General features: G+C 31.3%; 30 protein-coding genes (1 of these 30 running past the window's edge). 6 read left to right on the top strand and 24 right to left on the bottom strand.

The window, feature by feature from the left end; all coding sequences use genetic code 11:
* On the bottom strand, positions 1-6,519 hold a 6,519-nt coding region (locus tag N456_RS19120), incomplete at its 3' end, for a non-ribosomal peptide synthetase (RefSeq protein WP_062060634.1).
* Positions 6,520-6,534: 15 nt separating this feature from the next.
* Positions 6,535-27,036: a non-ribosomal peptide synthetase gene (locus N456_RS19125; protein WP_062060637.1), complete on the bottom strand. Its 20,502-nt coding sequence runs from the start codon at positions 27,034-27,036 to the stop codon at positions 6,535-6,537.
* Positions 27,037-28,161: 1,125 nt separating this feature from the next.
* Here N456_RS19125 and N456_RS19130 point away from each other — a divergent pair.
* The 3 genes from N456_RS19130 (at position 28,162) to N456_RS19140 (ending at position 30,634) form a co-directional block, all read left to right on the top strand.
* Positions 28,162-28,428 carry a hypothetical protein gene (locus N456_RS19130; RefSeq protein ID WP_062060648.1) on the top strand — a complete coding sequence of 89 codons (267 nt, stop codon included), beginning with the start codon at positions 28,162-28,164 and terminating at the stop codon, positions 28,426-28,428.
* 347 nt (positions 28,429-28,775) lie between these two features.
* Positions 28,776-29,519 (top strand): hypothetical protein, encoded by a 744-nt coding sequence (locus tag N456_RS19135; RefSeq protein WP_240315559.1) that lies wholly within the window; start codon positions 28,776-28,778, stop codon positions 29,517-29,519.
* 20 nt (positions 29,520-29,539) lie between these two features.
* Positions 29,540-30,634: a DUF6688 domain-containing protein gene (locus tag N456_RS19140; RefSeq protein WP_062060654.1), complete on the top strand. Its 1,095-nt coding sequence runs from the start codon at positions 29,540-29,542 to the stop codon at positions 30,632-30,634.
* A gap of 53 nt (positions 30,635-30,687) precedes the next feature.
* On the opposite strand, the gene N456_RS19145 is transcribed toward N456_RS19140, so the two are convergent.
* Positions 30,688-31,287, bottom strand: a complete 600-nt coding sequence (locus N456_RS19145) for a response regulator transcription factor (RefSeq protein WP_062060658.1) — start codon at positions 31,285-31,287, stop codon at positions 30,688-30,690.
* The gene (locus N456_RS19150; RefSeq protein ID WP_062060661.1) at positions 31,277-33,208 is read right to left on the bottom strand and encodes a 7TM diverse intracellular signaling domain-containing protein; all 1,932 of its coding nucleotides are present in this window, start codon (positions 33,206-33,208) and stop codon (positions 31,277-31,279) included. The genes N456_RS19145 and N456_RS19150 overlap by 11 nt, the downstream gene beginning before the upstream one ends.
* Before the next feature lie 112 nt (positions 33,209-33,320).
* Between N456_RS19150 and N456_RS19155 the strand changes: the two genes are divergently transcribed.
* Both N456_RS19155 and N456_RS19160 read left to right on the top strand, forming a co-directional pair.
* On the top strand, positions 33,321-34,442 hold the full coding sequence (locus N456_RS19155) for a hypothetical protein (protein ID WP_062060664.1): 1,122 nt from the start codon (positions 33,321-33,323) through the stop codon (positions 34,440-34,442).
* Between the two features lie 117 nt (positions 34,443-34,559).
* On the top strand, positions 34,560-35,945 hold the full coding sequence (locus N456_RS19160; protein WP_062060667.1) for an amidohydrolase family protein: 1,386 nt from the start codon (positions 34,560-34,562) through the stop codon (positions 35,943-35,945).
* A gap of 348 nt (positions 35,946-36,293) precedes the next feature.
* On the opposite strand, the gene N456_RS19165 is transcribed toward N456_RS19160, so the two are convergent.
* The 16 genes from N456_RS19165 to N456_RS19240 all read right to left on the bottom strand — a co-directional run bounded on the left by N456_RS19165 (position 36,294) and on the right by N456_RS19240 (position 51,619).
* A complete protein-coding gene (locus N456_RS19165; RefSeq protein ID WP_240315560.1) occupies positions 36,294-37,394 on the bottom strand; it encodes a DUF418 domain-containing protein in 1,101 nt (366 codons plus the stop codon).
* A 350-nt stretch (positions 37,395-37,744) separates the two neighbouring features.
* Positions 37,745-38,257 carry a GNAT family N-acetyltransferase gene (locus N456_RS19170; protein ID WP_062060673.1) on the bottom strand — a complete coding sequence of 171 codons (513 nt, stop codon included), beginning with the start codon at positions 38,255-38,257 and terminating at the stop codon, positions 37,745-37,747.
* Positions 38,258-38,536: 279 nt separating this feature from the next.
* Complete coding sequence (locus tag N456_RS19175) at positions 38,537-39,472, bottom strand: NHL repeat-containing protein (RefSeq protein ID WP_062060676.1); 936 nt, start codon at positions 39,470-39,472, stop codon at positions 38,537-38,539.
* 173 nt (positions 39,473-39,645) lie between these two features.
* Positions 39,646-40,770 (bottom strand): helix-turn-helix domain-containing protein, encoded by a 1,125-nt coding sequence (locus N456_RS19180; RefSeq protein WP_062060679.1) that lies wholly within the window; start codon positions 40,768-40,770, stop codon positions 39,646-39,648.
* A gap of 157 nt (positions 40,771-40,927) precedes the next feature.
* Positions 40,928-41,449: a lipocalin family protein gene (locus N456_RS19185; RefSeq protein ID WP_082422596.1), complete on the bottom strand. Its 522-nt coding sequence runs from the start codon at positions 41,447-41,449 to the stop codon at positions 40,928-40,930.
* A gap of 120 nt (positions 41,450-41,569) precedes the next feature.
* Positions 41,570-42,415, bottom strand: a complete 846-nt coding sequence (locus tag N456_RS19190; RefSeq protein ID WP_148639383.1) for a leucine-rich repeat domain-containing protein — start codon at positions 42,413-42,415, stop codon at positions 41,570-41,572.
* A gap of 16 nt (positions 42,416-42,431) precedes the next feature.
* Positions 42,432-43,568, bottom strand: a complete 1,137-nt coding sequence (locus N456_RS19195) for a hypothetical protein (RefSeq protein WP_062060687.1) — start codon at positions 43,566-43,568, stop codon at positions 42,432-42,434.
* Positions 43,558-44,271 carry a type VI secretion system tube protein TssD gene (tssD, locus tag N456_RS19200; protein WP_062060690.1) on the bottom strand — a complete coding sequence of 238 codons (714 nt, stop codon included), beginning with the start codon at positions 44,269-44,271 and terminating at the stop codon, positions 43,558-43,560. The genes N456_RS19195 and tssD overlap by 11 nt, the downstream gene beginning before the upstream one ends.
* 129 nt (positions 44,272-44,400) lie before the next feature.
* On the bottom strand, positions 44,401-45,180 hold the full coding sequence (locus N456_RS19205; RefSeq protein ID WP_062060693.1) for a hypothetical protein: 780 nt from the start codon (positions 45,178-45,180) through the stop codon (positions 44,401-44,403).
* Positions 45,181-45,246: 66 nt separating this feature from the next.
* Complete coding sequence (locus N456_RS19210) at positions 45,247-46,092, bottom strand: CPBP family intramembrane glutamic endopeptidase (protein ID WP_082422597.1); 846 nt, start codon at positions 46,090-46,092, stop codon at positions 45,247-45,249.
* Positions 46,093-46,134: 42 nt separating this feature from the next.
* Positions 46,135-46,782 carry a hypothetical protein gene (locus N456_RS19215; protein ID WP_062060699.1) on the bottom strand — a complete coding sequence of 216 codons (648 nt, stop codon included), beginning with the start codon at positions 46,780-46,782 and terminating at the stop codon, positions 46,135-46,137.
* Positions 46,783-46,968: 186 nt separating this feature from the next.
* Complete coding sequence (locus N456_RS19220; protein ID WP_062060703.1) at positions 46,969-47,487, bottom strand: hypothetical protein; 519 nt, start codon at positions 47,485-47,487, stop codon at positions 46,969-46,971.
* 211 nt (positions 47,488-47,698) lie between these two features.
* On the bottom strand, positions 47,699-48,751 hold the full coding sequence (locus tag N456_RS19225; RefSeq protein ID WP_062060705.1) for an alpha/beta fold hydrolase: 1,053 nt from the start codon (positions 48,749-48,751) through the stop codon (positions 47,699-47,701).
* A complete protein-coding gene (locus tag N456_RS19230; RefSeq protein ID WP_148639384.1) occupies positions 48,751-49,362 on the bottom strand; it encodes a hypothetical protein in 612 nt (203 codons plus the stop codon). The genes N456_RS19225 and N456_RS19230 overlap by 1 nt, the downstream gene beginning before the upstream one ends.
* A 773-nt stretch (positions 49,363-50,135) precedes the next feature.
* Complete coding sequence (locus N456_RS19235) at positions 50,136-51,266, bottom strand: helix-turn-helix domain-containing protein (protein ID WP_062060711.1); 1,131 nt, start codon at positions 51,264-51,266, stop codon at positions 50,136-50,138.
* Positions 51,267-51,280: 14 nt separating this feature from the next.
* Positions 51,281-51,619, bottom strand: a complete 339-nt coding sequence (locus tag N456_RS19240) for a hypothetical protein (RefSeq protein ID WP_062060714.1) — start codon at positions 51,617-51,619, stop codon at positions 51,281-51,283.
* Between the two features lie 271 nt (positions 51,620-51,890).
* Here N456_RS19240 and N456_RS24630 point away from each other — a divergent pair, with 271 nt between their 5' ends.
* Entirely contained in the window at positions 51,891-52,040 is a 150-nt protein-coding gene (locus N456_RS24630; RefSeq protein WP_158447936.1) for a hypothetical protein, read from the top strand.
* A 180-nt stretch (positions 52,041-52,220) separates the two neighbouring features.
* On the opposite strand, the gene N456_RS19245 is transcribed toward N456_RS24630, so the two are convergent.
* From N456_RS19245 to N456_RS19260, 4 genes are all read right to left on the bottom strand, one after another.
* Positions 52,221-54,299 carry a PepSY-associated TM helix domain-containing protein gene (locus N456_RS19245; protein WP_062060717.1) on the bottom strand — a complete coding sequence of 693 codons (2,079 nt, stop codon included), beginning with the start codon at positions 54,297-54,299 and terminating at the stop codon, positions 52,221-52,223.
* Positions 54,299-54,601 carry a hypothetical protein gene (locus N456_RS19250; protein ID WP_062060720.1) on the bottom strand — a complete coding sequence of 101 codons (303 nt, stop codon included), beginning with the start codon at positions 54,599-54,601 and terminating at the stop codon, positions 54,299-54,301. Before N456_RS19250 ends, N456_RS19245 begins: the two co-directional genes overlap by 1 nt.
* A gap of 2 nt (positions 54,602-54,603) precedes the next feature.
* Positions 54,604-54,936 carry a hypothetical protein gene (locus N456_RS19255; protein ID WP_062060725.1) on the bottom strand — a complete coding sequence of 111 codons (333 nt, stop codon included), beginning with the start codon at positions 54,934-54,936 and terminating at the stop codon, positions 54,604-54,606.
* Between the two features lie 400 nt (positions 54,937-55,336).
* Positions 55,337-57,671, bottom strand: the 3' portion of a protein-coding gene (locus tag N456_RS19260) for an AAA family ATPase (RefSeq protein WP_062060728.1). It continues 1,325 nt past the right edge of the window; 2,335 of the gene's 3,660 nt are visible here — the last part of the coding sequence; its start codon lies off the right edge, out of view; it ends in the stop codon at positions 55,337-55,339.

Genomic DNA, 57,671 nt, shown 5'->3' on the forward strand with positions numbered 1-57,671 from the left:
ACTTCCTATTTTATCTTCATGTACAACTGATGGAAGAGAAACCTTACCAACTCCACCTTCTATACAAACAACTAAATCTGAAATCATAGGGTTATCAAAGATCTCTCTAATTGATACTTCAACTTCTAATCTCTTACGAATCATAGAAACCAATCGAGTCGCGAGAAGGGAGTGGCCTCCTAACTCAAAAAAGTTATCGTGGATCCCTACTTTAGGGACTCCTAACAATTCTTGCCAGATCTCAGCTAGAGATATTTCCATGGCACTCTGAGGAGCAACATAGACTGAACTCGATACATCTGACATGTCTGGATCTGGTAATGACTTCTTATCAATCTTACCATTACTAGTTAAAGGCATATCCTCTAATGTCACCCAAACACCAGGGATCATATAATCTGGTAAACGAGTTTTTAAATGACTCTGTATCGAACTCTTATCAATAGCATCAGAACTGACGACATACCCTACTAATCGATTACTACCTGATCCATCTGCTCGTGATACAACACAGCAACTCGTAATTGATGGCAATTCTGATAAAACACTCTCGATTTCTCCTAGTTCAATACGATATCCTCTAATCTTTACTTGATCATCTTTACGTCCTAAAAACTCTATATTACCATCACTAAGCCAACGTGCTAGATCTCCCGTCTTATAAAGGCGTAAGCCTGAAGTAAATGGATCTGAGATAAATCGATCTTCTGTTAATGATTCCTTATTTAAATAACCTCTAGAAATTCCTATACCCGAAAAACATAACTCTCCTATAACTCCAATAGGTTGTAATTGCATACTATCTGAAACTATGTAAGCTCGAGTATTGTCGATAGGAGTACCTATATTTATGGTTTCTGATCGCTCTAATTTTTGAGCAGTAACCCATATGGTGGCCTCTGTAGGTCCATATAAATTCCATACAGTACTGCTAATAGTTGTAAGGCTATTTTTTAGGTTTTCTTTTATAGCTTCTCCTCCACATAAGATCGTAACATTTTCTTCATTATTCCAATCACTACTTACGAGCATTTGCCATGTAGAAGGGGTAGCCTGCATAAATTCTGGTTGATATGTAGTAATCAGATCTCTTAATTTATATGCATCTACTGATGATTCTTCATTCGACAAAACTACTTTTGCTCCCTGAATAAGTGGTGTAAATAGTTCTAAATAAAATATATCAAAAGTATACGTCGTAACTGATAAAAAGGTTTTCATTTTTTCTAAACCTAGCTTATTTATCATCGAATAGAGAAAGTTTACTACACTTTTATGTTCTATCATAACTCCTTTAGGATTACCTGTGGAGCCTGATGTATAAATAACATAGGCTAATTGATTTTCATCTATATGTAGAGAAGGTTTGTTTATCGATTCTTTTTGTATTTCATCTCCATCTGTATCTAAGAGAATAGTAGTTGTTTTATACTCATTACCTAGTGCTTTTATGCTTTCTGAGTTACTTATAATTAAGGAAATAAATGCATCTTCGAGAATATATGTAATACGATCTTTAGGATAATTAGGATCTATAGGAACATAAGCTCTTCCTGACTTAAGAACTCCTAAAATTGAAATCACCATTTCTAAAGATCGATTGAGACATATCCCTACTATTTCTTCTTTAATAGTGTCTTCTCTATTCAGGTAATTTGCCAATTGATTAGATCGTTCATCCAGTTCTCTGTATGATAACTGTTCTTCTTCAAAGATTACTGCAATAGCATCAGGGGTTTTGGCTACTTGGTTTTCAAAAAATACAGGTAGTGCATTATCCAATGGATAATCCGCATAGGTATTATTAAATTCATCTAATAATTGGTATTTTTCTTGTCCTGTAAGTAGTGTCATCTTATCTATTGGATACTCCAATTCTACCTCCAAATTCTTCATCAAAATCTCATATTGTGATTTTAAACGTTGGATTGTCTCTTCTTTAAATAATGCGGTTGCATAGGTTAGATTTAGGGATAATCCAGAATTTGTTTCTGTAACGGTTAGTGTAAGATCAAATTGAGAAATCGTAGTCCTAAAAGGTTCTGAAGAAAGTGTTACTTCTGGCAATGTTATTACATCGTCATTTACTGCATTTTGCAATGTAAACATTACCTGAAATAATGGAGATATACTCATATCTCTTTTTTCTATTACTCGATCTACTACTTTCTCAAAAGGAGTATGCTGGTGTTCATAGGCCTCTAATGTTGTTGTCTTTACCTGTCGTAACAATTCTTTAAATACTACACTTTTAGAAATATTATTACGTAGCACTAATGTATTAGCAAAGAATCCTATTATTTTTTCTGTTTCTTCTTGTGTTCTATTCGCTATTGGAGTACCTATACTAATATCACTTTGTCCTGTATTTCTATATAACAGCACCTTAAATGCACTTAATAATAGCATAAATAAGGTTACTCCTTCTTCTTTACAAATCGCTTTTATTTTTTTAGTAGTTTCTAAATCTACTGTAAAAGAAATGTCAGCTCCTTTTGTACTTTGAATAGAAGGTCGTGGATAATCTATTGGTAGATTTAGTGAAGAAACTTTTTTTAATTGGTGCTCCCAATACGATAGTTCTTGTTGTAATATTTCTCCTTCTAAATACTCTCTTTGCCAGAACGCATAGTCACTATATTGAACCGATAGGGGTGGTAATTTATCTTCTCTTTTTTCTACGAATGAACTGTATAGCTCTATAAATTCCTGAATCAAAATACCAATAGACCAGCCATCACTAGCAATGTGATGAAATACTCCTGTTAGTACATAATTATCGGCTCCTTGATCATATATCCCTGCTCTAAACATATAGTCTATAGATAAATTAAAAGGATGAGAAATAAACTTTTCTATCTTATCTTCTAAGTTTTCTTGCTTTCCATCAACAGTAAAGTGTCTAATATTCCAGTCTTTTTCCGAAATCACCTCTTGATATCCTATACCTTCTTCGGACTTAATAATAGTTCTTAACGCCTTATGACGATATAGTATTTGTCGTAATGATGTTTCTAGTATTGTTATATCTAAATTCCCTTTTATCCTTAATACTATTGGAATATGATAATGGATACTACCTCCTAATTGATCAACAAACCACAATCGTTCTTGACTAAAAGACAAAGGAACTTTACCTTCTGTATCTCGTGGTTGTATTGCAGATGTAATTGTTTTTTGCTGACTATTAATGATCTGCTTTTTTAATGTTTTTATCGTGGGGTAATTAAATACGTCTTTTATTTCTATTTCTACTTCTACTTTTTTTCTGATTATAGAAACTAACCTCGTTGCTAATATAGAATGCCCTCCCAAGTCGAAAAAATCATCTTGTATTCCTACTTTATCGATGTTTAATAAGTTTTGCCAGATAGTAACTAATTCTTTTTCTAGCTCATCACGGGGCGCCTCATAAGTAACCGTATTTAAGTTTGATATATTGAGTGTTGATAATACTTTTTTATCTGTTTTACCATTAGAGGTTAATGGCATATCATCTAATTCTACCCATAACTGAGGAATCATATATTCTGGTAGTTTTTGCTGTAGTACCTCTTGCATTTTTACCTTATCAAATACATTTTTACTAACTACATATCCTACTAATTGTTTACTCCCATCAGAACTTTCTTTAGCCAAAACACAACAAGTATTGATATCTGATATCTGTGATAATATACTTTCTATTTCTCCTAACTCTATTCTATATCCTCTAATCTTTACCTGATCATCAGATCTACCTATATATTCTATAGTACCATCGGGTAACCAACGGGCGACATCGCCTGTATCATACATACGCTCTCCATCCATAAATGGATTAGTAATAAATTTTTCTTGTGTTAACTCTTCTCTATTTAGATATCCTCTTGCTACCTGAACTCCCCCTATATAAAGATCTCCTGAAACACCTATAGGTACAGGAATATAGTTTTTATCTAATATATATAACCTTGTATTAGCTATAGGTTTTCCTATCGATACCAACTCCAATGTATTTCCTTCTGGTATACGCCAAGAGGATACATCAATAGCTGCTTCTGTAGGACCATATAAATTATCTAAACGAACTTTAGGGAATTTTTCTTTAAATAGTTGTATCTGATCTAAACGGAGAGCTTCCCCACTACATAAAACTCTCTGTAAGGAAGTACACTCCCCTTTTTCTATATCTAATAAAAATGCCCAAAGCATAGAAGGAACAAAATGTAGCGTGGTAATATTATAATTATCTATTGTTTGTTTTAGATAGGTGGTATCTTTATGTCCTTCTGGTCGTAAGAATACCAAAGGTACTCCTGATATTAATGGCCAAAATAATTCCCAGACAGAAACGTCAAAACAGAATGTTGTTTTTTGCAATATAGCATCTACATTGGGTTGAAGTTGATACTGATTCTGTGTCCAGAGCAATCGATTAACAATTCCTCTATGTTCATTCATTACTCCTTTTGGTTTTCCTGTACTACCTGATGTATAAATTACATACGCTAGATTACTTGGAGTAATTGTTGTAGGTACCTTTGTTATAGGATAATTTTCTAATTCTAATTTTTTATGAGACACATCAATTAACGCTACTTGATCTGTAACTGCTGTTAGTATATCTATAGATCGGCTATCGCATAATATGACTTGTGCGGCTATGTCCTGTATAATATATTGAATCCTTTCTTCTGGATAATCAGGATCGATAGGCACGTATGCTCCTCCGGATTTTAATATGCCCAGAATACTAACCATCATATGTAATGAACGATCTAAACATACTCCTACAAGAGATTCTGTAGTAACTCCTCGACTTCTTAAATGATGAGCTAACTGATTTGATTTTTCTTCTAATTCACTATAAGAAAGCTGTTGTTCTTCAAAACGTACCGCAATAGCATTAGGTGTTTTATTAACCTGATCATTAATTAAATCTAGAAGTGTTTTATCTAATGGGTATGCTACTTCTGTGTTGTTAAAATCATATTGTATTTGATGATTTTCATTTGGTGTTAAGACCTGTAGTGTACTTGTTGTACTGTCTTCTGGTATAGATGTTAGTTGTTCTAATATTGTTTTAATATGTCCCTGTATCGATTGTACATAAAAAGGGCTTAATAGCACATCATTGTATGTAAATTTTATATCTAATGTTTCTCCTAATCCTATAGTTAACGTTAGTAAATAATTTGTTTGTTCTTTTGCTTCTACAGCGCCAAGTTCTAATATTCCTTCTTGTTCTTTAACCGCATCGGATACTGGAAAGTTTTCGAATACAATAATACTATCAAACAGACTTCCTTTAATACCATTTAATTTCTGAATTTCAGATAAATTTATATACTGATACTCTCTACTTGTTGTATGCTGTAATTGAATATCAGATAGCCATTCTGTTATTTTTTGGCTAGCATCTATTGTTGTACAAAGAGGTAGTGTATTAATATATAGTCCTACTCTTTGATCCGCATTTTCTATAGCCTTAGGTCTTCCTGATACTGTTACTCCAAAAACTATAGTATCATTAGCTGTATATGTATGTAATAAGAATGCCCAAACTCCCTGAATGATTGTATTGACAGTTAAACGATTACTTCTTGCATATTTTTTTAACTGATCTGTTAACGAAGCATCTATGAGTAGTGAGGACTCTCTATAGTCCTTATTTTGATCTTGTTGTACTATTTGTTTTTTGGAAAAAGGCAGAAGACAAGGTGATGTTAGCCCTTCCATATACGTTTTCCAAAAAGATGTTTCTTCTTCTGGATCTTTTGATGCAATATACCTGATATAATCTTCGTAATAATCTATTGATTTTGTAGGTAGTTTTTTTCCTTTGTAGAGTGACTGATAGGCTTGTAAAAAGTCTCCCATAAGTATTGATAATGACCATCCATCCATTAAAATATGATGACTAGTAAAAACCATATTGTATGATGTCTCTCCTGTTTTAATAAGAGTAACTCTCATTAATGGTACTTCATTAAATTTAAAACCTCTTTCTCTATCTGATAGTAAGAATGATGCAATTTTATTTTTCTTTTCGGCAGTAGAAAAAGAACTATAATCTAATTCTATAAAAGGCATTGTTACTTGTTCATAAACACGCTGTACTGGTATACTAAAGTCTTCATGAAAAAATGCGGTTCTTAAAATACTATAATGCTGGAGTACATATTCCCAAGATGATTTTATCACGGTAACGTCTACTCCTTTTGTAAATTCTATTGCCAGTTGCAGAATATATGCATTTGAATTTTTATCATATAATCCATGAAATAGCATTCCCTCTTGCAGAGGACTCAATTTATAAATTACATTAGAAGTATTATTTTGTATCTTCTGTTCTTTTAAGAATTCTATTAATGCTATTTTATTTTTGGTAAGAAAATCTTTTATATTTTCTTTATCTTCCTTAAAATCATAAGGATTTGTTACAGAACGATTTTTATGTTTTTTAAGGATTAATTCTCCATTTTTTTCTACTAAAAAGAAATGTAATTGATCTAATTTTTTTATAAAACTTTCCATTATCCAATACTTTTTTTAAATTTTAAAAACTTCTTCTGAGTCTGATTCTTCATTAAAGAATGTCTCTAATTCTTCTATTCCTATTTCTTGTTCCAATCCATAATCAGAAGGTGTAAAATCTCTCTCTTCTTGATTTTTACAATGTTCTATGAGTAGCATTAGATTAGAAATAAAGTTATGAGCAAGTTTTTCTATAGTCTCTCTATTGTATTGTTTTGTAGAGTACCCCCACTCTAATTGTAAAACTCCTGCTGTCACAGAACTATTTATTTCTAACTTATTCGTTAATGGAGTTATATCTGCAATAGGGAATCCTGGAGATTCTGATGCTACTTCAAACCAATCTCCTGAAGTAGTTACGTTATCCAATTGCCCTAAGTAATTAAATAATATATCCCATTTTATTTTTCCTATATCTTCTCTAACCTCATCGGATGAATGATAATTGAGTAATGCTCCATAGCCCAATCCTTTATCAGGAATTTTTCTAAGTTGTTCTTTTATATTTTTTATAAGGTTACTCAGAGAGTTTTCTGATCCTATCGATAATGATACCGGATAAACATTTGTAAACCACCCTACTGTATTACTAATATCAATATCTTTTGATATATCTTCTCGTCCATGACCTTCTAAGCCTACTATGAGCGTATTTTCTTTAGTCCATTCGTTTATAGTTAGCGTAAGACAGCTCATTAATATATCTTCTATCTCTGTACCGTAGCTCTGATGTATATTGGTAAGTAGCTCAGTGGTATACTCTTTATCCAGAACTACTTTATAATACGATAAGTCTGCACGAGTAGATACTGTTCCATGCTTATCTATCGGAAGTTCTTTATAATCTGATCGTATCGATTTCCAGAATGATTGCTGTGATCGTACAGAGTTTTTCTGTGCGTATTTTTGTAATGCAATTCCCCATTCTCTATAAGAGCTTCCTTTTTTACCTAGGTCAATTTGTTTTTCTTCGTGTAATGCTGTTAGCATATGGTTTAGATCATCTAATAAGATTCTCCAAGAAACTCCATCTACAACTAAGTGACTCGCTAATAGGAATAATCGATTCTTATAATCTGATTCTGGGGTTTTAATTAAGATGAGTTTAAATAAATTTCCTTTTTCTATAGAAATCTCTCGATGATAGGCATCACATATATTTGTTATTGTCTCTGAAATAAAATCATTTTCTATATTCTCCAGAGTTACTGTTTCTAATACTCCTTCAGAAACTCCATAAGATTGAATCCATGAATTATCTTCTTTGTTATACATAAAACGTAATGCATCATGATGGGTAGTTAGTTCTTTAGCAACTTGTTGTAGTGTGGTATCTTTAATCTCTTTTGATATCGATATTAAAACAGCTTGATTAAAATGTGCTTCTTCGCTATAGATTTTATCAAAATACCATTGTTGTATTGGTAATAAATCACTTGTACCCGACAATACTCCTTGTTCTCCTTCTATACTACTTCCTCCAAGTGCTATATATACTGCTAAATCGGCAATTATTTGATGCTCGAATAGGTCTCTTGGTTGCATGGCATATCCTAATCGATTCATCTTACTTACTACCTGAATTGTAATGATTGAATCTCCTCCTAATTCAAAAAAGTTATTATAAATTCCGATATGTTCTACCTGAAGTAGTTCTTGCCATATTAATACTAACTGTTTTTCTAATTCGTTTCTAGGAGCTACATAAGATTCTTGTAGTGCATTAGAAAAATCAGGGGTAGGAAGTGCTTTTTTATCAATTTTCCCATTGCTTGTCAGTGGCATTTCCTCCATCAAAATCCATAACTTCGGAATCATATAATCAGGCAAAAATGATTTTAATTCTTCTTTGATTTTTTGTTTATCAAAATCTCCTTGCGATACTACATACCCTACTAATTGCTTCGTATTATTTGTATCTTCTTTAGCTAGTACACTACAATTTATAACATCTTTTATTTTTGATATCGCTTTTTCTATTTCGCCCAGTTCGATACGATATCCTCTAATTTTTACTTGATCGTCTGTTCTGCCTATAAATTCTATACGCCCATCTGATAACCATCTCCCTAAATCTCCTGTACGATACATCTTTGTTTTAGAGATCAATGGATTGCTAACAAATTTTGTTTTGGTTAACTGGTTTTGATTAAGGTATCCTTTAGAAACTCCAGCTCCTGCAATATAAAGTTCTCCTATTACTCCTCTAGGCACCAATTGTTGTTGTGCATCTAATACATATATCTGAGTATTCGGTACAGGACGACCAATTGTGATAGAATCGTCATTGTTTTCTAGTGTTGCTACTGACGCCCAAACAGTACATTCTGTAGGCCCATACTCATTATAAAGCCGTATGTCTGTATAAGTTTCATAATGTCGATCTACTATGTTTTTATGAAGCTGCTCTCCTCCTAATATGACACCTCTTAATGATGTGTTTTCTATAATACTTTCATTAAGCATAAATTCATAATATGAAGGCACACATAGTAATATATCTACATCTTGCGCTATTAATGATTTTATCTTGGTAGCATCTGTAATCTCTTCTTTAGCAGGAACTATTAGTTTCCCTCCTGTTAATAATGTCCCTAGAATAACTGCTACTGATGGATCAAAAACGAAAGAAGGCAATAGTAACATAGCCTGTACTTGTCCATAGTAAGATATTCTAGAAAATGCCAAGTTGGTAACATTATCATGGGAAACCATAACCCCTTTAGGAGTACCTGTAGATCCCGAAGTATAGATTATATACGCAAGATCATTTTGAGATATATCAACAATAAGGTTTTTATCTGATTCTTCTTCTATTGATTCTTGATTTTTATCTAATAGAAGAAGTTCTAGGTTTCTATCTCCTTCCCATGTATCTATAATAGTAGTGGTGGTCAATAAAATTGTTAATCCCGTATCTTCTATCATATATTCTACTCTCTCTTCTGGGAAATCTGGATCTATTGGAACATAAACCCCTCCTGCTTTTAGAACTGATAGTATAGAAACAATCATATCACTGGATCGTTCTGTACAGATTCCTACAAATACATTTTTTTGTACTCCTAGTTTTCTTAATTTTCTGGCAAGCTGATTCGACTTACTATTTAATTCGCTATATGTCAGTTTTTGATCTTTAAAAACAACTGCCATTGCTTCTGGCGTTTGCTGTACTTGTGCATTGAATATGTCTACAACTGTTTTATCTTTAGGGTACGATATATGAGTATCATTAAAATTGTGTACCAACTCGGTTTGTTGCTCCTTTGTTAATATTGGTACATCCGCAATTGTTGTCTCTATATCATCTGCCAAAGCTACTAGTATATGCTCATAATGCAATACTAGCTCTCTTATGGTTTCTTCTCTAAAAAGATCTGTACAATACGTCATATTTAACATGATACCTGACGGATCTTCTACCACTGCCAATGTAAGATCATACTTAGAATTATCAACTTCAGATGGCGTATTAGATATTGTTAACCCTTCTAATTCTATTTTTTCTTCTGGAGTATTTTGTAATACAAACATTACCTGAAATAATGGGCTTAAGCTTCGGTCTCGTACTTTTACAACAGTATCTACTACTTTTTCGAAAGGTGCTTGTTGATGCTCATATGCTCCTAGTACATTTTCTTTTACTTGTTTTAGAAGTTGCTTAAATTTTATATCTTTTGAAACTTCACTTCTTATGACTAATGTATTTACAAAAAATCCTATTAAGTCTTCAGTTTCTTTTTGCGTTCTATTTGCTATTGGAGTTCCTACACTAATATCTTCTTGACCGCTATATTTATATAGAAGGACTTTAAACGCAGAAATGAGTAACATAAACAAGGTAACTTCTTCTTTTCTGGTAATTGATTTTAGAGATGTACTTAGTTTTTGATCTAATGAGAATGTAAAACTTGCTCCATTTGTACTATGAACTGCAGGACGAGTATAATCTGTTGGCAATAATAATGGTGCTCCACCTTGCAACTTATCTTTCCAATATGCTAATTGTTGTTCTAAAATAGTTCCTTGAAAATAATCTCGTTGCCATATCGCATAATCAGAATATTGTATTGCTAATGGTGAGAGTGTAGTATCTTTTCCTTCTATGAGGGATGCATATAATGCTACTAACTCTTTTATCAAAACACTATTAGACCAACCATCTGTAGCAATATGATGAAAAACAACTATTAAAATGTTTTGTTTTTCATCAATTTCATATAGTCGCACTCTAACCATATAATCTTTTGATAAATCAAAAGGTTGGCTTATAAATTCTTCTATATCTTGCTCTCTAGCTTCTAACGAAGGAGATTTTACAGTATCCATACTCCATTCATCTACTGCTATGACGTGTTGGTATCCTTTTCCTTCTTCGGTTTTAAGTACAGTACGTAGTATTTTATGACGATCTATAATTTCTAGTAGTGCTGCTTCTAATGCTATAGGATTCAATATTCCTGTAAGATGTAATCGAACAGGCATATTGTATTCTGATGTCCCTTCTAATTGGTCTATAAACCATAATCGTTCTTGGCTAAAGGATAAAGGAAGATACTCTTCTTGTTTATCATATCGTTTTATAATAGATATCTGATCTGTTACAGACTGTTTATCTATATACTGTCCTAGTTCTGCAATCGTTGTATACAAGAAAATATCTCGTATATTAATTTCTACATTTATTATTTTTCGAATTGCAGATACTAGTCTGGTTGCCAACAACGAATGTCCTCCTAGTGTAAAGAAATTATCATTGATTCCTATTTTCTCTATTTTTAAGAGCTCTGACCATATCATTACTAACTGAGCTTCTGTTGTATTTCTAGGAGCTACATATATTGTAGTAACATGTTCATTATACTTAAATTCTGGTAATGCTTTTTTATCTATTTTTCCATTAGTAGTTATAGGCATTTCATCTAAGTACACCCAAAATTTAGGGATCATATATTCTGGAAATTTTGTTTTTAAACTATCCAGAAACTCTTGTTCATCAAACTCTTTGTTTGTTGCCATATAACCTACCAAAAAGTATTCTTTGTTAGTATTCTTTTTAGCTAACACACAGCAGCTTATAATATCATCTTGTTCTAAGACGACTTGCTCTATTTCTCCCAATTCGATACGATACCCACGTATTTTTACTTGATCATCCTTTCTTCCTATGAATTCTATATCATTGTTTGGCAAAATTCTTACTAAATCTCCTGTTTTGTATATTCGCTCTCCTGATATGAAAGGGTTCTCTACAAATTTTATATTGGTTAATTCTTCTTGGTTTAAATACCCTTTTGCCAAGCCTTTTCCTGCAACGCATAATTCTCCTACAACTCCTTTTGGTTGTAGTTTTAACGTTTCAGACAATACGTATATTTTTGTGTTATGAATTGGTCTTCCAATTGGGACTCCTGAGTTTATTTCTCCTTTAAAAATTGTAGCGCAAATGCTTGTTTCTGTTGGACCATATGCATTGTAATAATTTCCTATTTTAGAAAATTCTTTTACCTGATCTAAAGGAGCTTGTTCTCCTGCTGTTACTAATGTATTTAATCCTTTTAGGTCATCTATAGATATTGTTTTTAAAAATGCTGGCGGTATGGTAGCCCAAGAGATTTCATGCTTTTTTATAAAATCTATGAAGTAATCACTATCTGATTTATGGGGCTCTGGTATAATTACCAATTTTGCTCCTGATAGCAGTGATACAAATATTTCGGATATAGAGGCGTCAAAAGATTGGTTCGAGAATTGTAAACAAGCATCGTTTTCTGTAATCCCAAAACTTACTATCTGCGAGCATATTGTATTGACAATCCCTCTATGCTCAATCATAACCCCTTTAGGTTTTCCGGTTGATCCAGATGTATAAATCACATATGATATGATATCATCCTCTATCTTTATTACTGGATTAGTAATAGTAGTAAAATCTACTTCTTTTTTGAATTTATGTAAAAAAGAAGTATCGATAATTACTTTACATCCACTATCCTGCTCTATATAGTTTATACGTTCTTCTGGATAATTTGGGTCTATCGGCACATAAGTTGCTCCTATTTTTTGTATCGCTAAAAGGGCAACAATAAGCCAATTACTTCTTTCTAATTTTACTGCTACAAAGTCTTCTTTTTCTACGTCATAGCCTGCTAATAAATAATTAGCCATTTGATTAGAATGTGTATTTAGCTCTTCATACGTCCATTTTTGCTCTTCATAAACCAGTGCTATTGCTTCTGGTGTTATCTCTACTTGTTTATTAAATAATGTTGTCAGAGTTTCTTTTGGAAATTCTACAATTGTATCATTATAGAGATTCAATAATTGATTTTGTTCGGATATAGGTAGTATCGGTACTGTTGTTATACCTGCACTTGGATTTTCTGTAATATTAGTTATCAATTCTGTATAATGGTGTGTCATCCGTGCTATAGTCTCTTCATTGAATAACTCTGTACAGTATGTAATCTCTAATGAGATTCCTGACTCTTTTTCTTCTGCTACTAATGTTAGGTCACAGACAGAAGAAGTTATATCTAATGTTCTCATACTGATATCTATTCCTTCTAATGCTACTGCTCCTACATCTGGAGTATTTTGTAGCACAAACATTACCTGAAATAATGGGCTCATACTCATATCTCTGGTTTCAACGACACTTTCTACTACTTTTTCTAAAGGAGCTAATTGATGTTCATATGCTTCTAATGTTGTTGTTTTAACTTGTTGTAAAAAATTCAAAAAAGAAAGATCATTACTGAGATTACTGCGTATCGCTAATGTGTTTACAAAAAAGCCTATTACATCTTCTGTTTCTTTTTGTGTTCTATTTGCTATTGGTGTTCCTACGCATATATCTTCTTGATTACTGTATTGATGTAGCAGTACTTTAAATGTTGCTAACAAGACCATAAACAGCGTTGCCTCTTGTTCTTTGGCAATATGATATAATGATTGGGTCAATTCTTGATCTAATGAAAACGAAAAAGCAGCCCCTTTTTTACTTTGTATTGCCGGACGTGTGTAGTCTAATGGAAGCATCAAAGAGCTAACTCCTTTTAATTTTTCTTTCCAATATTCTAATTCTTTGTCTAATACTGCTCCTGCTACATATTCTCGTTGCCATAATGCATAATCTGCATATTGTATTTGTAGTGCTGGCAAGTCAATCTGTGCTTCTTGCTGTAATGCTCTGTATATCGTTGCTAATTCTCTTATTAATATACTATTAGACCATCCATCACTAGCAATATGATGAAATACTCCTCCCAAAATAAAAGATTCTTTTGCTTGTTCGAATACACAGATCCTGAGCATATAATCACTGTATAAGTCGAAGGGTCTATCTATAAATTTTGTGATTTGACGTTCTAGGTCTTCTGAAGTTTCTATAATTGTCCTCTCCAATGACCAATTCTCTGCATCCATTATTTTTTGATATCCCACTCCTTCTTCTTCATATATCACCGTTCTTAGTACCTCATGTCTTGAGATAATTTCTCTTAATGCGCGCTCTAAAATATCTATGTTTAACGCTCCTTTTAGATCAAGAGATATTGGCATATGATACTCTATACTACCTTCTAATTGATCTATAAACCATAAACGTTCCTGACTAAAAGATAGTGGTACTAAAACATCTTGTTTTCTTTTGGTTATTGCTGGAAGTGTCGATTTTTGACTAGATACTGCTACTTGTTGTTCTTGTTGTGCAATGGTCGGGTTAGCAAAAATCTCTCTAATAGTAAGTTCTACTGTCATTTCTTTGCGTATAGCAGAAACTAATTGAGTAGCTAATAAAGAGTGTCCTCCTAATTCAAAGAAATTATCATGTACTGATATTTTTTCTATGCCTAATACTTGTTTCCATATTCTTGCCAATTGTACTTCTGTTGCATTGCGCGGTGCTTCATAAACTGCTGTTGTTGCTTCGAATATTTCTTTAGCTAATAATATCTTTTTGGCTATTTTACCATTACTCGTTAGTGGCATTTCTTCTAATGATAGCCATAATTGGGGTACCATATATTCTGGTAATACTGCTCTAATTTCTGACTGGATGGCTTGTTTATTAAAATCACCTTCTGTGACTACATAACCTACTAATTGATTATTTCCTTTTATATCTGGTTTTGTTAGAACACAACTATGCCGCACTCCTGCAATTTTAGAGAGTACACTTTCTATTTCTCCTAATTCTATACGATATCCTCTTATCTTTACCTGATCATCCTTACGCCCTATATACTCTATAGATCCATCTGGCAACCATCTTCCTAAATCTCCTGATCGATATAGTTTTTCATTTGCTTTAAAAGGGTGATCAACAAATTTTTCATTTGTTAATTCTTCTCTATTCAGATACCCTTTTGCTAATCCTGCTCCGGATACACAAATTTCTCCTGTAACACCTATAGGAATTAATTGCATAGCTTCGTCTAAGATGTAGCAGGATAACGTAGGAATTGCTTTTCCTATGGTACTGGTTGATCTGGTTACATCTTCTTTAGTCAACTCTTTATATGTAACATGTACTGTGGTTTCTGTAATACCATACATATTGATTAGTTTGCAATCTGGTAGTATCGCTTTCCATTGTTGTAACTGTATCGGATTTAAAGCTTCTCCTCCAAAAATCACATACCGTAATACTATCTTTGATACGTCTTCTAATAGTTCATCTTGTAAAACATAGAAAGATTTTGGGGTCTGATTTAGTACTGTTACCTTCTCTTCTTTTAGTAATCTACTGTAAGCGATTACATCTTTGGTGGTATCCTTAGGAACAATCACTAATCGTCCTCCAAACAATAGCGCTCCAAAAATTTCCCATACTGAAAAATCAAAACAGAACGAATGAAATAACGTCCATACATCTTGCTCATTAAAATCAAATAATGGAGTATCGTTCTTAAATAATCGAACTACATTTTCATGAGAGATCAATACTCCTTTTGGATTACCTGTCGATCCTGATGTATAGATTATATAAGCCAAGTCTGATGATGATAATTCTTGATATATTACTGCCTCTGTAGTATTGGTATATTCTTTTTGATCTAATAAGATAACGTCTATATCTCCATTAGGCATCAAAACATCTTGACTATCAGATTTGCTTATTACGATTTCTAATGAAGAGTCTTTTATGATATAGTCTATACGGTCTTTTGGATATCCTGGATCTATCGGAACATAAACTCCTCCTGATTTTAGTATCCCTAATATTCCTATAATCATATCTAAAGATCGTTCAAGACATATACCTACTAAATCTCCTTTTTTAACTTCTTTAGTGATCAAAAAGTTTGCTAATTGATTTGATTTATCATGTAACTCCTGATAGGATATACTTTTATCCATATAGGTAACAGCAGTATTATCGGGATACAGAAGTACTTGTTCTTTAAAAATATCAACTATTGTTTTTTCTTTTGGATACTTTACTTCTGTATCAACAAAACTTTCTAGTAATTGGTGTTCTTCTGGTGCAGTCAGTAATGACAAACACGCTATATTTTGATCTAGATTTTTGATAATACTAGATAGTAATTCTTGATAGTGGTTTAACATCCGGCGGATAGTGCTTTCTTTAAATAAAGCTGTGCAGTATTCTACTCCCAGAGAAATTTTACCATCTTTCTCTAATGCCATTAATGTTACATCAAACTTAGAAGTATTAATCTCGTATTCATACTCGGATAATGTTAGACCGTCTATCTCTAATGTTGTTTGATCTGTTGTATTTTGTAATACGAATAAAACCTGAAATAGTGGAGACATACTCATATCTCTACTCTGTAAAACTTTTTCTACCACTTTCTCAAAAGGAGCTTGCTGATGTTCATAGGCATCTAGTGTTACTTCTTTTATTTGCTGTAGTAGTTCTCTAAATGTTGGCTGATCGCTTAAATCACTTCTTAATACAAGTGTATTGACAAAGAACCCTATGATATCTTCTATATCTTTTTGTGGTCTGTTAGCTACAGGAGTCCCAACGCTGATATCATCTTGTCCGCTATATCTAAATAATAAAACCTTAAATGCAGATAATAATAGCATAAACAGGGTTACTTTCTCTTCTTTACAAATCTCTTTAAGTTGACTTGTCATTTCTTCTTCTAACCAGAACATCATACTTGCTCCTTCCATGCTCTGTACTGAAGGACGTGTATAATCAGTTGGTAAAAGAAGGGGTGCTATCCCATCTAATTTTTGTTTCCAATATGCTAATTGTTCTTCTAATGCTGATCCCTGAGTATATGCTCTCTGCCAAATTGCATAATCAGAGTATTGTAATAACAGATTTGGTTTTTCATATTCTTTACCAGATACATATGCATTATATATTTCTGTAAATTCCTTAATCATTAAATTAATTGACCATCCATCACTAGCAATATGATGAAATACAATCGCTAAAATATGAGTATCCTCTGTTAGTCTATATAAACAAGCCTTAAGCATATACTCTTTTGAGAGATCAAACGGTCTCGCAATCAGCTGTGCTAGTTTATATTCGAAATTTGATTCTTTTTCTAAAGCTTCTTGCTCTAAGTACCATCCTTCTATGTCAATAGTTTTTGTATATCTACTATCATCTTCTGATACAATAACTGTTCGTAACACCTCATGCCTTTGTATAATTTTTTTAAAAGATGCTTCTATTATAGTACTATCTGGAGTTCCTTCTAGTCTCAATACTAATGGCATGTGATATGCAATACTTCCTTCCATTTGGTCTAAAAACCATAATCGTTCCTGACTAAAAGATAGTGGTATTTTGTTTTGATCTTTTTGTCTCGTTATTAGAGGAATTGTTTCTTTTTTATAATGTGTTCCTATAAATAATGCCAATTGCGATATAGTAACGTTATCAAAAACATCTCTAATGGTTATTTCGACATTCATTTCCTTTCTAATCGCCGAAACTAGTCGTGTTGCCAGTAATGAGTGACCTCCAAGATCAAAAAAGTCATCGTATACTCCTATTTTTTCTATTTTTAATAATCGTTGCCATATCCGGACTAACTGTATTTCTGTTTCATTACGAGGAGCAACAAATTTAGAGTTATGCATATTGGATAACGCTACTTCTGGTAATGCTTCTCTATTAATTTTTCCGTTACTAGTTATAGGCATCGTATCTAATGTGATCCAAAATTGTGGGATCATATATTCCGGAAGCTTCTGCTTTAATTCTTCTATAGCATCATTTTTATTAAAATCAACCTCAGAGACAACATATGCTACAAGATACTTCTCTTCTTCTTGGTTTGTTTTTGCTACAATACAACAGTTTTGTATGGTGTCTATTAGTGATACCATACTCTCTATTTCTCCAAGTTCAATTCGATGTCCTCTAATTTTTACTTGATTGTCTTTACGCCCTATAAACTCGATAGTACCATCTGGCAACCATCTGGCTAAATCTCCTGTACGATAGATTCGTTCTCCTGATATAAAAGGATTAGGAATAAACTTTTCTGCTGTTAATTCTTCTTTATTTAAATATCCTCTGGCTACTCCTTTTCCTGAAACGCATAATTCTCCTACTATACCATGTGGTTGTAAGTTTAGATCTTCTGAAAGTATATATACTTTTGTATTATCAATTGGTTTACCTATAGGAATTTTATTGATAATCTGCCCATCAAAAACGGTAGCACAGATACTAGTTTCTGTTGGTCCATATGCGTTTATATATTGTCCTGTCTTAGCAAATGTTAATGCTTGTTCTATTGGTGCTTCTTCTCCTGCTGTAATTAGCATTTTTATAGTATGTAGTTTTTCTACATCTAGTAATTTTAAATATGCTGGAGGTAATGTTGCCCAAGTAATGGTATGCTTCTCTAGATATTTTGTAAATAGTTCGGTATCTTTTTTTATGGAATCTGGTATGATACAAAGTCTTGATCCTGTAAGCAGTGCTGTTAGTATTTCCCATATCGATGCATCAAATGATGAGTTGGCAAATTGTAAACAGTGTTCTGCAGTACCTATAGCATACTGCCGCTTCTGCGATAAAATGGTATTTACAATCCCTCCATGTTCTATTAATACTCCCTTAGGAAGTCCTGTAGACCCTGATGTATAGATAATATATGCTAGATCTTCTGCTTTTATCGAAACAGGTATGTCTAGAATAGTATACTCCTTACTATTGTTTTTAAAATCTGATAATAAATGGTCATCTATACTGATCTTACATTGACTATCTTCTTCAATATATTGAATACGTTTTTCTGGATAGTTTGGATCAATAGGTAAGTATACTGCTCCGCTCTTTATAACGGCCAAAAATGAAATGATTAACCATTCACTACGCTGCAACTTAACTGCTATAAAATCTTCTTTTTCAATACTATGATTAGACAGTAGATACTGTGATAATGCTGTAGAAAGTTTATCTAATTGTATATATGATAATGATACCCCCTCATACATTACTGCTATATGATCTGGGTTTTTAGAAACTTGTTGCTGAAATAAAGTGATAATCGTTTCTTCTGTATCATATGTTACCTCAGTAGCATTATACTGCTCTAAAACTAGCTTTTTCTCATTGTCTGGTACTATACAAATATCTTCTATAGCTTCAGAGGTATTTGGAGATACCATTTGCTGCAATACTTCCTGAAGGTGTCCTTGAATATTTTTAACTTCTGTTTCTTCTATAAGAGATGTATTATAAATGAATTTAATACTCAATTCATTATTAAATACTGTTACTTCTAATGCTAAAGGATAATTTGTTTGCTCTTTAATCTCTATAGTATCTAATTCTAATAAAGCTTCTGCAGTAGATAGGGTTTCTGATACTGGGTAATTTTCAAAAACCATAATGGTATTGAATAGATCTCCTTTTATAGGACTAAGGCTTTGTATATTAGCTAAACTAGTATATTGATGCTCTCTACATAGTGTATGATTTGATTGTAATGCTACTAGCCATTCGGATATAGTCATCCCTTTTTGTATAGTTGTACATAACGGAATCGTATTAATATATAATCCTATTCTGTTTTCCGAATTTTCTAATTCTGCGGGTCTTCCTGATACCGTAACTCCTAATGAGACACAATTATTACCTGTATATCTCGATAATAATAGTGCCCATGCTCCTTGCATAATCGTATTCACTGTTACGTGATTTGATTTTGCATATGCTTCTACTTTTTGAGTAAGATCTGAGGTTATCTCTAGAGTATTTTCTTTAAACTTTCCTATTGCTTTAGTACTAGAAACTGTTTTGTTTTTTACAAAGGGTAGTATGGTTGGTGATACTGCTTTTTTTATATACTCTTTCCAAAATGTTTCTTCTTCTAATACATTTCTAGTATTAATATACTTTATGTAATCCTCGTATATATCCTCTTTTATCTCTGGTAACGTTTCTTTTTCTAATATCGTTTGATATACCTTTACAAACTCTTTTATCAATATAGCCATTGACCAACCATCTATAAGTATATGATGATTCGTAATAATCATTTGATAAGAATCTTCTTCTATTTTTAGTAGTGTAATACGTAATAAAGGGCCTTCATTAAGGTTAAACCCTAGCCTACGATCTGACTCTAAAAAAGAAGCTATCTTTTCTTTTTGTTCTATAGGAGTGAAATCACTTATGTCTATCTCATGAATTGGTATTTTCATAGTGCTATGCACTAATTGAACTGGTATACTCAATTCTTCATAAGAAAATACAGTTCTTAGTATACTATATTTCTGAAGTAAATAATTCCATGATTCTGTTATTATATCTATCTGTACATTTTCTTTAAAAGCCATACCTACTTGAACGATATAGGTTTCTGCATTAGCTTCTTCGTATAATTCATGAAACAACATCCCTTCTTGTAAAGGGCTTAATTTATATATGGATTGAACTTCGATATTCTTTCCTTTAGTAGTTTTATAAAAAGCATCAAATTCTTTATATCCTATTTCTTTTCCTAATCCATAATCAGATGGGGTAAACTCCTTTTCTGATTTATATATACAATGACTAATCAATAGCTGTAAATTATTTAGATATTGGTTTGCCAGTTCTTGTGTCGCTCGACTGTCGAATTTCTGTGATGAATACTTCCAAGTTATTCTTAATTCTCCATCGATAATCGCACTGTCTATTACAAAAGTATTATGAAATGGTATGCTATGATCTATTTCTGCCTCGCCTACAAATCCTTCTTCTTTTTTAAACCAGTCATTTGTAGTAATAATTGTATCTAATTGTCCTAAATAATTAAATACGATATCCCATTCTACTGATGCCAAAGTTTGTTGTATATTCTCATCATTATTTAAGTAGCGTAAAGCCCCATACCCTAATCCTTTATCAGGTACATTTCTCAGTTCTTCTTTTACATGCTTTATTACATCTGCTAATGCTGCCTTATCTGGTAATGAAAAAGAAACTGGATATAAGCTAGTGAACCATCCAACTGTATTGGTAAGGTCTATGGTATCAGATATCTGCTCTCTACCGTGCCCTTCTAATCCTATTACAATTTCATTCTTCTGGAAGGACTCTTGTATTGTCAGGGCTAAACAACTTAGTAATATATCTTGTATCTCTGTAGTATAGCTATGGTGTACTTCTGTTAGTAGTAATGCGGTATCTTTTTTATTAAGGATACTTTCATATTTTACAACAGTATTTTGATTGGGTATTCCTACAGGATCTAGATTTGGTAATGGCTTGTATACTGATGCTATTGACTGCCAATAGGGTACTTGTTCTTCTACAGTCTTACTATTTGCATACTCTTGTAGTACAGAAACCCATTGACGATATGAGCTGCCTTTAGGGTCTAATTCTATTTCTTTTTGCTGAGCAACCATCTCCAAAATTCTTCCTAAATCCTCTATTAAAATTCGCCATGAAACAGCATCTATAACTATGTGGTGTGCTACTATAAATAGTTTATTTGCTTCTTCAAAATCTGGGGTTTTAATCCATACTACTTTAAATAGTATTCCACTATCAACAGATATCATCTGTTGATATTTAGTACAATATTCTTTTGATATTATATTTAATTGTTCTGGATTTCCTACCTCATGCAGGCGTACTACTTCGATAATGTTGGTGCAATCGTCATAATATTGATTCCATTTGTTTTCTTCTTTTCTATATTGAAAACGTAATCCATCATGCTTGGATATCAACGCTTGTATCGCTTGTTCTAGATATAACTGTGATAGCTTTTTGTCTACTGATACTAAGAGCGATTGGTTAAAGAATGTATCTTTTATGTACATCTTCTCAAAATACCATTGCTGGATTGGTAACAATTCACAACTTCCTTCTAATTTTCCTTGCTCCGTTACGATCTCAATTGCCTGTGTATTTACAATTTTTGCAAGCTTATAGATCGTTTGGTGTTCGAATATATCTTTGGGCTGTAGATGATACCCGGCACGTTTCATACGACTTATTACCTGAATTGTAATAATAGAGTCTCCTCCTAGTTCAAAGAAATTATCATAGATACCAACTCTTTCTATCCCTAATAATTCTTGCCATATCAGTACTAATTGTTGTTGTATATCATTCTGAGCAGGTACATACTCTTTTGTAGATAAATCTAAAGTACCTGGATCAGGAAGTCGTTTTTTATCCGTTTTCCCATTAGTTGTTAAAGGCATACTATCTAGCATTACCCATAACTTTGGTACCATATACTCTGGCAATTTCATTTCTAATTCTTCCTGTAAATCTTCTTTATCTACATCCTGTTCTGAGACAATGTAACCTACTAATCGTTTATTACTCATAGTATCTGATTTTGCTAAAACACAACATGATTTAACACCGTCAATTGTAGCAAGCACATTTTCTATTTCTCCTAATTCTATCCGATACCCTCTAATTTTTACTTGATCATCTTTTCTACCTATAAATTCTAAATTTCCATCAGGTAACCATCGTACTAAGTCCCCTGTACAATACATCAGTGTATGCTCTACAAAGGGATTGGTTATAAATTTCTTCTGAGTTTCTTCTTTGGCATTAAGATATCCTCTCGAAAGACCATCTCCTGCTACGCATAATTCTCCTATAACTCCTTTAGGCTGTAGCTGTGATAAACTCTCATCTAATACGTATGCTGTACTGTTTTGTATTGGTTTTCCTATAGGTAAGTCTGTATCATGAATAGTATTAATGGTATAGGTCGTAGAAAAAGTGGTATTTTCTGTTGGTCCATATCCATTTATAATCTGAATATTTGGGTATTTACTAAGAATTATATTCGTATACCTATACAATACTTTATCTCCTCCTACTATGATATAGTTCAGTTTTTCAAAAACTTCTGGATCTTCTTCTGCAACCTGATGAAACCAAGATGCTGTCATCCACATTGTATTTATGACATTTTTTTCTATGCTCTTTTTTAGCACTTCAGGATTTAGTAAGCTTTGATTGTCTGTAATGACTAATTTACCTCCATTTAATAATGTACCCCAAAATTCTATAGTAGCTGCATCAAAAGAGATTGATCCTGTTGCTAACCAAGCTGTATCTGTACCTAAGGGGACATAGTCACAAGATTTAGCTAATCTTACAATATTTTGATGTGCTATCATTACTCCTTTTGGTATTCCTGTAGAACCCGAGGTATATATGATATATGCTAAATTTTCTGCTGTAATTAATTTTACATTAAGTCCATTAGGGTACAGTTCTTTGCTTGCTTCAAAAGATTCTAAAATCTCTGTATCTATAATTAGCTTAGCTTTTGTATCCTTCTTAATATGGTTAATTCTAGATACGGGGTAACTAGTATCCATAGGAACATATGCACATCCTGTTTTTAGAATTGCTAGCATTGAAATAGCTAACCATTCTGTTCGCTCTACTAGGATTCCTATTAGATCTTCTGATCGTAATGAATATGTAGCTAATAAATAGTGTGCTAACTGATTAGATTTTTCTTCTAGCTCTTTATAAGTAAGCTGATTTTGATCAGAAACGACGGCAATATGATTAGGTGTTTTTTCTACTTGTTCTCTAAATAGTGTTACTACTGTTTTCTCTTTGGGATACTCTATAGTAGTATCATTAAATGTTTTTAGAATTTCTTTTTCTTCTGCTGAGGATAATACAGGTAACTTATGTATTGATTGATTCGTATTAGCTACAACACTATGTAGTAATTGCTTATAGTGTATTGCTATCTGTGAAATTGTTTCTTCTGTAAATAGTGCTGTATTGTATTCTATTAAAAGTTTAAATCCTTCTTGTTGCTCATCTAAGATAAAGGTAAAATCATATTTACATGTAGGGTTATCTATTTGGTAATGAGAGGCTGTAAACTTATCTAACTTAAACTCGCTTGCTTCAAACGAATTTTGTAATGTAAACATTACCTGATATATAGGTGAGCTATGCAGCTCTCTATGAGGGGCTACATGTTTTACTACTTCCTCAAATGGGATTACTTGATGCTTATATGCTTCTAAATTGGTTTCTTTTACTTGCTGTAGTAAACGATCAAAACTAACTTCTTCTGATATAGTACTTCGGATAGCTAAGGTATTCACAAAAAAGCCTATTAAACGTTCTACTTCTTTTTGCCTTCTATTGGCTATTGGGATCCCTACACATATATCTCTCTGTCCACTATATCGATGCAGTAATACTTTAAACACTGCTAATACTGTCATAAACAAGGTAACTCCTTCTTGTTTAGATAATTTCTCAAGATCTGTTTTTAGAGTATTCTCGATATCAAAAACTAATGTTTTTCCTTTTTTAGAAGATTCCTTAGAAGGTAAAAAATCATACGGAAAATTTAGAGGAACGACTCCTTGTAACTTGTTTTTCCAATAGATCAATGAATCTTCTAGCACACTACCCCTTAGGTAATTATTCTGCCAAATTGCATAATCTGCATATTGAACTGGTAATGGTGGTAATGATGGTATATCTCCTGATAGGTACTCATTATATAGTGTTGTAAACTCATTTAGAAGTATTGATTCTGAATATCCATCTGCTGCGATATGATGGATTACAAAAACAAGAATACTTTCTTTATGGTCTATTTCTATAATAGATAGTCTAAACGAAAAATCTTTAGAAAGGTCAAAAGGTTTAAAAACAATCTCTTGTAGTTTTTGATCTATATCTCTCTGTTGATCTACTAATACATGTTCGATTGTAAATGTATCCGGAGCTACTATATTTTGATATAATTTTCCTCCTTGATCAGTTACCATAGTGGTACGAAGAACCTGATGTCTTGTGATTAACTGGTTGGCTACTTTTTGTAAAATCTCTAGATCAGGAACTCCTGATAATTTAAAAATTTTATAAACATGGTATTCCTTACTTCCTCCTAGCTTATCCAAAAACCATAAGCTCTCTTGCTGATATGATGGTATTATTTTATGGGTGCTATCTTCTTGTTTTTTGATTTTAAAAGTAGAGTCGGATACGATACTATTATTATTTTTGTCGAGGGACTGGGCGCAACTCCGTATCGTCGGAAATTCAAAAATATATGTTTGTGGAATATCTGTTCTAAGATATTCTGATAATAAACCTGATAGCCGTATCCCTAGTAAAGAATTAATTCCTAATTCTGCAAATGAGTAATCTAAAGAGATTTGATTTGATTCTACTCCTAATTGATCTGCTATTGTATTCTGAAACCACTGCTCTATTATACTCTTAGGTGGTACGATTTGCTTTGGTTTCTCTTTTTCTATATCAGAAGTACTATTTTTACCATACTCCCATTGTTCTAGTATTCCATCTATTGTTTCTTTTTCGTATGCTATTTTTGCTCCTACTCGTTGTATTTTTCCACTAGATGTTTTAGGAACTCTACCTGGGCTTATTAGTACAATACCATAAACTGCTAGTTCGTGTTTTTCGAATACGGCTTCTCGTATATTTTTTACAATCGTTTCGAAATCGTATGTTCTCATACTAGTACGTTTTACCTCTTGTATGATTACTAATTGTTGGTTTCCATTACGATGAACACTTATAGAGGCTCCTGCATTGTTTTGTAAATCTGGGTGCGAATACTGTACAGCACGTTCGATATCTTGGGGATAATGATTAACTCCATTAAAAATCATCATCTCTTTTAAACGTCCAGAAATATATAATTCTTCATTATGGATAAACCCCATATCTCCGGTACGTAAATAAGGGCCATCACTTATATTATTTTCTTTATCAGAATCATGGATATATGCCTGAAAGATTTCTTTAGTTATTTCTTCTTTTTGCCAATATCCTTTTGCTACACTTGCTCCACTAATCCATATTTCTCCTATCTCTCCTTCATTACATTTCTTTTTGGTTTCTGGATCTACAACCTTAACTTTCATATCTTCCAATACTGGGCCATTACCCATAAACTTCATGATTGCAGTAGTGTCTTTTATTGCTTCCTGCAGGTTTACTTTACCTGAGTGAAAATCTTCTTTATCCAGTATTAGGATTTCTGGTAGCATTCCAAAATTACAGGCACTAACAACTAAGGTTGTTTCTGCCATTCCATAACATGGAGATAGGTATTCTCGTTTGAAACCATTAGCGCTAAAGGTATTAGCAAAATTATCCATTGTTTCTGGTCTGATCGGCTCTGAACCATTATAAGCAACAAACCAACTCGATAAATCTAATGCTATACGTTCTTCTTCTTTAATCTGATTTGCACATAAGTCATAGGCAAAATTAGGGCCTCCACTATATGTTGCTTTATACTTTGTAATTGTTTTTAGCCATCGAACTGGTTTTTGTATAAAAGCCGTGGGTGGCATAATAATCATTTCAAAACCTACATAAAAAGCCTGAAGAATGTTTCCTATTAATCCCATATCATGATAAATAGGTAACCAACTTACTCCGATAGTTTCTGTATTTTGATTAAAACAGTTTTGTATCAGTTTATTATTATGAATAATATTAGCGTGTGTTACTTTTACTCCTTTTGGTGCTCCTGTTGATCCTGAGGTATATTGAAGAAAAGCAATATCTTCTGGTTGAATCGATGGAACATCTATATCAATAACATCTGCCAAGATATTGGTTTGAAGCCAATTTACTTTTTCAAAGACTTCATTATCAAACCATTTATTAGTTTTAGTATAAATTACATCGGTAGTTAGAATAAATGAAGCTTTACAATCTCTAACTATATTTTCTAACCTACCTATTCTACGTTTTCCTTGAGGAGGAAAAGCAGGAACTGCGATAACACCAGCTATCAAACATCCAAAAAATGCATCTGTAAAATCCAATCCTGATGGATATAACAATAGTACCCGATCACCTGGGTTTGCATTTTTTAAAATATGGGAGGCTATTATTTTGGCTCTATCGTATAGTTCTTGGTAAGTTCTAAAGTCATTTTCTTCTTCTCCATTTTCTAAAAATCTATATATCGTTTTATCTGGAAATTGATTCAGATACTTTTTAAATACCTCTACTAGTGTTTTTTCAGAAAAAACTTCTTCAGAATTCAATTGGTTAATTGGTAACATTTTTTGGTTTATTTTAAAAAAAATTAAGCAAGATTAGGTTTCTAAATATTCTTGTAAGCATGTAGCAATAAGCTCATTTATGATTTCAATTGGGTGTCTATAATAAGTAGGTACCGTAATTATAAAGTGGTGTCAATCTTAAGATATTAGGATGATGACTCTCTTTTTCAAAACAATACATTTCTTTGAAAATGTTCTTGTAATTTTTGAACAAACTCTACTTCTATCATTGTTCTTCCTATGAATTGATAAAAACAGGGTAGTTCGATTATAAAAAAACAAATCTCTAAATCATAAGTATAGTAAGTAGGTCTATTTGGGGAAAATAGTTTTAATCCGATTACTAGAAAAAATTATAATTGATAATTGATAGTTAATAAGCTAATGAGAATTATTCTTCACCAAAAAGTGGTCAAAAAATAAAATACTATTATTCTCTCATCATTATAGAATGAAAATGCCTTTTTTATCAGCACATTTACATCTTAAATTTTAAAGTTTTTCTGATTGACTTTGATGGTTTACTCTTACTCTAATAGACTAATTTTAAACAAATTAGTAATAAAAATTCCTCAACAATAAGCTAAAAAAGCTTTTAACTTATTTGATTAATGGGAAGGCTACGCCGTCTGACTCACAATCCATTTTTTTCATCGTAGATTTTTAGTGAATCAATAGTCTAAAAACTTAGGCATAAACAATCGCCCATAAAGTTTTCTTTTAGGGGAAATTCTATCCTAGAAAGCTCTTCAAATGTACAAATTTTAATCAATAAAAAAATTACGGTTATACTATCTTAAAAACAAAAAAAACATAATATACATATGATAATCAATTAGTTACCAACAAAACATATATAAATATATTTTTATTTTAACAAAAAAATAACTTTTCATTAACCAACTAAAGAATTCTCTAACTTTATCCTTACATATCAAGTATTTATATTAACTGAATTTCTGTTTATTTGATCTTATTTGTACTTTTTTACTGTAGTATTAACAAAAACGAATAAGAGTTCTAACTACGACCTGAGCTAAAGAGATCACAAAAAATGACATCTATTTTATGTTTCCTTTTGTATTATTGCATCATTAAAAAATCAATTAAAATTTATTAATCTATATGTTAGAAATATTAGCACTTGCTTATTTTGTTAAGCAAATAAAAAAAATAGCTTTAGAAAAAGGAATTAAACCAGGGAAATGGATAGCTGTTACAGTTATTTCTTGGTTTGTTATAGAGGTTATTGTTTTTATAATTGCTTTTACAGCTTTTGATATTAGTAGAGATGAAATACTAATGGCTTTAATCCCTGCTCTGCTCTTATCTGCAACCTCGGCTTACTTTATTTTAGAACGGTTAAAAAAACAAGTTCCTATAGAGGCATAAGATTTAGTATATCATCAGGTAAAATTTTAAACCTAAAACACATAAGTGATTTAAAAAAAATAGATGCTACTATAAATACATATTATATTCGTTTATAGTACTATAAAATAGCGTATAACTGAATTCTATTTTTATATTCTATAACTATTAAGAATGTCTAGGATCAGTATACTAGAGTATAAAATAAAATCATTGAATTACTAGATGGTAAAATCTAAAAACGTAATTTGTTACCTAGATAAAAATCGCTATCTAAAAAAATAAAGATGAAAAAAAAATGTCTAAAACAGTTAAAAAGTATAATGATATGGTCCCGCAGTAGCGCGTCAATACCAATTATGCTTTTTATGCTATTACTAACTATAAATACGTATAGTCAAACTAAAACGATACATGTTTTTGTTGCATTATGCGATAATATTAATCAAGGTATCGTTCCTGTACCAAAGTCTATCGGTAATGGTCAAGATCCTAAAAATAATTTATATTGGGGGGCTGGTTATGGTGTAAAATCATTCTTAAGGTATAAGACAAAAAGTTGGAAATTAGTACAAACAATTCCTCCTACAGATACTGATATTTTAGAACGAGTACTATTTAAACACACTACAAAAGATGTGTATCTACTAGCGGATGCCTATGATGGTGCTACTATAAAAAACTGCACACGTACTTTTTTAAAAGCTGCTAATCATCAAAACCCTATATCGATAACAACATCTTCTAAGACACTACAATTTGGCGGTGCCGCTGATCTAATAGCTTATGTAGGACATGATGGGCTTATGGATTTTAATCTTAACCTCTCTTGTACCAATAATGTAAACATTCCTAAAGATGTTATCATTCTAGCATGCTATAGTAGAAATTATTTTACAGAAAAAATAAAAAAAGCAGGAGCCAACCCCATCTTATGGACAACACATTTAATGGCTCCAGAAGCGTATACATTAAAAGCTGCAATTGATGGATGGATGCTAAATGAAACAGGGCTACAAATAGAAGAAAGAGCAGCACAAGCTTATCATAAATATCAAAAATGTGGTATCAGAGGTGCTCGAAACTTATTTGCTACAGGGTTTAAACAGTAAAAAATTATGACAATATATCTATGACTATACTGATCCCTTTTATTTTACTAGTACTCTTTATACTTTTTTTTGTAAGTTTTAGAGTTATAACAAAATATAGAAAAGGTAATACCACAATTCTTACTATAGAATGTATATTATTTGTAGTATATATTCTGTCGCTCTTTATTTTTGGAGGAGCTTATCTTTTTAATAGTGCAGATTATAAAATAGCTATTGACCCTCATGATTCATGGTACACTCCATTTTCTGAAAATCATATACTTACGCTACTTGTATATTTTATCTTCTTTATGACAGCCAGTATTTTAATATGGTTTAAAGGAAGAGAGTTACCTCCATTAATTTTGGTTATGGCTATGGGTATCTTACTAATTGGTAGTACTATTTCTATGGTTATACTCCTACAGGTATCAGTTCCTATCACTACTAATCATTATGATATTTCACACGGAGGGATTACAGGTTTTCATTTTGCGCCACTATTGAGTATTGTAAATAGTGTTTTACTTATCATAAAAATTATTAAAGAAGAATCTAAACTAGCGAAACAGCGAATTTATAAAAATAAATTTCTGAATAGTATCAATCTATATTTATCTAATTCTAAAAAACAGACGTATTGGGTCATTATAGGGCTATTCCCTATTTTAATTATCATTACGCTCATCTTAGTCGTATTCGGGCAAGATTTTTATAGCTTAGGGAAAGTTTTTACTGAAACGACAACTTGGAGATTTTCGCAAGAAACGCATCCTCCTTTTTTGGATTATCAAGGTCACTACTTATGTACTGTTGCTGCTTGTGGAAATCCCAAGATTGTAAAACCATCTCGGTTAGGTGTTAGGCATGGCACGACTATTATTGTTAATAGACAATTACTTGTTGCGAATGCTTTTGAAGATGTTATACAAAGAAGAGTTCCTAAATTCCATAAAATGATACGGTATTATTATGATACTTATGGCTATAACTTATCAAAGAAAATAAACACTCCTAAACGATCTAATTATACCTATATACTGATGAAACCTTTAGAGTTCTTTTTTGTAATTGTCTTGTACTTATGTTGTACCCAACCCGAAGTACTTATTGATAAACAGTATAGATCATAATACAGCATGTTTATATCAATAGAGAAATTACCATACTATAGCTATACTTTTTTTTAAACAATTAAAATTCCATCATCAATACATCGCTTAATTAGTTCTGATTGTTTTTGCACGTTTAACTTTTGAAAAAGGTTTTTCTTGTGTGTTTTTACTGTTGTTATAGATATAAATAATTGAGTTGCAATTTCTTTTTCTGAGCTGCCTAAATACAATAATGTAACGATCTCTTTTTCTCGTTCTGTAATATGAATACTTGTGTGAGGTATATTAGGTTTGGATAGGGCTTCGAAATACTGTAATAGAAGAGATTTTAGCTGTTCTAGATCATTATACTTATGTATAAAACCATCTGCTCCTTTTTTTAATGCTTCATGTTCTACAAATTCTTTGTCATGGGAGGTTAACATTATGATTTTGATATCATTTTCTTGTTTTAATTTCTGTAATACATCAATAGAGTTTTTTCCTGAACCAAAACTAACATCTAATAACAGTAGATCTATCGTATATTTTTTAATATCAATTAACAAAGAATCGTAATTCGTTAAAATTGCTTCGATAGAAAAACAATCGTCTTTTAAAAAAAACGCTAGACTCTGAGCAAACATTTTTTGATCGTCTGCAATTACAATGGATAACTTCTTATTGTTCATAAGGTAATGCTATTGTTATTGTTGTCCCTTTATTAATTTTAGAATCTATCTCCATATCTCCAGAAAGGAGTTTTACTCTTTCTTTTAGACTTTTTAATCCAAAACTTCCTGAGTTTTGCTTTTTAGTATTGAATCCTACTCCATCATCTTTAGCTTGTATAGAAATTGTTTTCGACTTTTGGTTAACAGCGAGTAGTATATGCTCTGCCTTGGCATGTTTTATACCATTAGTAAGAAGTTCGCTTATAATTTTATAGATACTAAGGCAATTTAATTCGTCTAGATATTTTCCTGAGAATTGTATGTCTGAGGTAATCTTAGTAGTTGATAATTCGTCTAGTTTTTTTACTAAGTTTTTTATCTGAGAGATTAGACTTTCTGAATTGATGGTTGGAGAAAACTTAGAGTTTAATATATATCGATATTCTTTATTAAAATTATCTAATACGGTTTCTATATGGTCTAATTGAGCTGTTGTAACTTCTTTTTCCTTAAGGCTTAGTAATGACATTTTTAGGATTGCGAGGTTACTGCCAAAAGAATCGTGGACATCATTAACCATGTTGTTCTCTGCTTCAATTCTGGTATGTAGTATTTGCTCCTGAAAATTTATCTTTAGTACATTTGCTTCTTTTTTTAGTGTATTATATCTTAGTTGAGATCGAATTACTGAACTTAGAATAAAATAGGTTACTACTATTATTTCTATAGTAACTCCTATATAAAATAGATTAGAGAGTACCCATATATATAACTTAGGATCATAAACAGATGGGTTACTAAACAACTGTATTAATATCCCAATAATGGGTAATGAAAATGCAATTCCTAAATAATATGGTAATACTTTTCTATATCCCAAGATAGCGTGTAATACTACAAAAATAATAACCAATACTTGTAGTAGCGCCCATACATATACATATAGTCGTACTAAGCCTCCAAAAAGATATTTGTAGAGATAAAGTCCTAAAACCAGAGATACAATGAGTACTGATCCTATGAAAAAGTACTGTATCCATTTTGTTTTTTTAGTATAGTTATAGAAGTAGATATAAAAGCAACCTGCACTAATAAAAGCTAAACATTGGCTCATACTCCGCATGTTTTTGATTATAAATGGTTGTTCCCACCATAAGAATTGAATTCCTATACCTTTTGCTGCTAAATATTCTATACATACTAAGATGATGTATAGGCAATAAAAAAATATAGAATATTCTTTTTGTATCGATCCAAATATTGATAGTGCAAAGATTAGAATTAATAGAAATCCTATGAACAGCCCTGTTCTTAGGTATTCTAATTCTATTTTTCTAAAAAAGTGTTGTTCTGTTTCTAGCTTAAGGTCTAATCGTGTACGGGTTTCATTGTCTACTACTTCTAAGAAGACTTCTACCATTTCTGCTGTTGGGATATTTATTTTCCAGGCAGGGTGTCTATAGTTTACACTTCTAAACGGGAAGTTTTGATAAAAACTTATTTCTTTAAGGGCTGTTGTATCTTGTTTAGAGAGGTAATATACTTTTCCATAGTTAAGATAACTATTACTGAGGGTAAGGTAGGTGGGTATATCTGTAGTAGTCGTGTTTTTGATCCTAAAATGAAGAAGCATTGTTCTACTCTGTGGTTGTATATATAGTCTTTGATTTTTTGGTTTGTAAAATTCTCCTTTAGTATGGATGTTTATAATAGTGTCTATAGGGATTTTTTTCCAATCATTATGATAATATATAGAAATATGGTCATAGAGATGTACCTCATCCTCCATAGAGTTAAGGATGATTGGTTGCTGCGTATACCCTATACTTGATAGTAATAGGAATACTCCAATAAAAAAATGATTTATCTTCATAATCTTCTGCTCGCCAAATTGAAAATTTTGCTGATACAGCTCTAGGGGGATTTTAAAAATAGTCATAAAAATAGAATTATCCTGATCTAAAGGGGAATAATCTCCTACTTTAATAGGATTGACTTGCTTCTATTGGTTTGGTAGTTTTGGTAATAGGGAATTTAAAAAACTTAAGACCATGGAAAAACAACTATCAAGACTAATTGTAATTATCTGCTTTTTGGCGTTTGGTTCTATAACTGGACAACAAAAAAAAGGGGTTAAAAAAGCAACAATAGCAGAGCTTAATCAAAGGATTAAAAAGCTAGAAAAAGATTCTATAGCATTAGGTGCTATCAAGAAGCAGTTGGATCTCCAAAAAATTAGCTTGTTTGATACATTGAATATTATGCGAGGCATAAAAAAACCTTACAAAACAATAAAGACAGGAAATTTCCAGACATCAGATATCTATAATCCTATAAATTTTACGATCATTAAACATCGAAGACCTGCTGAGAACGGAAAATCAACTAATGAAATCTTACCTAATCGATCATCGGTTCATTATATCAAAAAGGGAGGTGTACTACACTTAGAATTTAGAAAAGATTTTGTAGAGAAATTAACTAATGCAGGTAAATTAAATCTTAATGTAAAAGCTTTTATCCAAAGAAAAGATAATACCATCAAACCTTTATCTGTTCTAGGATTGACAGAGGTAACCAAAAATGCTTCTTCTTCTAAAGAAACTATACTTAATGATTCTGATGGTAAAAAGGGACCAACAGAAGTAGCTGATAAGTATTCAATAAAATACCATGCTTCTTCTTCAGAGACGATTTCTGCTGAGATAGATCTCTCTTTTCAGGAAGTTTCTATAGATGATGTTGTTATACTTCGGGTTACTAATAAAGCTGTTCATAATGTAGGATTTACCTATAAGTTTGTTTTTGCAGAATACGGATGGGGGCAAAGTACTACAGGAGGTTTTTCTTTTGTACAAACCATTCGTGGGGATGACCATATCTACAGAGCAGCAGGAACTGCTGGTTATGCGTTTAGATATACTCCTAAACCTTCTTCTAAATTTTTATATCATTTTTTTTCTCCTAGTTTTGGCCCAGAGATTAATACGCTACAAAAAGATAGCGAAACATTAATCGGAGCTGGGGTTTTTGTTACATCTTTTGCTAATTCTGTTAAATTTGGATTGGGTAGCTATATCAATGGAGAAAGTAATAAAGTCTATTTCTCTATAGGACTTAATTTTATCGAAGGATATAGCCAGATAAAAGATCTTATTGCTAGGAGTAAGTAACTGAAAATTACTCTTATTTTTTTTTATCACATTTTACAGTAATCTAATATACTTCTATAGTAATCATAAGGGCTTGGATCTGTATATTTATAACACATAGTACTAAACACTAAAATCATGGCTATTCCAAAAATAATAGATGTTCACACTCATATTTTTAATCTTAATTATCTACCTGTAAGGGGGGTATTACAGGCGTACGGAACACCGTATCCGATAGCAGTCGCTGTTGCGTTTATATTTAGGCAGTTTACGAATAAACCTTCTTCTATTAAGTCTGATAAACGGTTCTTTGATGAGTCTTTAGATTCTTTTCCTTTAGAGTATCTAAAAGCTGATGAAGCTATTGTAATCAATCATATTGCTTCTGGGGTTTCTAGAGAAATTTTCTTCCACCCTACTGTACAGGATAATATCCAAGATGCTATTGATCAGGGGTATCTTAGTCTCGATGATGAATCACTAACGATGGTTAAGGGGTTAAAAGAGATCGATATTGATATTGATGAGAAGATTTTTAGAATTATAAAGAAGGTGTTAGCGTTGCTTAAGGATGGTTTTCATTATCTAAAGTGGTTCTTTTTTATGATGCGATCCGAAAAAAGTATTGTAGAAATGCTACTGAGAAGTTATGGGGATGATGTCGATCATTTTGTTTTTCATATGATTGATTCACATCATTTTTTTAATGGAAGATCTCGTCTAAGAATCAAGGATCAAATCAATCGCATGAAAGCATTGATGGATAAGCATAATGGTAAGCTTATTGGTTTTGTTCCTTTTAATCCCAAAAGGCGTACTGCAAAAGGAATTAAATTGGTAAAATATGGTTTAGATAGAGGGTTTACTGGGGTAAAATTTTACCCTCCTCTAGGATATAGAGCGACTAGTAATGAAGAGTGTATCGCGGGGTATCCTGATGTAAAAAATGGTAGGAAACTAGAAAAGAGGATTCATAATTTTTTTAGGTTTTGTGTTAAAGAGGGTAATGATATACCTGTTTTTACACATTGTACTCCTACTGGTTTCCAAGCTAATCCTAAGGAGAAGTCTGGTAGGAATGCTGATCCAATGTTTTGGGAAAGGCTTCTTAGCAAACCTAAGTTTAATACGCTAAGGGTATGCTTAGGGCATGCTGGTGGTGAACAAGGATGGGAGACGGCTAATGATGCTGATTTTGATCAATCGTATGCTAAGAAAGTGTATGAATTATGTATTACATATCCTAATGTATATTGCGAGGTAGGGTTTCTTGCGCATATTAAAAAAGGGGTGCCACGACAAAATTTTATTAAACGATTGCAAGATTTGTTTCTGCGAGATGAGGGTGAGTATTCTTTTTTTGATAAGGTAATGTATGGTAGTGATTGGCATATTCTGTTTAATGATGGGATTCAGTTAGCGTATCATAAGGAGTTTCTTTCTATTTTTGAAAATGCTATTCTTAAAGATTATAAAGAGCAGTTTTTCTTTCTTAATGCTCAGAGGTATCTAAAGATCTAAAGGAAAAGGCTTTCTAATAAGGTAGAAAGTATCTTTTATCAGAAAGTTTATTTTCTTACATGTTGATTTTGGACTCCTTCGTGTTAGGTACGCGTTCCTTCTCATTAGGTATGGACTCCTTCGTGTTAGGTATGCGTTCCTTCGCGTTAGGTATGCGTTCCTTCTTGTTAGGTATGGACTCCTTCGTGTTAGGTATGGACTCCTTCGTGTTAGGTACGCGTTCCTTCGCGTTAGGTATGGACTTCTTCGCATTAAGTATGGACTCCTTCGTGTTAGGTATGCGTTCCTTTATTGTAGTATTCTAGGAGAGTTACTAAAGATCTCTTATTAAATTGTTTTTACAGACAGTTAGGCTTTTTTTATTGGCAATATCTCTTTATATGTCAGGCTTCTCCATACCCATTCTAATGGACCATACTGATAATATGTTAGCCATAATTTACTTAGTAGTACCTGAACAATGAATACACTAATTGCTGTTACTAATGTTTCTGAAGGGCTAAACGTTTCGTAACGTTTAAATCCTATTGATGAGAATAGTAGTATTCCTATAAGGCTTTGTAGTATATAATTTGTAAGTGCCATACGCCCTACGTATTTTAATGGGACTAAGATGGTTTTCCACTTAGTTGCATACCACAGCCATCCTATAAGCCATAAATAGAATAGTCCCATTGCAATGTCAGAGAGCATCATTGCTTTAATACATATTGGTCGAAAGGTTTTTGTTTTATAAATTTCATAATTGGGGAGTACAAATAAAAATAGAATCCTATAAATGTTAGTTATAACGGCTATGAGTAGCATTGGTTTTTTAATCTGCTGAATGAATATATCTAAGGAGTTATAGATTTTGTTTTTACCAAGATAAAGACCTAGGAGAAACATCGAAACTGCTACGGGTGCTAAAAAGCCAAATAACATGGGTATATTAGAGAGGTATTCTAATAGTCTTAACTGTATTCCTTCTATATATGTTCCGTTTTTTATAATTTGATTAATGGTTTCTCCTGTATGATTACTCAGGTAAGTTTCTGGATGAAAATTTATATGGTTAAATATATATTCAAAAAACTGGTCATAAAATGGAAAGAAGAGAAATAATACGGATAGTACTAGAATTAGTTTATTAGATTTTTTTATCATAAAAGTGGTAAAAAGCCCTAATAGTGCATATAGGTTTAAGACATCTCCTGACCATAAAAATACAATATGCAAAATTCCAAAAATAAACAACACAACCATTCTTCTTACAAAGAATGGGAAGGGTAGTTTATTTTTATCAACCATTTTTATAGCTTGCATTGATATTCCTAATCCAAATAGTAATGAGAAGATCGGGAAGAATTTTGTGTAGAAAAATAATTGTAAGATTTTCTCTGCTATCTGATCAATATTTGATGTCCATTGTTTTGCAAATTCGTCTTGATTGAGAAAGGTTGAATTCATTATTACAATATTCACAACAAAAATTCCAAGAATCGAGAATCCTCTGTAAATGTCTAATATATCAACTCTTTTTTTTGCTTTGGTCGGTTGCTTATTCAATAGTTTAATGTGTTTCTGTAATATCCTCTAAAGGGGATATATATGATTATTTTAATGCTGTATGTGTATCATACTTCATAAAAATAGTGATCTATAATAGATAAGGCAAAAAAAGAGTTTCTAATGGTTAAGTAATCGATCTTCTAATGTTACTTTTTCAAAAATTTAGGACACAATAAACGTATCCGATTATGTTATTATACTAAAGTTTTATCTATTTTATAGATGATACTTGTTTATCTCTTTTTTTGCTATTCGTCTAAGGTTAGTTTAAAATACTTTTTACCTGTCTCACTGCTAATCAAAATCTCTTTTTTATCAATTCCCCACTTTTTTAACAAAGAGATCGAGTTTAAATTTTTAGGGTTTACAGTCGCAATTATCCTTTTATGCCAGTTTTTTTGATTTTGCTTTAATAAAGAGAGAACTTCAGTCATAATTCCTTTTTTTCTTTCTTCTGGATGAACCATATAGACTATTTCTAATTCGTTATTATTAGTGTGATCTGTTTCTTTTATTTCTAAATGTCCACATAATAAATCACCTCTGTAGATCCCCCATAACCAAAACCACCGTTTATCGTTTCTTTTATATATCTCTAATCCTTTTTTAAAGAGTTTTCTTTCTTCTATTTCATTACCTGAGGCGCCTCCCATAAATTGGGTGGATCGTATATCTAAAGTCATCTCAATGAACCTATCTTCATCGTCAGATGTATAGGGCTTAAGAGTTAAATGATTTGTTTTTAATACTGGTGGATACATAATTCTTTTTGTTATTGAATATATTATATTTATATATTCCTTATAAGGTATAGATCTGATTTTTAATGATTTCTTTTTTTATTGGTATTACATTAAATCAAAAGGGGGTTATGTATTTTGCTTAAAGTGCTATACTTGTAACTTAGTCCTAAACTCCTTATGAGTTATATTCTTTACTCACTAAGTGAGTTTTTAAACCCTCATTGAGGGTTTAATTCCTTATGGCTTACCTCGATATCAAAATATTTTTTTTTAATTGATAGTGTTCTACAAAAAACGTTAGTATGGTCTTAGGTTAATCTTACGAAGACCTCCTATTCCTGTATATTCAGATATGTATATTACTTTGGACCATTTATTTGCTGCAATACCATTGGGGTTACTTAGTGATGCTTCTAGTAGTGGTCCATCTACCTGAGCTGCTTCTCCGTTACCTGCAATAGTTTCTATTTTACCGTCCATGGTTACTTTATAAATATAATTTACGGCTATACCTGTAGCAAAAATAACGTCATTAATTACTGTGATATAACCAATCCCAAAATTCTGAATAACGATATCTGGTATATTGGCTATTAATGAAATTTCTCCTTTTTGATTAATAGAATAAATATCGGCTGTATAAAAATTTGCTACTATTACGTTTCCTTTGCTATCTAAATCAATGCCTACTCCACCAAGTAATCTAGGGTCATTAGCATATTCTGTTATTTCTCCATTAGCTGAGATTTTATGTACTGTTGGTGCTGTATAATTAGAGATATATAGATTGTTTTGTCTGTCTATTGCCATACTACTGGGCCATCCATCAATTACGGCAATTACTTCTCGTTCTCCTGATGGAGTAATTTTTAATACCTGACCATTGATTGTATTATTAGCATTGTTAACAAATAAATTTCCTTTAGAGTCTTTTGCAGTTCCCATAGGACCTGATAATCCTTTTATGGTATCTAGGATTTTCCCTCTAGAATTAAGTTTAAAAATTCTTGTTCCGCTACCACCAGTATCTACAAATCTACCATATTCAGAGACATAAATATCTCCATTTCTATCTACTGATACGGCTCCGTTTGCTGCAAAGTTACTGATCAGTGTTTCTACTTCTAAATCAGGGGTTATTCCATCTCCATAACAAGATATCAATATTGTTAGCAAAGACATTACAGTTCCTAATGTAATAATTTTAATGAATCGTTTTTTAATAGTTCTCATGATTAGTATTTTTAAGTTTCTTCAATACTACTTATTAATGATCCTACATATCGACGTTTTGGGTACATTCAAACTCTTTTTATCAAAAAAGAAGGACATCATTTGTAACCGTGTAATGAAATACTAATGTTTATTATACTAGAAAAGAAAATTGGTTTTGAAAAAGCTATGATCTAGTCTTTGATCATTTTTTTTATGTAATTACTAGGGGTATCTCTAAGAATTATTTTAAATGCTTTATTAAAGGTTGATTTAGAATTAAATCCAGAATCAAGAGATAACGCCAATATAGTATGCCGTTTATGTTCTCCTTTATTAATTTTGGATATAAACTCTTGTACTCTATATGTATTAATGTATTCATAAAAATTACATTTATGTATTTTATTGAGTAACCAGGATACATCGTTTGTTGATGTTTTTAGCTGAGTTGCTAATCTAGCAAGTGTAAGGTTAGGGTTTAAGTAAATTTTATCGTGTACTAGTAAGTGTTCTAGGTCTGCTGTCAGTTGCTCTATTTTAGCTTTACTGAGTCTACTTTTAAATATTTTCTTTTTCGGAGTTAGAATAGCTACTCTAAAAATTTCGGGTTGCCTGATGCTATAAAAACCGACGACGTACATAATAATTGGTATGCATAACCATACTGTATTATAATTAAAATATGGATTGTAGGTATGTAGTAGATAGCTTTTTGCAAAGTTTAGAAACCAAAAAACAGTTACTAATGCAAAAATTGAAATTAATATCATTAAGTATACATAGATCTGTTGATGAAAGGATAGGATTCTTTCTTCTGCTAAGCGAAATTTTTTTAAAATTATGAAGCATTTAATAATATAAATTGTGAATAGAATAATTATAGATAATTCAATTATAAAAAATGGTATCGTAAAAAAACCGTTGTCATACATTTCCTGAAGTTGTATAATAGAGAAACGATACGTCCATAATACATACATTAAATGTAATGCTGAAGGAAGGAACTCTACCCATCGAAGAACAGGCTTGACATCAGAACTTACAATCATTCTTCTGACATATAGATATAACAAGGGACCAAATAAAAAAATAATACTGTCAACAAGCATTACCAATCGGGCAAAAAACTCGTTTTCTTCATATCCATAATAGTATAATCTTCCTGTTAGCATAATAGCTGACAAAAACAAGATTAAGGATAGGACTAGATTGGCTGAAAGGTTTTTTTTTGGTAATAATTGTATAATAATTGCCAAAAAAAAACCTTGGCTTATTCCTAGAAACAATACTAAATCTATAATTCTTAAGTCACTCATATACATGCATCCAATTTAGTCTTAAAACTATTAAAATCAGAATAAATAGTGTCCTATTGGATACATTAATACCAATAGGACACTATTTAGTGTATTAAGAATAAGAAGATTACTTTGTATAACCTTGGTCGTGATTAAAAGATAGTGCTACATCTTGTTATTTATTATCAAAGAAATCGTTTTTAGTCTTTTCATAAATGAATTTATAATTTAGAGTTTTCTCTCCATCAATAATCGTTTCAGAAAGAACTAGCTTTTCATTATCAAATGATATTGTTTGTGGGTCATTTTTACCTTTAGCTTCTTCTATGAATTGAGGAACGTTTAAATCATCTGGTATAGCTATTATATTAACGTTAGTAGTTGTTAAGATGTTATTTGCTATTTCAAAAGTTCCGGAAGTTCCAAAACCATCAAAAACACATATACTACTATCCATTTCACTATCAATTACAGCTATATTAGTAAATGTATTATCAGATTTAAATTCAACAATTGATTTTTGTTTACATTTATTAGCTTCAGAGAGTTTCCCATTATCTTCATATTTAATCAATTTCCATCTACCTATAATTGTATTTTTTTTAGTATTTGGGTTATTTTCATCATCATTATTACATGATATAGATAAAAATATTGTAATTAAAATTGTAATCAAATGAATTAAAAAATGTCTCATAAATTTATTATTTGTTTTTATTATTAGTAAGGTGTAACGATTGTAATCTGATTGTGTAGCTATCCCGATAGGGTAGCTATTAATTATATAGCTTGTTCTAAGTTGTTTTCATTTTTAGGTTTATAATTCATCTAACTTTTTGTGTATTTCTTTTTTAGGGTATTGCTTGTTGTATTTATTATTCTGACTGCCAAAAAATACGGGTATGTGTTCGGCGGGTGTGGTGTCATAGTCATTTATAATCGTAGTTCCCAAAGTGGACAGACGTTTCAAATTAGGCATATCTTTTACAAATTTGATGCTTTCAAGGTTTTTACAGTCTAATAATTGAAGTTCTTTAAGTGCTTTTAGTTCTCCAATAGGACTAAAATCTTTGAGCTTCCAACAAATATCAAATTCTAATTGTTCTAATTTTTGCAATGCTGTACTGTCTGAAATGTCGGTAAGACTTCGTACACTACCTAATGATAGATTTTCTAAATTAGTAAGGGTTTCTATACCTTTTAAGGATTTGATTTTTGCTGTTGCAAAACTTAGGCTTTTTAAATTAGTGAGCTTACTTAATTTTGTAAGGTCTTTTTCATCAAATTCAATGATATGCAAGGTTTCTAAGTTTTTAAGCTGGTTAAAATTAGTAATCATTTTCTTATTCCACCACATCGATAAATTCTGCAATTGTTTCAAATACTCAAAATTCACAGAATACATTGTGTGCAGGCTTAGATCTTTAAGATTAGGTAGCTCATATAAAAAATCATAAGAAACACCATCACCAAAAGCCTGGAAACCTAAACTTTCGATGTTTTTAAAATGTGAAACAAACTCCTTCAAGAAATTGGTATTGTTTATTTCCCTGCCTATCCTAAGCGCATAGTCATTTTTAAAGAAAATCTCTTTTGCTTTTTCTAAGTCTGAACTCTCTATCAAGTCCATCCGAGTATGCCACGGTAATTTCACTAAGTGCATAAATCAATCATTCAAGTTAATTAGTAAATTCTTTCGGCAAACCAAATTCATCTGCAATTTCGTACGCCTCTTTATAAAACTCCTTTAACCCTTCCGGTGTTTTCAAATCAAATCTTCCACCAACAGGATTAACCTTATTTAGCAATCGATGAAACGCACTATTATTTCTTGGTGTTATATCAGAACCGTATTTTTCTATAATAATAAGTTGTTCATATATTTCACGTTTCCTTTTGGTAAAACCAGCCATCCTATGAGTTATACCGCCAACAATTTCCTCTACCTGTTGTCCGAGTTTTCCGCTTTTCCCAAAATGTTGTTTAAGTCTTTTAAAAATGTTCTTGGATTGCCCTATATATGCCTGATCAAGATCATCTCCATTTTTAATAATAAGATCATAAATACCTTTATTATCAACAGCCTTTTTTAGCTTTTTTGCTTGCTTAGCAATTGTAGCAGCAACTCCAAAACTTGGTACCATTGCTGCAAAGCTTAGTGCTGCATCGCCATAATTCCCTCGTGCTAAAGATATACAGCCATTGGCTAAATCTGCTATTTCACCAAAGCCAGGAACAAGACCGGCAATATCTAATCCAGTTTGTAAACTATCCGCCCACTTGCTCCACGTTGTAGGCTTTCCTCCGTTTTCTTCTGCATCGTATTTGTTTATTTCTTGCCAATATACTGCTTGGTCTGGTGAAATAATAGAGTAATTTGCAAATTCTGGATTACTGTGGTCTACAATGTCGGGGACTTGCAACTCTGAAAAATCAACATTGGGAAATAACCTTTGTGCATCTGCCAAAGTTCCTTCAAATGTGCCTAGTGAATTGTCATAGAAAAATACATCTTCACCCCTTGATGAAATTTCAGATTTCAACTGACTTACCAGTATCGTTCCTCTGTCGGTAACCTTGGCAGTGGTAGAGCGTTTAACTTGGGCAACACTTTTGCCTACAACAATAGCTTGGTGATTGATGTACATTAAGCCTTTTCCGTTATCATCTGTATAAGTAATATTAGTTTGTACAGGTTTATCTATGACATCGCCTCCACCAAGTTGCACCCTGATATCTGCCTGACTCACAACTTTACCCTTATGTATGATCTTTATGGTATTTGTACCGTATTCATCTTTATATTTACTGCTCATCTTCGTGATCTTCTGAAATTACTTGTAACGGGATTTTTTCTTCGTCTGCGCTTATCGTATACTTTTTGATGATATTGTCTTGTAACCGTTCTCCACGGTACAAAAGAGGTACTTCAAATTTTGACAGGTCAACATCTACGGTTGCGTTATCCATATTTTCAGATATGAGAACACAATATATTTCTTGCCCGCGTGCATACTCGCCTAATTCAATATCTTCGCGGTCTGTAATGTAATGTTCTATTATACGAGGCTCATTATCTTCTGACTGGTGTTCAGTAGGCTGCATATTGAGCATTGCGGGATCTGTCACCGCCCAATACCTTTTTAGCATTACTTTGCCGTTACGGATGATTGTTGCAGGGGATAAGTCGAAATTTACAACAAATGGTTGGCTGCCCGTTGCTGTAAAATGATAATTACAATATAAACAATGCACGTCTAGTAATTCAATGGTGGTGCTTTTACTGATTCCATTTACTGGAGAAAACACAATTTTAGCTTGTTGTTTTTGCATAGCGGGATGTATCGCCCATTCATAAAAAGTAGCATCTTTACTGGCTTCTATAGTAAATTTAAATGGATAAACATTTGACTTATTACTTGGTCGTCCGGTATAATCTGAATTTTGAAAAAAGCCGAAAAAGAAATCTAAAACACGAAATTTTTTATCGTCTACATAAAGAGTTACTTTTATACTCATCAGTTATTGGTTTTAAGAGTTTACTAATTTATACATAGTTTTGATTCAATGGTTTAGAACGTCGATTGTACGGTACGTTTGCTTCCCGAAGGGAGTATATGAATTATAGTAAATTGTTAGCTCCAGATTTTATTTTTTATGTATTACTTTAATTTCGTTTCCGTTAACCCAACTTTTCAATAGCATTTCATTTGTACTAAGTTCAGCTAAGTAATATCTATCATAAGAAGCAAAAACATCTGATGATTCGATTTTTTCAATTTCAACTCCTTTAAAATCTATATAGTTTGAATGGATCATATACAATTCTCCTTTTTCTTTCAAAATATATCCGACATGGCTAGCATCAAAGCCTATAAAATGGATTCCGTCTTTAAAAGTTGATTGAATTTTAGAGATATTTTCTTCTTTAGAATTTTCAAATATTTCAATTACTTTGGTATTTAAAGCTAGGCTACGTGCTTCGTTAATAGGGCTTTGTTGGGCTAATCTATATCTGTTTAAGTTTACACCTAGATCTTTTAGTGTTGTTGAAACAAAATACCCGCAAGCAATTTTTCCTTTTCTTGGTATTGATGTATGCCCCTCAAATGACCATTCAGTTCCTTCCCAAAAGGGTAGTATCCTATTCACTAAAGAAATTTTAAAAAGAGATGATAAGGAGTCGATTGATAGTTTTTTATTGTTCAGGTTTAACTTCTCTTCTTTAATTATATTTTTTATTACTCCATAACTTTTTAAGGAATCATTATCTAATTTTAATTCCTTAAGAGTTTTTATGTACTCCTTTTTTTTTGAATTATTAATTTTGACTATGGATTCACTAGGTTTATTTTTAATCTCTTCACGACTCTGTCCATTACAACCAAAGTGTATTATTATTAATATTCCAAAAACAACGTTTTTCATTCTTTTAAATATTACTTGCAACTTAAAATGTTGTGCGGTTTTATTTTTTTTAGATGCTGACTAACGTCAATTTTTTCTATGAACTATTTTCTCTTTTTTAATGGATAAGTAAAGAAAAATAATAGATATTAAAATTAAAAAACTTATTGATAAAATAGAATCTTCTATTCCAAATTCACTTCCTATAAGTAAAATAGGACCATCAAAGCTCGAATTAATAATATGTCCTTCTTCAGTTCCGGAAAGATTGGAACCATAAAAAGGTTGTGCAAAGTTCCATCCTAAATGGAAGGCAAAAGGAAGCCATAATCTTTTTGTATAGGTGTACATTATACTATGAGCAAACCCAAAGGCTAACAATAATAAAATCGATAACATTGTCACATTATCATTCAATAAATGTGGAATCGTAAAAAGAATTGATATTATTAATAAAGCAATATAAGTTCCTATCCATTTTTCTAAAATCCTATATATGATTAGTCTGAAAAACACTTCTTCTATTAAAGCTGCTATTATTAAAAATGAAAGAGGGGCTAATAAATAAGAAAAGTTAGCGATACTATGAATAGTGTAATAACCTAGCAAGTAGAGAATTAATATAACTAGTGATACAACTAAAAATCCAAAAAAGAAGCCTCCTAATAATTCTGTTTTTAAATTTGTCTTAAATAGTTCTTTAATTTTTCTTTTCTCATAAATTCTAAATAAATAAAAATAGCTTAATAGTAAGATCACAACAGAACTATAGTTTATAATAGTATCACCAATTTCCTTATTGGCTATCAAGAAATATATTAAGGGTTTTGTAATCAGATTTTGGACTCCGATTAGTATTCCTAGACATATTGCGATCCCTAAAATTATTTTTGTGATCGGAAAGTAAATTATTCGTTTCAATATTATATTCATTGATCAATTTAAGATTTTAGTTTAACGTTCGTTAAGTACCGGTTAGCGTTTGTTTTTCTTTATTATTTCTTCAATTTTATTTTGATATGAAAAAGCATATTCTTCAAATATTTTGGCTCTACAACTCACATAGATTAACCTATTTTCATTTTGTATAATGTAATCGTAGTTCTTTTCGTTAAAAATGTCACTTCGGTTTATTATTTGTGTAATTTTTCTGTAGTTTTCTGCTGCACTTGATTCGTCTTGAAAACAGATTTCAGTAACAAAAAATGACGGATACCAATTGTCTTGCATCTGTTCTAATTTGTTCTTTCTTTTTGCATAAATCGATAAATACTGGGATTTGGGAAAGGAAATAGTTTCATCAACTTCAAATTTTTCATTATTCTTTTTACTCCTAAACCAAAGGTCATTTTGTTGTTCTTTGATTTCAACCCTGTAATTTTCTTGTTCTAAAAGCTTCTTCAACTCGGTCATCGCTTTTGAAAACTGGTTACAGTCAATTCTTATATTACTGTTAGTTTGTAAATTGTGTTTTTGTTGTTGCTCGTATTTTTCTCTTATGTTCTTATCAGGTTCTGGAACAAGTTCTAGTCTATTATTCTGATATTCTGCCTTTTGTCTATTATCATTACAACTAATTAAGGTCAAAATAGTCAATATGATTATGTGAGCTGTCTTTTTCATTTTAATAAATGCTAACGCCAAATATATGAATCGGAGCAAGGCAAGTATACCTAAACCAATTGATTTATCTGCGGATTTTTATTTCTTATTCAATTTATAAAAATCTAGCGCCATCACAAAAGGGAATGACCTTCCAATTGACACTAAACTTTGCTCTGATTTCATATATAATGTTGTAAACCGTGCTTATAGTTCTTTATCAAGTATTTCGTGTAATTTTTCGACATCCTTTCTCATTGATATCAAAGGAAAAATAAATACCATTGAAAACATTAATAAAATTATAAGTAAGGGAGGTAATTTATTTAATAAACTCATATCACTAATTAATATTAAAAAAAAGAAAAAGGTCAAAAAAAGAAATGTAATAATTAAACTAGGGATTAAGGTAAAATCTATTGCGGATACTTTTGCTTTCACTTCAGTTTTATTACCTATACTTTTAAAACTCCCTTTAGCAATAGTAACATCTAGTTTTAAATCAAAGAACTTAAACCCTTTTTTACGTCTAATTTTAAATTTTCCTTTTTTAACATAACCGACTAATTGATTATTTGAGTTAGAAAAAAAATCTAGTGGTTCAAATTTTATAAAACTTTTCTGATTGTCAACAATTTTATTAAAATCTTCAAAGAATTCATCAAACTCACAATCTATAATTTTATTAAAATCTTTTTTAAGTTTTAATTTTTTGAGTATTGACATTTGGTTATGTTTACAACAATTGTATATATGTAGCTAAATTAGCTTTTTTTTGATTTCTTCTTTAGTTGTTATCCTTATTAATGTATAGCATCTGTATTGGACACTCTCACTCAATTTATGACTTAGAAAAAAATATCATTAAAATTAAGGGTTCATTTAACAGGGATGACATACAAGAACTGTAATATTAGATAATAGGATTATTACTTCACTACTTACGCTGATTGATAAATTCAATTACTTTTTCTGCAAAAAGATCAGGCTCATTACTCATAGGGCTGTGTGCTGATTTCTCAAAAATAAAGAGTTCTTTATCATTAGCTCCTAAATTATCATAAGCTTCTTGGGCATATATCGTGGGAACAATAATATCATATTTACCCCAAAGCACTAAAGATGGTATTGTAATCTCGGATAATCTATCGGTAAAAGACACTTTCTCAAAAAGCCCTTTTTTAACTAAAATAGACTGTATTTTATTGGTATTCCATAAGGTTGTTAAAAAATTATATTGCCCTAAACTATTTTCGCCATCAGATCTTGGTTTGTTAATTACATTATCATCTACCAGTTTTTCTTCGCTTTTATGGGCTTCTCCATTTAATTTATAAAAGTCTTTCTCATTATATGTTGAACTTACGTTTTGTATTAAATTAAGTGTATTTTTCCAATAATTAACATTGTTTTGTAACGCGATTTGCTCATCTGCTATTTTCTTAAAAGTAGTTTTATATTCATTATACATTCCTTTTGAATTATGAGCGCCATCAACATCAATCCATCCTACAAAATCTTTTTGATTTTTTAACAAAACAGCAGGGCCTAAAGTACCACCCCAACTATGTCCCATTAAAAATAGCCGAGAGTCATCACCGTATTTAGCCTTTATTACCTTTGCTAGAGCTAATACATCTTCTGCCATTAGATCAATACTTACATCTGCTTCAGAATAACTTCCTTGAGAATTCCCAGAGCCTCGTTGATCAAAGTAAACAACGGCATTATTTTTTTCAATTTCACTTTTGATGGTGTTCATTCTATACTGTAATCCAGTTCCACCAGGACCACCATGTAGTATGATTAGGAATACTTTTTCGGAGGCATTGCCATGAATATATGCTGGCATATCAGCCTGCCTATGTCTTACAAAAATAGTTTTACTTAAATTATTTATATCATCATTCTCTTTAGAGCAAGAGAAAACACCAAAAATTATTAGTGCGAGAACTACTATTTTTACTTTACTAAGAATCATTTTTTGCATTATTTTTTTCTTTTAAAATTAAATCGATAACCGTATTCTAACGAAAAAACGGGTAATGTCCCCGCATTATAAGGTGTTCGTATAGAGCAGCGAAGGTTTAAATACCATCCCGATCGTTTTTTTCCTTTACGAAATTTTCCTAATCCAATTGCAATGGAAGGTGCATAGTAGCTTCTCCCAGGAAATCGAACTTTGGATACATGGTCTCCTTTTACCTCATACGTTTCGGGCAAAAATGAACGATAATATCCTAGTGGATTTAATTCTAAGCTGAGTTGCTTTCCTTTGGTGTTTGTTCTTCGCCAAATAATACCGTAATAAGTAGACAATCCATTATCTGTTTGTGTTGAAAAGTTAGTGGAGTAGCCTATACTTCCGTTAAACAAAAGTTGTCGGGTAATTATTTTTTGTCCCCTTTTTCGCTCTTTAATTTTAATGTTTTCTTTCCATAGGTATTCAGCTCCAAGGTTAATTCCATTATCCCATAATACATTTCCATAATACCCTACTTTAAAATCAGTTTTATCTAAGAAAGAAGAACTATTGGTTTGATTTTGGGCTTGAAGATTTACAGTAGCCACAAGTAAAAAAATGATACTATATATTTTCATGTCTTCCATTTTTATTTAAAACTAAATAGAGTAATTAATAATACGTTTTTTGTAATACATTTTTCTGTAGTCTGCCTCTGAAGACTACTACTACATAAAAGATTAATCGCAATAATTAGATATTGTTTTAATTTCATTTTAATATTTAATTTATTTTGATGGCAAACGTATAGAAATTAAGCATATTTAAGGTTTCAATACCTTAAATTCGGACAAATCCGTACTTATTTAGCCATTTTTGACCTTCTTTTTTTTATAAATCTATGTCATGCATCGTTTTACTAGTGTATCTGAATATATATATTTAACTACTAAAGAGATCTATTTGCTATATTTTCAAAACAAGGAAGTACCTAATTCATCTATCTTTTCTGAATCAATATCAGGAGCACTGGAGAGCACAATACAGCCTTATTTTTTTTCGATCATTAAGGTAGAACAATAACTAGCTGTAGCACCATTGTGTTTTAGTATTCTAAAGTCATCATATGATGTTTCTATTTTTTTTAACAAAATATACTACAACATTTCCATTCTTAAATTCGAATAATTGAATTGTGTACCACTTATCGAGTTTTAAAGTGATGCCATTTTATAAGTATTTTTACTGATGATTTATATTATAAGTTGTAAATGTGTCATTGCTATCATAATTGATAAAATTATCAATTATGATAGATAATAGAAGTAATCCAGAGGTGGGATTAGCCAACTGTACTAAATTAATACCTCCACTTACAGCGAAAAATCAACTTGACTTTATAATGTTTCTATTAATGTTGCTTTCGATAAGCATTTGGTGTAATGCCTGTTATTTTTTTGAAAGCGTTATGAAACGTTGATTTTGAAGAAAAACCACATTCTAATCCAATGGCCAAAAGACTATAATTATCAAACTCAGAATTTAAAATAATATCTTTTACTGCTTTAACACGATAGTGATTAATATAAGTGGCAAAATTATTTCCTGTAATTGTATTTACAAGTTGCGAAACATATCCAGTACTAATACCTAACATATCTGCTACTTTATCTCTATCTAATGTACTATCTCTATAAATATGATGGTTTTTGCAGAGGTCTTCTAGCTTTTTAAAGTAACTATTTTCTTGAGTAAAGGTTTCTATTTTTTTTTCACTAGATACTTTAGGTATTGTAATTTCTGCAACAGGTAGGTTAGTATTTATTTTTAATAAGGTTTTAATTTCTTCTTGATCTTTTGCTAGTTTAAATTTAAAAATACCTGTATACACAATCCAATGGATTAAAAATGTAGCTAGTAAAGCAAGAGTTCTCATAATTGGCGTAATGTCAATATCTAAAAATAACGCAACAATAATGGTTAAGACAAAAGATGTTAGCAATATAAAAATAAGCAACCACAGATGAGTAATCCATTTTTTTTCTTGTACATTATTCGATACTTTAATACAGGTATACGCATAAATTAATATGCTTGGTAGAAATAGTAGTGAAACTATGATTTGTATAAGCTTGAGTACCTCAATGATTTGTTGAATAAAATTCGGGATTTTATAGACATGAGCAATGGTATCAAGATTACTAAAAATATTAATGACTGCTGTAAACAAAAATGGAGTAAATAACCATAAAATTCTCTTGGATTGTAGTATTGGGTGATTTACTTGATGAGTTATAAACAATAGGATAAATACAGGAAAAGCTAACTCTAAACCTATAGTATCAAAAAAATATAAAAATGGGATCGTATTATATATTTGAGTTAACTCAAAAACTAAATTTAATAGTAAAATTGAAAGTGAAAAAATGGCATAAGCTAAGTACTTATTTGCTTTACTTTTAAATATGGGGGATTTTAAAATAATCACCCCTAAAATTATTCCTTGGAATATTGCAATATTAAGAAGGGTTATAAATATCAATTGTAAGTTTTATTTTAAGATTCAAGAGTTTGTTCGATATTTATTATGGTAGATGTATTTCGTCCATTAAAAGTACGAGCAAAACCAAAAATACTACTGAAAATATTAGAGGTAAGATATGATTTTTCTTGTTTTATTCTTTTTATCTCAGCAATTTTGGTAAATCCATTTTTCTTGATTAGAAAATAGAAGATTAAAATTAGATTTGCACCAATACATATAAATGTATCGGTTTGATAAGAGTCAATTTCATTTTTAATTAAGTGAAGAGAGCAGAATCTTATTACCATTACAATGGCTAAAAATGGAATTATAAATAGCATAAGCTGATTCCAGAATTTTGATTTAATCATTTTTTGGATAGTTATTAAAATCTATTTATCTACATAGACATAAATTTTATTCAATAGGTTGCTTTATATTCATTTTTTTTAACGTTAAGCACCTAAATCTGTATTAAACTATAACTATATATTGGTAAATCATTTTAGTTTTTATAATGTAGTTTAATAAATCTTGTTTTTAATATCTCCTGACAGAATACCATGTGTAAAGAATTATCGATAGAAATTACAGCAATCTTCAATTCCTAAATTATTTTTTTATGTAGAACTTGGCGCATTTATGCCCGAACCAGTACGTAATTGGGTTATTGAAAATATGCCAAATTTAGAATCGGTGAATATTGGTATGGGTGTTCATTTTATTCAAGAAGATAATCCAAATTTAATAGGTAAAAGAATAAAGAAATTTGTTTTAAAACTTGAAGATTAAAGTTCTATATACTTCCTATAATTTTAAAATGCCTCATAATTCTAAATGATTTTGAGGCATTTTTATTCTGAATATTATTTTCTAATAAATTGAAAATAGATAAGTTAGTATGCTATTATATTTTAAAACTTTTGATTATAAGTTAACAGACATCTTATAGCAATGTTTAGATATATCATTTTAATTCATAGTTGCATTTTCTTTTCTCCATTTGTTTAGGTTCATCACCAAAAAGACACTTGCAATCGCCATTAATAGTAAGATAAAGATTTCTGAGTAATTAGTCGCTTCATGTAGTATAGCTTCTATTACATGGTATATATTAAATAATGCTACTATACTCGCCCAGATAAATGATGCCCATCGAAACCATATTCTAGATAATTGTACTGTTAGTATGGCAAATAAAAATGCTAGTCCTTCCATTAAAATACGCCATTGATGTGCCCAGAATGGTGTTTCTCCTGTTGAGCCTTCTATAAATACTGATTCTTTAAAAAATACTGTGGCTAGTCCATAAATATGATGAAATATAAATCCTAGGATGATAAACATCCATAACATAATAATTTTTGTTCTCATGGGTATATAATTTTGATGGTTAGTTTCTGTCTTTGATGAGGTATTAATTGTTTCTGCTATCTTTTTAGCTTCTTCTGCTTGTAAGGCTGCTAAATTTTTATAATCTATTGGATTTTTGGTATAAGAGCTTTGTGTTTTTACTTGTGGTTGTATTTTTTTATAAAAAATAAGAGAAAGTGTGGCAATTATAATCCATAGAACATCGACTAGCAAGATATCGTATTGATGCTGTACATAGGTATTCCATATCCAATTGCTAGATACTATTCCATTAGCAATAGGAATCAAAAAACCAAAAATAGCTCCTAATAATAAGCTATACTTATTTGTTAAGTAATTGTCTCTTTTAAATCGGAAAAAAATAATCGCTACCAGCCATGTACTAAAATAGAAATAATAGATCGCAGTCTGCTTATCTACAAAATAACCATTAGATAATTTTACAAATAAAAATGATAATGCTGTTACTGGTAGCATAGACAAACAAATTGCCATATATATATGTCCTACCTTGGCTGTATATAGTCTTTGGCTAATGGACATACTTTTTTTATTACGAGTTTCGATCCAAATTAAAACCCCTGTAATAATAACAAAGCAGGTTATAAATGCTAGTATAAAGTAGACGATTTTTGTAGGAACACCTCCAAAATCTGCAAAATGAAGACGACTCAATACACGTTGTACATCTTCTGTATATGCTAATTCATTTGGGCTTTTTTCTTCTTTAATTGTTCCTGAAAAAGCATCTAAAACCGTACGACTTGTTCCTATAAAACGTTTGCTATCTTCTACTTCACTAAGTAAAACGTATTTCATATTAGTGCCTCCGTAGTTTTTAATAAATCCCATAGTTAAATGGCAGTCATCCCAACGAGTTACCGCATTTTTTGCAAAATCATTAAAACTAGGAACTTTTGTATCTGCTTTCGCTATCCATTCATCAGTCTGTCGTTCTGGTCGTAAGTCCGCCATTAGTTTAGCTTGATCATTGTTATATAAAGCATTGGCAGGAAGCAATACAAGAATAGTTAAACAAAAATAGGCTCCTGTTACGGCAAAAATAAACTGAAAAGGGAGTCCTATAATCCCAAGAGCTGTATGTGCATCTGCCCATACTCGTTTTAAAACAGCTCTGGGATTAAATGTATAAAAGTTAGGAATGATTTTTTTCCAATGTACAATAACTCCGGTAACAATAGCAAATAAGAAAAAGAAGGCTACAAAACCAGCAAGGTAGATCCCAATTGTAGGAAATTGTGCGAAAAAGTGTAGTCGATATAAAAATTCGCCTAAACTGTAATGTTCTGGATATGTAGTGGTATCAACTGAATTGATATCTACAGAGAAGTAATGGTATTGTTTTGCTTTTTCGGATGCTAAGGAGTCTTTACTCCCGCCCATGTAAACACTTATCTTATTACTTTTTTCTCCAAAATTAATTTGTAAATCTCTACCTATTAATTCATATTTATGATCTAGTTTTTTTAGAATAGTATCATAGTCTATATGCTCTCTTTCTATATAATCTATTGGTTCTCCTTCTTCCCATATTCTAATCTCATCTTTAAATAATGCAAATGCTCCTGCAAAAAATATAACGTATAGCGCAAAACTGATGATAATGCCACTAACGGTATGGGTATTAAAAAATACGTTGTAATTTCTTTTACTCATTATACAAAAGGATTATTTTGATTACCTAAATAGTAAATTCCTAAGAGTACTATAATAATTAAGATATAAATGCCCCATGCTTTCCATCCATTTTTAAATAAAAAGGGGACAATTAATAATCCACACCAAACTATAAAGAGTGTAAATATGGTCGTTACCAATACTTCTTTTGGGTTTGGTAGCCATAAGGACATACACATATGTAATAATGCACTAATAGCATAGCCTCCTAAAATGCCTGCTGAAATTTTAGCAAATTGCTGCCACGGTGATTTGGTTAAAAATTTAGGATTTGCTGGCATGATTATATAAAGATGATTTCTAAGATTAATACTAGAATAAGAAAAGGGAGTGTCGTTTTTATAGTAATAAAGTGTAGTGGATATAATATAATTACAAGCCCTAAAATAACCATTAGGGTAACAAACCAAATAAAGATTCCTGATCCTAGACCATAGTAAGCAATAGAAATTAGTAAACTTACTACCAAAAAAACAACGCCACTAATTTGGGTTATCGCATAATTGTCCTGAAACCAATTTTCTAATTTGGTAGTCGCTACTGATACTTTGTTTTTTGATGTGTTATATAAAAAAAATACAGCTAAAAAAACACTGAATATAATGACTGTAAACATTTTCAATTTTTTTATAAAAATGGCTCTGATCAGTTATTAATCTCTTTATACTTTTATTTTTGTACAAAAAAAATAATCCCAATACTAGTATCGGTGATCAGTACTTGTTATTCCATTTATCTGTTATCTATCCAATAAATGTATTCCGCGCAAAACTATTAAGATTTATTCTAAATAAAAATAATACTGTTGTTATTTTATGTTAAAACCTGAGTTAGATATAAGAGATACGTATTAATCTATTCATTTTTAGATTTTTAATGTATATCAAAAATAGATTGTTTTCTAAAGATTATTTCTAAAAACCAATCGATTTGGTGGTTTTTATGATTCTATATATTTATATAGAACTCTTGTTTAAATAAACTCGGGGATATATCTCCTGTAGAAAGTATATTGTCTATACTATAACCACTTTACTGACTCCATTGTTTTTTTTGTGTATCTGAATTTGAGTAGAGATGCGTTCTTTTAAATTTTCTACATGTGAGATAATCCCAATCATTTTTCCTTGTGCCTGCAAGGTTTCTAAAGTAGCTATGACACTTTCTAAGGTGGTAGTATCTAATGTTCCGAATCCTTCATCAATAAATAGGGAACCAATAGATACATTATGACTTGCGAGATCTGATAGTCCTAATGCTAGAGACAGACTAATTAAAAACTTCTCCCCTCCGCTAGAGGTATCCACCAATCTAGTTTCATCTGCTTGATAATGATCGACTAACATAAAGTTTAGTTCTTCTCCTGATTTATAGGTTTCTTGCATTTGTAGCGAATATCGTTTATTTAACTTATACAAATGGATATTCGCTAAATGAATGAGATTTTGTAGTGTAAGACGTTGTACATAGGTATTAAAAGCGTCTTTAGATCCTCCTATTAGATGTAGAAGTTGAACCCATTTTTGTACAATCCGTTCTTGTTTTGTTATCTCTGCTACAACTGTAGTATTACGTTCTTTTATTTGATTATCTACTAATAATCGCTCTTTTATACTTCCTATTTTGGTTAGCAACTCATCTTTGATTTGTACTACTGATTTTTTTTCTGCTATCGTTTGCTTTAGAGATATCTCAAAGTCTTTTTCCTTTTCTTGTTTAGCTATCGATGTATTGAGTCGTTCTTTTTGGGTATTTAATTCTAAATCCTTGTCCTCTATGGTTCTAAGGATAGCTTTGTATTTCGTTTCATCTGCTTCTATTAACAATGCTTTTTCTATATGTTCTCGAGAAGAAAAAAGTGTTAATTCAATAGCTTTTTGTAAGGTTTCTGTATCGGTAGATACTTTTATTTTTATTACTTTTCCTTCTCTTTTAACAACTTCATATTCTTTATGTAATGCCGTTAATCTCTGTTGCAATTCCTGAAAAGCAGTAGCTGATTTTTCTGCCTCAGTTTTTGCTTTTTCTATAGCTGTATTAAGTATAATTCTTTTATGCTCGGTAGTAATATCTATTGGTAATATTGTATTTCGATTAGTCTGATACTCTTGTAACTGGGCTTCTAATTGAGCAATTGTATCTTGTTGTTGACTATATTCTTTTGTTTTCTCTTCTAGCTGATTTGATGTTGTTTTTATGATTAAGATTAATTGAGATATGGTATTCTTATGACTGTCTAATTGTTTTTCTTTTTCTTTATAAGTAGCTACCTTAGTCTCTAAATCTGTAATAAAATGAGTTCCGTTTTCTATCGTCGGTAATTGCAATTGGTGTATTGCCAATTCTTGTTGTAAGTTGATTTCTATACTAGAGATTGCTTCTGTGATTTTTTCTTGATCCGCATGCTTATTTTGCAATTCTTGCTTACTGTTCTTTAGTTTTTCTTCTAATGTTGCAATTTCTTGTTGTAGTACTGCTATGCTATCTTTTTCTGAGTTGAGTACTTTAGATTTTGATTCTTTTTGTTGTTGTAAATTTTGTATCTCTGTAATAGTATCTGTAATGGTTTTTAGCTGAGTATTTATCATTGCTAAAGAAGCCTCTATAGGCTCTAAATCTTCAATCGTTGTTGTAGTCTGTAGGGCTATAAAATTAGTGTGATGTGTGTCTAAAGTAGTACGTATGTCTTCTTGCTGTGATAGTGTATCATTTAATGATACCTCTGTTTTGGCAATTTTGATCTTTAGCTCCTGATTTTTTTCCTGAAGTTGTGAGAGTATCTCTTTTCTATCTACTAGTATTTTTTGACTTTTGGATAGTTCTAATGTTTTATACGTATGTATATAGGGATGTTCTATACTCCCACATAAAGGGCAAGGTTCTTCTGAGACCAGTTTTTTTCGTTCTTCTTCAAAGGACTTTAGAGTATGCTCTAGATCTAGTATTTTTTCTGCATCTGCTACTGCTTGCTGTGCTTGTATATATTTTGATGTAGATAGATTAAGATCAGTAATATCTCTTTTTTTATTGGTCTGTAATGTCGCTATTTTTTGTTCTGACTCTTTTTGTTTTTTGACATCTATTTTATACAGTTTGGCAATTCGATGTGCATTAGTAATCGCTTCTTTTTGGTTTTTAAGCTTTTCTTGTTTAGCTAATATTGTTACTAGTTCATTAGTTGCTAATTTTTCTTCTACATTCTGAAGTGCTTTTTTGTAGTCATCAATAACTCTAGTTTGCTCACTAAACTGCGCTTTTTTTTGTTGTAGTATTACTTCTGTCTGTTCTAATTCATTCTGTTTTTTTAGAATGTCCTCTGTATATTTCTGTAGTTCCTCTTTTTTTCCTTTT

Origin of the sequence: Aquimarina longa SW024 (genome assembly GCF_001401755.1) — a bacterium.
GTDB classification, from domain to species: Bacteria; Bacteroidota; Bacteroidia; order Flavobacteriales; family Flavobacteriaceae; genus Aquimarina; species Aquimarina longa.

Excerpts from the sequence above, each read along its gene's own strand:
- N456_RS19125 (WP_062060637.1), bottom strand. The coding sequence starts at position 27,036 with ATGTTACCAATTAACCAATTGAATTCTGAAGAAGTTTTTTCTGAAAAA.
- N456_RS19130 (WP_062060648.1), top strand. The coding sequence starts at position 28,162 with ATGTTAGAAATATTAGCACTTGCTTATTTTGTTAAGCAAATAAAAAAA.
- N456_RS19135 (WP_240315559.1), top strand. The coding sequence starts at position 28,776 with ATGCTATTACTAACTATAAATACGTATAGTCAAACTAAAACGATACAT.
- N456_RS19140 (WP_062060654.1), top strand. The coding sequence starts at position 29,540 with ATGACTATACTGATCCCTTTTATTTTACTAGTACTCTTTATACTTTTT.
- N456_RS19145 (WP_062060658.1), bottom strand. The coding sequence starts at position 31,287 with ATGAACAATAAGAAGTTATCCATTGTAATTGCAGACGATCAAAAAATG.
- N456_RS19150 (WP_062060661.1), bottom strand. The coding sequence starts at position 33,208 with ATGACTATTTTTAAAATCCCCCTAGAGCTGTATCAGCAAAATTTTCAA.
- N456_RS19155 (WP_062060664.1), top strand. The coding sequence starts at position 33,321 with ATGGAAAAACAACTATCAAGACTAATTGTAATTATCTGCTTTTTGGCG.
- N456_RS19160 (WP_062060667.1), top strand. The coding sequence starts at position 34,560 with ATGGCTATTCCAAAAATAATAGATGTTCACACTCATATTTTTAATCTT.
- N456_RS19165 (WP_240315560.1), bottom strand. The coding sequence starts at position 37,394 with ATGAATTCAACCTTTCTCAATCAAGACGAATTTGCAAAACAATGGACA.
- N456_RS19170 (WP_062060673.1), bottom strand. The coding sequence starts at position 38,257 with ATGTATCCACCAGTATTAAAAACAAATCATTTAACTCTTAAGCCCTAT.
- N456_RS19175 (WP_062060676.1), bottom strand. The coding sequence starts at position 39,472 with ATGAGAACTATTAAAAAACGATTCATTAAAATTATTACATTAGGAACT.
- N456_RS19180 (WP_062060679.1), bottom strand. The coding sequence starts at position 40,770 with ATGAGTGACTTAAGAATTATAGATTTAGTATTGTTTCTAGGAATAAGC.
- N456_RS19185 (WP_082422596.1), bottom strand. The coding sequence starts at position 41,449 with ATGAGACATTTTTTAATTCATTTGATTACAATTTTAATTACAATATTT.
- N456_RS19190 (WP_148639383.1), bottom strand. The coding sequence starts at position 42,415 with ATGCACTTAGTGAAATTACCGTGGCATACTCGGATGGACTTGATAGAG.
- N456_RS19195 (WP_062060687.1), bottom strand. The coding sequence starts at position 43,568 with ATGAGCAGTAAATATAAAGATGAATACGGTACAAATACCATAAAGATC.
- tssD (WP_062060690.1), bottom strand. The coding sequence starts at position 44,271 with ATGAGTATAAAAGTAACTCTTTATGTAGACGATAAAAAATTTCGTGTT.
- N456_RS19205 (WP_062060693.1), bottom strand. The coding sequence starts at position 45,180 with ATGAAAAACGTTGTTTTTGGAATATTAATAATAATACACTTTGGTTGT.
- N456_RS19210 (WP_082422597.1), bottom strand. The coding sequence starts at position 46,092 with ATGAATATAATATTGAAACGAATAATTTACTTTCCGATCACAAAAATA.
- N456_RS19215 (WP_062060699.1), bottom strand. The coding sequence starts at position 46,782 with ATGAAAAAGACAGCTCACATAATCATATTGACTATTTTGACCTTAATT.
- N456_RS19220 (WP_062060703.1), bottom strand. The coding sequence starts at position 47,487 with ATGTCAATACTCAAAAAATTAAAACTTAAAAAAGATTTTAATAAAATT.
- N456_RS19225 (WP_062060705.1), bottom strand. The coding sequence starts at position 48,751 with ATGCAAAAAATGATTCTTAGTAAAGTAAAAATAGTAGTTCTCGCACTA.
- N456_RS19230 (WP_148639384.1), bottom strand. The coding sequence starts at position 49,362 with ATGAAAATATATAGTATCATTTTTTTACTTGTGGCTACTGTAAATCTT.
- N456_RS19240 (WP_062060714.1), bottom strand. The coding sequence starts at position 51,619 with ATGATTAAATCAAAATTCTGGAATCAGCTTATGCTATTTATAATTCCA.
- N456_RS24630 (WP_158447936.1), top strand. The coding sequence starts at position 51,891 with ATGCCCGAACCAGTACGTAATTGGGTTATTGAAAATATGCCAAATTTA.
- N456_RS19245 (WP_062060717.1), bottom strand. The coding sequence starts at position 54,299 with ATGAGTAAAAGAAATTACAACGTATTTTTTAATACCCATACCGTTAGT.
- N456_RS19250 (WP_062060720.1), bottom strand. The coding sequence starts at position 54,601 with ATGCCAGCAAATCCTAAATTTTTAACCAAATCACCGTGGCAGCAATTT.
- N456_RS19255 (WP_062060725.1), bottom strand. The coding sequence starts at position 54,936 with ATGTTTACAGTCATTATATTCAGTGTTTTTTTAGCTGTATTTTTTTTA.